This window comes from Frigoribacterium faeni (assembly GCF_007988805.1).
Lineage (GTDB): Bacteria > Actinomycetota > Actinomycetes > Actinomycetales > Microbacteriaceae > Frigoribacterium > Frigoribacterium faeni.
The window spans coordinates 1-55764 of the sequence record NZ_BJUV01000016.1 but is presented as its reverse complement, the minus strand read 5'-3'; the positions used below and the strand labels follow the sequence as shown (position 1 = coordinate 55764).

Genomic DNA, 55764 nt, shown 5'->3' with positions numbered 1-55764 from the left:
GGAGAGCGGGGCGTTCCCCGACCAGCGCGCCTTCGACCCGTACTGGTCGCACAGCTGGGCGAGCGGGTACTCGCCGTTCGCGGACGGCAACAACCAGGAGTCGTCCTCGGAGGCGGTGGGCGCCTCCGCGGGCCTCTCGCTCTGGGCGACGGCGACCGGTGACGACGCGCTGGCCGCGCAGGCGACCTGGATGCTGAGCGCGGAGGCGGCGTCCGCCCTCGCCTACTTCGTCGCCCCCGACCTGTCCGACCCGGTCCTCGACGGCTACGAGCACCGCATCGTGTCGCTCAACTGGGGCGCCAAGCGCGACTACGCGACCTGGTTCTCGGCCGAGCCGTCGGCGATCGCCGGCATCCAGCTGATCCCGCTCGACCCGACCTCGGTCTCGTACCTGTCGTCGGATGCGGCAGGAGGCGCGGAGCAGATCGCCGCGGTCGTCGCGGAGTCCGGGGTCGCCGACGGCGGCGCCGTGGGCCCGCTGGGCGACTACGTGCTGATGTACTCGTCGCTCGCCGGTCCGTCGGCGGCGGCGGATGCCCTCTCGGCGCTCGCCGACCTGCCGGAGGCGGGCATCGACGACGGCAACTCGCGGGCCTACGCGATGGCGTACATCCTCAGCGCGGGGAGCTCGACGCTGGAGGCGCGCGGCGACGGCTGAGCCGGCGGGGTGGTCAGCGGGTCACGCGCACCGTGTCCACGAGGCGGCGGATCGACCCGTCCTCGGCGATGGAGACGAGTGCTCCGCCCCAGAACTGCAGATCGGACTCCGACTGGAGGTTCCACAGCCGGCGTCCGTCCGAGAGGTCGACGGCGGTGACGTCGCGGAAGACGACCTGGCCGTCGAACGAGTCGGCGGACCGCACGACGGCCGCGTAGCCGACCGAGCGGGAGGCGCCGACCAGCGTCGACTCGCGGGAGATGAACGCCCGCGCCCGCTCCGAGCCGTCGGCGGCGTCGAGCACGAGCAGCGCCCGGTCGCCGCCCGGCACCACCGGCGCGGACCGGCCCTCGAAGGTCTGCAGGAAGACGTCGTCGCCCCACTGGCCCGGCTGCCGCTCGCCGACGATCGGCAGCCCGCGGGTCTCCGTCGATCGGGCACGCGACCAGCGCTCGACGCCGGTCGTCTCGTCGACGCACCGGACCCCGGCCCGGTCCGAGAAGACGACGCAGTCGCCGGTGACGGCGGGCCAGCGGTCCTGCTCGAACTCGCGACGCCAGCGCTCGGCGCCGTCGAGCGACCGGGCGCTCAGCTCGGCGGGGGAGTCCATGCCGGAGCCGTACGAGACGAGGTAGACGGTGTCGTCGACGCGGTAGCCCTGCGCGTCGAGGGGGAGATCGTCGGCCCACGGGTCGCCTTCGCCGGTCCGACCGTCGACCAGGGTGGCGACGCCCTGCCCGACGCTCAGGAGCCCGTCGTCGAGCAGCACCTCGCTCGTCACGCCGGCGTACACGCCGTCGCCCGACCAGACGGGGGTGTCGAGGTCGGAGCGGTCGTAGAGCGTCGAGCGGGGTCCGGTGTCGTCGTCGACGAGGGCCGCCTCGGCCGCGGCCGCGGCGTCGGCGGCCTCGGAGGTGGCGGCGCCCTCGGAGGCGGCGGCCTCGGCGGCCTCCTGAGCCGCGGCTGCGGCCTCGAGGGCCGCGGCCGAGGCGTCGCCGTCCTCTGCGAGATCGTCGACGACCGCGCCGTCGCCGCCCGACACGTCGCCGGTCGTGACCGGGGCCGCGGGCGACTCGCTCGTGAGCACGAGACGGCTGTTCGCGTCGACGACGCGGATCCGATCGCCCTCCGCGACGTGCACGTCGGACAGACCGCCCGTCGCGAGATCGACCCGGCCGAAGCCCGAGGCGCCGCGACCGTAGCCGTAGAGCCCCGTCGTGCTGACGATCGCGTCGCCCGCCTCGGCGTCGATCCAGGCCGCGAGGGTGCCCCCGCCGCCGCTGACCCCGCTGATGTCGATCGACCACCGCACGTCGCCGGCGAACGGGTCGAGGCGCACGAGGCGCTCCGAGCGGCCCTGCCGGTCGTAGCATCCGGTCTCGGACGACGCGAGCTGCGACGAGGTCGCGACGAGCACGTCGGACCCGATCGACCCCAGCACCGAGTAGGTCAGGCAGCCGTCGTCCGCGGAGGGGATGCCGAGCTCTCGGGTGCCGATCGTCCACGACGTCGTCGCCGGTCGGTTCCGCAGCTCGTCGACCACGACGCCGTCGGTCGGCTCGTCCGTCGCGTAGCGGGGCTGGACCGCGCTGCCGAGCACGACGACGGTCGCGGCCGCCACGACCAGCGCGGTCGCGGCGGTCGCGAGGCGACGAGCCCGGGAGGCGCGGCGCCAGCGGGCGCGCATCGGCGCCCCGATCGGCGGTGCGGCCCGGCCCTCGTGGCCCTCGTCGAGGCCGTCGTCGAGCTCGTCGGACGTGTCCGACGCATCGGGCGTCGACGCGTGGCCGAGGCCCGCGGCACGGTCCTCCCAGGCGACGGAGGCGCGGTCGGGGCGCGGGGGAGTCCAGGGGCGAGAGCCGTCTCGATCCGTCACCCGCGCCTCCTCGTCCGGTGCCCCATCGTACGAGCGGCCGCCGTCGGTGCTCCGCACCCGGCCGGGCGTCGTCCCGGAGCGTGCCGGGTAAAGTGGCACCCGCCCGATCGCCCCGCCCGGAAGGACCTCGCCATCGACGTCGTCATCATCTCGATCCTCGCGGTCGCGGCCGTCGCCCTGATCGTGATGCAGGCCGTGTACCGCCGTCGCGTGCTGCGTCGTCGCGAGGCGGCGGGCCAGACCGTGCTCGGCAAGGGGCCGTTCATCCTGCTCGGGGTCATGGCGCTGTTCTTCGTGTTCGCGGTGTTCGTGTTCCCGGTGCTGGTCCGCGGGAGCTGACCCGCGCCTCCTCGGCGACACCCGCGCCACCGCGCGCCCCTCATCGCGACGCCTCGGCGGTGGCGGGCACCACGTCGGCCGTGGTCCGCAGCCCGTGGGCGACGCCGTCGGCGTCGACCGAGACGAGCGTGTCGCCCCAGAAGTCGAGCGAGCCCTGCGGGGGAGAGTCCTGCTGCCAGAGCCGCCGACCGTCGGCGAGGTCGAAGGCGGTGACCACGGTCTTCGAGAAGTCCTGACCGACGAACGAGCCGGCGAAGCCGACGGTCCGCGCGAGACCGGTGAGGTACGAGAACGGCGGCACCTCGGCCGAGAACGTGGTCTCGCCCGTGGCCGGCGAGAGGCCGAGGATCGTCGTGGGCGCGTCGTCGCCCGTGGCCGACCGCATCTGCGACGTGACGTCCACGACGAGCGACGAGGTCTCCAGGCCCTGCTGGAACACGTCGACGGCGGCCTGGTCCTGCTCGGTCACGGGCAGGGTGCGCGACCAGCGCTCGCGGCCGTCGTCCGGCTCGAGGCAGCGGAAGTCCGACCGCCCGGACTCGACGATCACGCAGCTCGCGGCGACGACGACCTGCGCGTCGAGCTCGAGCGGGGCCGACCACCGCCGCTCGGCCGCGCGGTCGAGGGCGAGCGCCTCCCGCTCGCCGGCCCGGGTCGTGACGGTCGCGACGAGCAGGTCGCCCGCCTGGACCACGTTCTCGACGAGCGCGATGCCGCCGGGCACGACGTGCACCTCGCCCGTCTCGACGTCCACCAGCACCGGACCGTTCTCGCTCTCGACCACGAGGAACGCGCCGGCCAGGTACGGGGTCTCGCTGGTGCCCACGTCGCCGGACCAGACCACGGTGTCGGGGTGGTCGGCGTCGATCAGGCGGTAGGGGGTGGTCTCGCCGTCGGTGAACGTCAGGGACTGCCCGTCGGGGCCGACGCGATCCCGGGGCTGCGACGCCAGCAGGAGCCGGCCGGAGGTCACGCCCATCAGCTGGGTCACGACGTCGTCGGAGTCGTCGTCGCCGATGACGTCGCCGAGCACGCGCCCGGTCTCGAGGTCGATGCGCACCGACCTCGCGCCGAGGTACTCCTGGCTGCTCACGGTCGCGAGGGAGCCCGCGTCGTCGCGCACCATGCTCAGGTAGATGCCCCGGCCGCCGAGCAGGTCGGCGAGGTCGATCGACCAGCGCACGTCGCCGGTCGACGGGTCGATCCGCGCCAGCAGGGCCACCGCCTCCCGGCACCCGTCGTAGGCCACGGCCGACGAGGCGACGACGGCGTCGCCGTCGATCTCGCTCAGCGGGCGGAAGCCGCGGCAGCCGTCGGGCAGGTCGGTGGCGCCGAGGGCCGCCAGATCGGTGCTCCAGAGATCACCCGACGGCGCCGTGCGCAGGTCGGCGGACAACGCGCCGGTGGTCACGGGCACGGGGTACCGCGGCTGGGCCGCGACCCCGGCCCCGACGACCAGCGCGGACACGAGGCCGAGCGTCGCGAACCCGGTCGCCAGCCGCCGAGCCGAGGAGGCGCGGCGCCAGACGCCGCGCACCCCCCGACCGCCGCGGCGCAGCATCCGCTCGAGCGCGGACGGGTCGGCCGGTGCGACGGGTTCGACGGAGGGGCTGTCGGAGGCGTCGCCGTCGTGCTCGGCCGCGGTGCGGCTGCGGGGATCCGCCGCCGCGGCCTCCCATGCCGCCGGCGCCGTCCGCGGCCGGACCGGAGCCCAGGCCGCGTCGACGGCCGGCCGGGGCCGGGGGCCGTCGCCGTCGGTGTCGTTCGCCACGCGGCCATCGTACGAGAGCGCCCCGCGCCGTTCGAGTGCGTGCGGACCGCTGTGGAGGACCACCGGGCCGCGGCGTCCTGGGGAGGACGACCCGCGCCTCCTCGGGGCCGGGGCGGCCTCGTCACGGGGCCGTGCCTCCTTGTATGCTGGCGCGTCGTCCCCGAACGGGGGTCGACGCCGTCGAACGAGGAGACGACATGGCGAACCCCACCAGGGCCAGAGGGCCGCGGAGCATCTGGCGCACGAAGTCGGTCGAGTCGTCGATCGCCGACTCGCTCGGGTCGGAGAACGGCCTGAAGCGCTCGCTCGGCACCTGGGACCTCACGCTGATGGGCGTCGCGGTCGCGGTCGGCGCCGGCATCTTCTCGGTCGGCGCCAACGCCGCCGCGAACTACGCCGGGCCCTCGGTCACGCTGTCGTTCGTGCTCGCCGCGCTCACCTGCGGCCTCGCCATCATGTGCTACGCCGAGTTCGCCTCGACGATCCCCGTCGCGGGCAGCGCGTACACGTTCACCTACGCCACGATGGGCGAGTTCCTCGCCTGGATCATCGGGTGGGACCTCATCCTCGAGATGTTCACCGCCTCCGCCGTGCTCGCCAAGTACTGGGGCGTCTACCTCGCGTCGGCCTTCGACACGTTCGGCATCGGCATCCCGCCGACGTTCATGCTCGGCGGCATCGAGGTCAGCTGGCCGGCGTTCCTCATCGTCGCCGTCTTCACCGCCCTGCTGGTCGCGGGCACCCAGCTCACGGCCCGCGTGGGCGCCGTGTTCACGATCATCAAGGTCGTCATCGTCCTGTTCGTCATCGTGGTCGGCTTCTTCTTCGTGCGGGCCGCGAACTACTCGCCGTTCGTGCCCGCCGCCGAGCCGAGCGCCACCGGGGCCGGGGCGAGCGACACCTGGTCGCAGTCGATGTTCTCGTGGCTGACCGGCGCGGCCCCCGCCCAGTACGGGGTCTTCGGGCTGCTCGCCGCCGCGTCGCTGGTGTTCTTCGCGTTCATCGGATTCGACGTCGTCGCGACCAGCGCCGAAGAGGTCAAGAACCCGCAGAAGACCCTGCCGCGGGGCATCTTCCTCGGCCTCGCGGTCGTCACGGTGCTCTACGTGCTCGTCTCGATCGTGCTCACCGGCATGGTGTCGTACCGCGACCTCGCCGGCGAGGACGACCCCTCGCTCGCGACCGCGTTCCGACTGGTCGGCGCCGACTGGGCCGCCGGCATCATCTCGATCGGCGCGCTCGCCGGTCTGACCACGGTGATCATGGTCCTGCTGCTCGGCCTCTCGCGCATCGTGTTCTCGATGAGCCGCGACGGACTGCTGCCCCGCTGGCTCGCCAAGACCAGCCCGACCCGCAAGACCCCCGTGCGCATCCAGGTCATCGCCGGAACCGTCGTCGCGTTCGTCGCGGCCTTCACCGACGTCGGGGTGCTCGAGGAGATGATCAACATCGGCACGCTCTCGGCCTTCGTGCTGGTCAGCATCGGCGTGATCGTGCTGCGCCGCAAGCGCCCCGACCTGCCGCGCGCGTTCCGGGTGCCGCTGTCGCCGGTGCTGCCGATCCTCTCGGCGGCGCTCTGCGTCTGGCTTATGCTCAACCTCACGACGCTCACCTGGGCGCGCTTCGGCGCCTGGCTCGTGCTCGGCGTCGTCGTGTACCTCTCGTACGGGCGGCGGCACTCGCGCGTCGGCCTCGGCGAGGAGGCGCCCGAGCCCACGGGAGCCGTCGCGCCCCGCGACTGATCGCGGGTCCTGCGTCGCAGGGGTCGGGAGGCGCTCATCGCGTCGACCGGCCCCTGCCGTCGTCGGGAGGCGCGGGTCGCGTCGGCCTGACCCGTCTAGTCCCGTCCGGTCGTCGGGGGACCGGGTCGCGTCGTCCTGACCGGTCCGGTCGGCCGGAGGCGCCGTCGGCTAGAGGACGCCGATCTCGAGCAGGTCGAGGGTCTCGAGCACGAGCGACACCTCGGTGCGGCTGGTGTAGTCGGTGTGGATGTCGACGAACACGACGCGGCCGTCGGCGTCGACGACGAGCACGGTCGGGAACGGGATCTCGGCCGTGTGGTCGGCGTTGCTGTCGGCGACGTCGAAGCCGAGCTGGGCGTGCACGCCTCGGGCTCCCGCCGTGGGCTGGGTCACGATGCCGAGCCCGCGGCTGAGCACGTTGCCGGGGTCGGACAGCACGGTGAACTCGAGGTCGCCCTGGGCGACCGACTTCTCGGAGCCGACCGGCGTCTGGGGGCTCACCGCGACGAGCTCGACCCCGCGTTTCCGCAGCGCCGGCAGCAGGTCCTCCTGGTAGGTCTTGAGCGTCAGGTTGCAGTACGGGCACCAGGCGCCGCGGTAGAAGACGACGACCGCGGGTGAGCCGCCGAACGCGTCGAGCAGCAGGACGTCGTCGCCGGTGGGGGTCAGCAGCGCGGCGTCGACGATCTGGTCGCCGACCCGCACGGCGTCGGCGGGGACGCCGAGGGCCCGCAGCTGCTCCTGCTCGGCGTCGAAGACGGCGGTCAGGTCGGGCCCGATCTCGGCGTTGAACCCCTCGTTGAACTCGACGACCTGCTCGGCGATGGCCTTCGGCGACATGGCGGTCCTCTCGGGTTCTGACGGGTTCAGACCCCTGATCGTAGTGGAAGGGGGTCGGAGAGCGCCGTGCGGGGCGGGCGGGCTCGGGACGGGAGCGGACGCGGGGGCGACCGATGCCGGTCAGGCCGTCCGCGCCTCCAGCAGGTCGAGGGCGGCGACGATCTCGTCGACCTCGGTGCGGGTGGTGTAGTCGGTGTGGACGTCGGCGAAGACGACGGTGCCGTCGGCGTCGACGACGAGCACGGTCGGGAACGGGATGTCGCCCGTCGCGTCGGCGTTGCTGTCGGCGACGTCGAAGCCGAGCTCGGTGTGCACGGCGCGGGCGTCGGCGCTCGGCTCGGTGCGGATGCCGAGCGCGCGGCTGAGCACGTTGCCGGGGTCGGACAGCACGGGGAACTCGAGGCTGCCGTTCGTCACCGACGCCTCGGAGCCCTCGGGGGTCTGCGGGCTGATCGCGACGAGCGCGACGCCCCGCTCGCGCAGACGCGGCAGGAGCTCGGCCTGGTAGGTCTTCAGGGTCAGGTTGCAGTACGGGCACCAGGCGCCGCGGTAGAAGACGAGCACGGCCGGGCCCTCGCCGACCGTCTCGGCGAGCGAGACCTCGTCGCCGCGGGGCGTCAGCAGGGTCGCCTCGACGACGGTGTCGCCGGGCTTGACGGCGTCGTCGGGCACCCCGGCCTCGCGCAGGGCGCTCTGCTCGTCGGCGAAGACCTTCGAGAAGTCGGGGCCGATCTGAGCGGTGAAGCCCTCGTCGAACTCGGTCACCTGCTCGGCGATCGTGGCGGTGGGGCGGGGCGTGCTGGCGTTCGACATGGTCGTCCTCTCGCGGTGACCGGCTCGTCGGGTACGGCCCGGTCGGGTGTCGCCGATCGTAGGCACGTCACCTGGGGTGGAGAGGCGGGCGCGTCACGGGGCGTCACACGAGGTCGCGCGCGGGGCCGGTTCGGTCGCACCCTGGCCGGTGCGGTCGGACACGGGCCGGTGCGGTCGCGCGCTGCGGGGCGGTCAGCTCTGGCAGTGCGGGCACCAGTACGTCTCGCGCAGCTCGAGCTCGCTCTCGCCGAGCTCGCCGCGCCGGATCTTCGTGCCGCAGCGCAGGCAGGGCTTGCCGGCTCGGCCGTAGACCCAGTCGGTCGTGCCCCGGAGCGTGCCGGTGGTGGTGCGCTCGACGCGGTCCTTGTTGGCGACGATCAGCCGGTGCGCGAGATCGATCAGCTTCGGCCGGTTCTCGACCTCGCCGACCGGGCGGGTCGGCAGCACCCCGCGCAGGAAGCAGAGCTCGTTGCGGTAGACGTTGCCCACCCCGGCCAGCACCCGCTGATCGAGCAGGGCGAGCCCGACCTCGCGCGTCGGATCGGCCTCGAGGTTGGCGAGGGCGATCGCGGCGTCCCAGTCGGGTCCGAGCAGGTCGGGGCCGAGGTAGGACACGACGCTGTCGTCGTCGTCGCGGGCCACGAGTTCGACGATGCCGAGGTCGAACCCGACGGCCACCCAGTCGGCCGTCTCGAGCACGACCCGCGCCTGGTACGCCGGTCGACGCCACTTCGTCCCGTGCTTGTAGACGTGCCAGGAGCCCTCCATCTTGAGGTGCGTGTGCAGGGTCAGGTCGCCGATGTGGTGCAGCAGGTGCTTGCCCCGCGCGATGACGTCGTCGACGACCTCTCCGGCGAGATCGACGGTCGCGAACGCGGGCACCCGGAAGTCGCTCGCGGTCAGCGTCTGGCCGTGCAGCACCGCGTCGAGGTTCTTCGCGGCGCGGTAGACGGTGTCTCCTTCGGGCATCGGTCAGCTCCGCAGCCGGACGCCGCTGGGGGTGGGAGCGAACCCGGCGTCGCGCAGGGCGTCGCCGAGCGGCGTGCCGAGCACGAACTCGCCGTCGACGCGCTCGACCGCGAGCTTGCCGAGCCGCGTGCGCACGGTCGCCGCGAGCGATGCCGCCGCCAGGGCGAGCTCGCGCTCGTCGGGCTCGCCGAAGGTGAGCACCGTCTTGCCGCCCCGTTCGACGTAGACGACGAGGCGCCCGTCGACCAGCACCACGAGCGATCCGGCCTTGCGGCCCGGGCGGTGACCCGACCTCTTCTTCGCGCCCGCGCCTCCTGCGGTGTCGCCCTTCTCCGCCGCGCCGGCCGTCGAGGAGGCACGGGTCGCGTCGCCCGCGGAGCCCGCCTCCCCGCGCGCGCCCGCTCCGGTCGCCGTGGTCGCCGCCGCCGCGCCGGCCGCCCGAGCCGCTGCGCTCGCCGCCGCGGCGGCCTCGTCGGCGGGTGCGCCGTCGAGCGTCTGGCCGGGCCAGGGCAGGGCGGCGCCGTAGGGGTTGGCCGGGTCGGTCGCCGCGAGGGTGACGACGGGGACATCCCGTTGCCGCCCGGCGGCGACGAGGGTCTCGTCGTCGCGCCGGTCGCCGTCGTCGCGGACGAACGATCGCAGCCGGTCGACGGTGGGGCCGGTCGCGAACTGCGCCGCTCCGAGCCCCTCGACGAAGTAGCCGCGGCGGGCACGCCCGGTCTCCTCGAAGCCGCTGAGCACCTTGTACGCGGTCGAGAAGCCGCCTCGCACGCCCTCGTTCACCACGGCGCCGCGGGTCACCACGCCGTGCCGTTCGAGCAGGATCTCGGCGGTCGCGGCCGCTCGGATCGTGCCGTCGGGCTCGGCCAGCGGAAGCAGCGACCAGCGCCCGCCCACGGTCGGGGGGCCGGCCTGGCGGGGCATGGCGATGCGGCCGCGGCTGCGGTACGACGAGCGCGACCGGGTCGGCGTCCGGGGCCGGGGCGTCCGGCCGCCGCCCACCTGGGTGCGGAGCGGGGCGAAGGTGTCGTTGGTGATCTGCCCGGCCCAGACGAGCTGCCAGATCGCGGTGACCAGGGCGTCGTCGTCGGTGCTGCCGACGGCGTCGGACAGCTGCCGGAAGAAGTACGCGCCGCCGCCGGCCAACGCGGCGAGCACCTCGCGCTGCAGGTCGTCGGTCTCGGTGCCCGCAGGCTCGGGGAGGGTGACCTGGGCGCCGTCGGCGAGATGCAGGCTGACCCAGCCGTCGTTGCCGGGAAGCGTGCCGGTGCCCGACCAGATGACGTCGCCGGTGGCGGTGAGCTCGTCGAGCATCGCGGGGCTGTAGTCGGTGACGCGGGCGGGCAGGATGAGGGTCTCCCAGGCGGAGGCGGGCAGCGAGACCCCGCTGAGCTGGTCGACGACCTGCAGCACGCCGTCGAGCCCGCGGAGCCCCGAGCCCTTGAGCCCGGTCGCGACGTGCTGCCAGGCGGGCAGGAACCGGCCGAGCGTCTCGGGGGCGACGGGCTCGACCTCGTGCCGGAGGGCGGCCAGGGACTTCCCGCGGAGGCGACGCAGCACCTCGGAGTCGCACCACTCGCTGCCCTGCTGCCTCGGGCGGAACTCGCCCTCGATTACCCGGCGCTGGGTGGCGAGCTTGCGCAGCGTGTCGAGCACCACGGCCGTGCCGAGGCCGAGACGGTCGGCGACCATCGCGGGCGTGAAGGGGCCGTGGGTGCGGGCGAACCGGCCGATCAGGTCGCCGAGCGGGTCGTCGACGGGTTCGACGAACGCGGTCGGCACGCCGATCGGCAGGGCGACCCCCAGGGCGTCGCGGAGGCGCGAGGCGTCTTCGATGCCCGCCCAGCGCACCACGCCGGCGTGGGTGAACCGCAGCACGCGGTTCGACCAGGCGAGGTCGGTGAGGGCGGTCTCGAGGGCGCGGTGGGCGTCGTCGCGGGCGGCGACGTCGCCGGTGACGAGGGTGGCGGACAACCAGCTGCGGTCGATGATCTCGTCGGTGGTGAGCGGGCCGAGCAGACGGAGCAGGTCGACGACGCCCTCGATGTCGCGGGCGCGGCGGTCGGGCGCGAGGCGCTGCAGCTCGAGCTCGTGCTGGTCGATGACGTCGGCGTCGAGCAGCTCGCGCAGCTCGGCCCGCCCGAGGAGCTCCTGCAGCAGCGTCGAGTCGAGCGACAGCGCCGCCGCGCGACGTTCGGCCAGGGGCGAGTCGCCCTCGTACATGAAGGCGGCCACGTAGCCGAACAGCAACGAGCGCGCGAAGGGCGAGGGGACCTCGGTCTCGGTCTCGACGATGCGCACGGTGCGGCTCGCGAGATCGCGGGTGAGGCTCATCAGGGCGGGCAGGTCGTAGACGTCCTGCAGCACCTCGCGCACGGCCTCGAGCACGATCGGGAACTGCGGGTACTTCCGGGCGACGTCGAGCAGTTGCGACGACCGCTGCCGCTGCTGCCAGAGCGGCGACCGCTTGCCGGGGTTGTAGCGCGGCAGCAGCAGGGCGCGCGCCGCGCACTCGCGGAAGCGCGACGAGAACAGGGCGGAGCCGCCGACCTCCTCGGTGACGATCTCGTCGAGGTCGTCGAGCTCGAACGCGAACAGCTCGGCCCCGGGAGGCTCGGCGTCGGTGTCGGGGATGCGCACGACGATGCCGTCGTCGGCCGCCATCGCGCCGCCGTCGACCCCGAGCTGGTCTCGGATGCGCGCCGAGACCGCCAGGGCCCAGGGGGCGTGGACCTGCATCCCGTAGGGCGAGTGCAGGATGAGCCGCCAGTCGCCGAGCTCGTCGCGGAACCGTTCGACGACGAGGGTCGTGTCGGTGGGGACGTAGGCGGTGGCCGCCTTCTGCTCGGTGAGGAACGCGATGAGGTTGCGGGCCGCGCGCTCGTCGAGGCCCCCGGCCGCGACCCGGGTGGTGGCGTCGGCCTCGTTCGAGTTCGACAGCTCGCGGATGTAGCCGCCGATCGCCTTGCCGAGCTCGGCGGGCCGTCCGATGCCGTCGCCCTTCCAGAAGGGGACGCGGCCGGGCTGCCCGTAGGCCGGCGAGACGAGGACCCGGTCGTGGGTGATGTCCTCGATGCGCCAGCTGGTGGCCCCGAGGGCGAAGACGTCGCCGACGCGCGACTCGTAGACCATCTCCTCATCGAGCTCGCCGACGCGGGCGGCCTTCTCGCCGACCATGAAGACGCCGAAGAGCCCCCGGTCGGGGATCGTCCCGCCGCTGGTGACGGCGAGTCGCTGGGAGCCGGGTCGACCGGTGAGGGTGCCGTGCACGCGATCCCAGACGATGCGGGGTCGCAGCTCGGCGAACTCGTCGGAGGGGTACTTGCCGCTCAGCAGGTCGAGGGTGGCGTCGAACGCCGACCGGGGCAACGTCGCGAAGGGGGCGCTGCGTCGCACGGTCTCGAACCACTCGTCGGCGTCGAGCTCGTCGAGCGCGACGGCGGCGACCGTCTGCTGGGCGAGCACGTCGAGCGGGTTGGTGGGCACGCGCAGCTCTTCGATCAGGCCCGCGACCATCCGCTCGGCCGCGACGGCGGAGTGGATCAGGTCGGCCCGGTGCTTGGGGAACAGCACGCCGCGCGAGGTCTCGCCGACCTGGTGCCCGGCACGGCCGACGCGCTGCAGGCCGCTGGCGACCGACGGCGGCGACTCGACCTGGATCACGAGGTCGACGGCGCCCATGTCGATGCCGAGCTCGAGCGAGCTCGTCGCGACGACGCAGCGCAGGCGGCCGCTCTTCAGGTCGTCCTCGATGAGGGCTCGCTGGTCTTTCGACACCGAGCCGTGGTGGGCGCGGGCGAGCAGCGGCTCGGAGCCGGAGGTCTGGCCGGAGCCGCCCATCAGCTGGGCGGGGGCTCCTCCGCCGACGGCAAGGTTGCGAGCCGAGACGGGCGAGGGGGCGAACGGGTCGACGACATCGTCGCCGTCGGGGGACGAGCCGTCGGCGAGGGCGCCGACCGTGACCAGCTCGCCCTGCGCCTCCTCGGCGAGCCCGGCGGAGTCGGCGGTCGTCCGGGCCCGTTCGGTGGCGTGCGCCGCCGCCTCGAGATCGCCGCCCTGACGTTCGATCCAGATGTCGTTGAGCCGGGCGGTGAGGCGTTCGGCGAGGCGACGCGAGTTGGAGAAGACGATGGTCGAGCGGTGCTCGGCGATCAGATCGACGATGCCCTCCTCGACGTGCGGCCAGATCGAGCCCTGCGGCGCGGCGCCCGCGGCGGAGCCCTCGAGCGGCGCCGCGGTGCCGAGTTCGGTCATGTCGTCGACGGGCACGACGACGCGCAGGTCGAACTTCTTGTCGGCGCGCGGGTTGACGATGGTGACCGGAGCCGGCCCGGCCAGGAACCGCGCCACCTCCTCGGGCGGGCGGACGGTCGCGCTGAGGCCGATGCGCTGGGCCGGCTTCTCGAGCAGGGCGTCGAGGCGTTCGAGGGAGAGGGCGAGGTGGGCGCCCCGCTTGGTGGACGCGACGGCGTGCACCTCGTCGATGATGACGGTCTGCACGCCCTTGAGCGTCTCGCGTGCCTGCGAGGTGAGCATCAGGTAGAGCGACTCGGGCGTCGTGATGAGGATGTCGGTGGGCGTGCGGGCGAGCTTGCCGCGGTCGCTCGAGCTGGTGTCGCCCGAGCGGACGCCGACCGTGATGTCGGGGGCCTCGGTGCCGAGCCGCCGGGCCGTCTGCGTGATGCCCACCAGCGGCGACCGGAGGTTGCGCTCGACGTCGACGCCGAGCGCCTTCAACGGCGAGATGTAGAGCACGCGCGTGCGGTGCAGCTTCTCGTCGGGCGGGGGCGTCGAGGCGAGGGAGTCGATCGACCAGAGGAACGACGCCAGCGTCTTGCCCGACCCGGTGGGCGCGATCACGAGCGCGTGGTCGCCCTGGCTGATGGCCGTCCACGCGCCCTCCTGAGCCCTGGTCGGCGCGGCGAACGCCCCGCGGAACCACTCGCGGGTGGCGGGGGAGAAGCGGTCGAGCACGTCGGTCATCGCTGCCATCTTGCTCTGGACCTCCGACATTCCGCCCTGCGCGCCTCCTCGGCACCCGCGCCCGGGGCGGTCGGGCGGGCGGCCCGGCTACGGTGGGCACATGCCGAACCTGCTGCACCTCGACTCGTCCGCCGACCTCTCGACCAGCCGCTCGCGAGCCATCACCGCGGCGTTCGCCGACGCCTGGCGCGCGCTCGGCGACGACCACACCGTCACCCGACGCGACCTGCACGTCGACCAGCTGCCGCACCTCAGCGACAGCGCCCTGCACTGGCCGCCGCGTCTGCGTCAGGCCGGCGACGCCCCCGATCCCGCCCACGAGGCCCTGCAGCAGACGCTCATCGCCGAGCTCGTCGCCGCCGACGTGCTGCTGATCGGCGCCCCGCTCTACAACTACTCGGTGCCCTCGACGCTGAAGGCCTGGATCGACAACATCCACCTGCCCGCCGTGACCGCCCCGTTCGACGGCGACGACCAGCAGCCGCTCGCCGGCCGTCCCGCCGTGATCGTGACGAGCCGGGGCGGGGTCTACGACGAGGGCACCGACACCGAGGGCTGGGACCATGCCACGCCCGTGCTCGACATCATCCTCGGCAGGACGCTGGGCATGCGGGTCGAGGTCATCGCGACCAACCTGACCCTCAGCGACCGACTGCCGATGCCCGACGGATCGCGCGAGCGGGCCGAGCGCGAGTTCGCCGAGGCCACGCAGGCCGCGGCCGACGCCGCCCGCCGTCTCGGCTGACGCGCACGTGGGTCGCCGAGGAGGCGCGGCTCTCCGCCGCGGGCAGCTGGCCGCCGGCAAGGTGCTCGCCTTCGTGTCCGCGCTCGCGCTCGTCGTCGGTCTCGTGCGCATCCTCCAGGCGCACGTCGTCGCCGGGGGGATCTTCGTCGTGATCGCGGTGGCGCTCATGGCGTCGGCGTTCGCCCTCGCCCGGTCGGCCACCCGCCGCCGCTGACGCCGCCGCCGCTGACGCCGCCGCGCTCCGAGCCGCCTCGCGCCGGCCCGGACCGCGTCCGGCGGCACCGCCTACGCTGTCCCCATGCACAGTCGCACACTCGGACGCACCGGCCGCGAAGTCTCCGTCATCGGACTCGGCACCTGGCAACTCGGAGCCGATTGGGGTGACGTCACCGAGAGCGACGCCCTCGAGGTGCTCGGCGCCTCCGTGGAGGCCGGGGTCACCTTCTTCGACACCGCCGACGTCTACGGCGACGGCCGCAGCGAGCAGCTGATCGGCACCTTCCGTGCCGCGAACCCCGACGTCCCGCTCACCGTGGCGACCAAGATGGGCCGCCGACTCGAGCAGCTGCCGGCGAACTACGTCCGTCGCAACTTCATCGAGTGGACCGACCGGTCGCGTCGCAACCTCGGGGTCGACACTCTCGACCTCGTGCAGCTGCACTGCCCGCCGACCCCCGTCTTCGAGAGCGACGCCGTCTACGACGCCCTCGACGAGCTCGTCGCGAACGGGGCGATCGCCGCCTACGGCGTCAGCGTCGAGGAGACCGCGCAGGCCCTCACCGCCATCGCCCGCCCGAACCTCGCGACGGTGCAGATCATCCTCAACGCGTTCCGCCTGAAGCCCCTCGACGAGGTGCTCCCGGCGGCCCAGGAGGCGGGGGTCGGCATCATCGCGCGCGTCCCGCTCGCCAGCGGCCTGCTCTCGGGCAAGTACACGGCCCAGACGACCTTCGCCGAGAACGACCACCGCAGCTTCAACCGTCACGGCGAGGCGTTCGACCAGGGCGAGACGTTCAGCGGCGTCGACTTCGAGCAGGGCGTGGCCGCCGCGCAGGAGTTCGCCGAGTCCGTGCCCGACGGCGTCACCGTCCCGCAGGCGGCGCTCGCCTGGATCGTCGAGCAGCCGGGCGTCAGCACGGTCATCCCCGGGGCCCGCAACGTCGATCAGGCTCGCGCGAACGCGGCCGCCGGCGACGTCGAGCTCGACGAGGGGCTCGACTCCGAGGTCGTCCGCATCTACGAGAAGTACTTCCGCGAGGCCGTCCACCCCCGCTGGTAGCGCAGCCCGGAACGGGCTACACCCCGAAACCGGCGCCACACCTCGAGTTCTCGGGGTGTGGCGCCGGTTTCGGGGTGTGGCGCCGAAGGCGGTCAGGCGCGGGGGCGGTAGACGCGCAGGGCGCGGGGCAGCAGACGCACGTCGTACCGGAAGCCCTCGCGCTCGGCCGACGCGGGCAGCGACGTGTCGCCCTCGCCGTCGTGGGCCACCGCCGGACGGCGAGCGGGCCCGACGGTCGCGCCGAACGACGCCGTGACCTCGGTCGAGAAGGCGGACGGCTCGGGCAGCAGGCCGAGGAGGCGCAGGGTCGTCGTGCTCCGCGGACCGAACGCCAGCGACGACAGCGCCCCGACGCGCCCGCGCCGGGTGTCGGACGAGAGGGTGCGCACCTCGAGGGCTCCGTCGTCGAGGGCACGGCGGCGCATCGGCGAGACCACGTCGTCGTCGTTGCGGCCGACCCCGACGAAGACCGACCACGCCGGACGCCGGACGCCGTCGCCATCGCGGTCGATCGAGATCGTGCGACCGCGCCGCAGGATCTGCACGCCCGCGACGAGGCCGGCCACGCGCTTGCCGAGCCGGTCCTCGAGGCGGTCGCGCTCGGCGAGGTAGTCGGCGTACACCCCCAGCGCGGTGGCGTTGATGGCGAGATGGTGCGCCTCGCCGTCGATGCTGACCGCGGCGACGTCGACTCGCGCCCCGGAGCCCGAGGTCAGCGCGGCGACGGCGGCGTCGACCGAGTCGGTGCCCACGGCCCGCGAGAAGTGGTCGAAGGTGCCGCCCGGCACGACGAGCAGCGGCAGGTCGTGCTCGATGGCGACCCGGGCCGCGGTCTCGACCGTGCCGTCGCCGCCGACGACGGCGAGCACCCGCGGAGGGGTGCGGCGACGCAGCTCGAACGCGACGATGTCGGAGAGGTCGGTGTCGCCGAGCGAACGGTAGCGCGCGTCGGGCAGTCGACGGCGCAGCAGGGCGACCGGGTCGCGGCGGCGCGCCGACCCCGACGAGCTGTTCGAGACGACCAGCACGCCCTCGCCCCGTGTCGACACGGGCAGGTCGATCGGGGTGCCGCCGAGCGTGGCGGGGCCCAAGGGATGCGCGGGCACGGGCAGCAGGAGGCGCCCGGCGACGGCGACGCCGGCCCCCAGCAGCGCCCCGCCCACCACGTCGGAGAGCCAGTGCGCCCCGACCTTCAGGCGCGAGTACGACACGGCGGCGGCGAGCGGCGCGAGCACGAGACCGGTCCGCGGCGACTCGAGCGCGACCCCCGTCACGAAGGCGACCGCGCTGGCGGTGTGACCGGAGGGGAAGGAGGCGCTGCGCGGCTGCCGACGCAGCTGACGGGCCAGGGGCACGTCGTCGAGCAGCGGGCGCGGGCCGCCCACCAGGTTCTTGCCGACCGCGTTGGCGATCAGGCTGGCCATGCCGAGCGAGAGCGCGCCGCGCGACCCCGCGCGTCGGTTGCCGAGCAGCAGCAGGCCCGCGGCGGTCGTCAGCCACAGCGTGCCGTGGTCGGCGGAGTGCGAGAGGCGCTTCCAGGCCCGGTCGGAGACGGGGTGCCGCTGCCGGCCGTTGATCAGGGTCGCCGCCGCCCGATCGACGCGACGGACCCCCATCGGCAGGGTGAAGACGGGGAGGAGCCGTCGCCGGGCGGCGGGGGCGTCGAGGTCGGGGAGCACGCGTCCACCGTACCCGCGCTCGCTCGACGGCCTCGCCGGGCAGGGGCCGTGACGCTCGGGGTGGTGACCCGAGCCGGCGGGGGAGGGCGCGCCTCCTCGGCTCCTGGGGACGACCGTCGGGCGCGGGTGCGGGCGCAGGCGCGAGCGCCGGCGTCAGGCGTGCCGCGTGCCCTGACCGCCGAGCACGGCCCGGTACCCCTCGCGGAACGTCGGGTACGCGAAGGCGAAGCCCGTCGATCGCAGCCGGGCGTTCGAGAGGCGCTTGTCGCCGCCCGCCTGCCGACCGATCGGAGGCGCCGTCGGCGGGGCGGGGACGCCCAGCTCGTCGGCCAGGAAGAGCAGCACGTCGTCGAGACGGGCGGGCTCGTCGTCCACTCCGAGATAGAGGCTCTCGGGCCGGGGGACGACGGTGGTCAGGTGCACGATGGCGGCGGCGGCGTCGTCGCGATGGATCCGGTTGGTGTGCGGCGACCCGCTCGGCGAGTCGGAGCGCGTGGCCCCGCCATCGCGGACCTGCTCGATCAGCCGCTCGCGCCCGGGCCCGTAGACCCCGCCGAGGCGGAAGAGCACCGAACCGGGCGCGCGTCCGCGCAGCAGCTGCTCGGCCTCGACCAGCACGTCCGCCGTCGGGGTGCCGCCCGTCGCCGGGGTCGTCTCGTCGACCTCGCTGCCGTCGGCGACGTCGTAGACGGCCGTCGACGAGACCATCAGGAGGCGCGGCTCGGCCCGCGAGGCGTCGATCCCGTCGAGCACGTGGCGCAGCCCCTGCACGTAGGTCGCCCGGTACTCGCCCGGCGTGCGGGTGCCCGCGGCCAGGGCGACGACCACGACCTCGGTGTCGTCGTCGACGACGGGCGTCTCGCGACGCAGATCGACCGAGCGCCCCTCGATCCGGCTGGGCAGCAGGTCGGCACGGCGGCGCAGGCCCACGACGCGGTGACCGTCGGCGGCGAACCGCAGACCCGCCTCGGTGCCCAGGTCGCCGCAGCCCGCGATCAGAACGCTCATCCGTCGAGACTAGCGAGGTGGGCGGTCCCGATCGCCCTCGCGCGCCTCCTCGGCTCCCGCGTCAGAGCAGGTCGAGCGTCGCCCGGTCGAGAGCGCCGTCGAAGTACGTCTCCAGCGCCCGCGCGAAGCGGGGCTCGGACGGGTCGGCCTGCGCGAAGAGCGTCAGCGACGAACGGGCCTTCATGGCGTCGACGCCGCCGAAGACCTGCTCGGCGTCGTGGGTCGGCAGGTCGAGCAGCGCGTCGACGCACTCGAGCAGACGGGGCCCGAGCAGCGGATGCGCGAGGTAGGCGCGGGCCTCGCCGATCGTCCCGACGGCGTAGCGGCGGGCGGTCGAGCTGCGACCCAGCCCCGCGATCTGCGGGAACACGAACCACATCCAGTGGCTGACCTTGCGGCCGTCGCGCAGCTCGGCGAGCGCCCGGTCGTAGGTGCCGTGCGCCTCCTGAGCGGAGACGAAGCGCTCGAGGTCGTGTCGGTCGAGCAGGTCGGCGTCGGGCGCATCGGTCATCGCTCTGTTCTACGCGCCACCGGACCCGCTAGTCTGGTCGGCTGCCCCGAGGGCGGCGCGCATCGACCGCACGCTCCTGCGGCCGGAAGGTCACGTCATGACATCCACCGACCCCGCACCGTTCGTCATCGAGCGCATCGCGATCCCCGCGTCCGTCGACGCACCCGACGCCGCCGACTTCGTCGAGACGGTGGCCGTCGAGAACGAGATCCGCGCCGACGCCCTCGGCTCGGACGAGATGGCGTGGCTGCCCGACGAGCAGCTGCCGAACTGGCTCGACTCGTACATGGACATGCGCTGGTTCGTCGTGCGCGACGGCGGACGCATCGTGGCGACCGGCTCGTACGAGACCCGGCTCGACGGCGACGCCGCGACCACGGCGTACGTCGACGTCACCGTGCTGCCGGCCTTCCGCCGCCGCGGCCTCGGCACGGCCCTCCTCGCGCACGTCGAGGAGGTCGCGCGCCGCGAGGGCCGGACGCAGCTGATCGCCTACGTGCGCTCGACGGGCGAGGCCGAGCCGCGCCTCCTGCCGCCGACGGGTGCCGGGTCGGTCGGGGCGGACGACGCCGCGACGCGGTTCCTGCGGGGCCACGGCTGGGTGCTGGGGCAGGTGATGCGGTGCAGCAGGCTGGCGCTGCCGGTCGATGAGGAGGCGCTGGGCGCGATCCGCGAGCGCGCCCGCGCCGCCGCCGGGGACGACTACCGGCTGCACACCTGGGTGGGACGCTCGCCCGACCGGTGGATCGCTGACCTCGCCGAGCTCGAATCGCGGATGAGCACGGACGCGCCCTCGGGCGGGGTGGACGAGCCGGAGGACGTCTGGACGCCCGAGCGGTTCCGCGACGCCGAGGAGAAGTCGCTGGCGGGGCCGCGGACGCGCTTCACCGCGGTCGTCGAGCACGTCCCGTCGGGGCGGCTGGCCGGCTTCAGCCAGGTGGAGGCGCCGGCCGACCGGTCGCGGCCCGCGTTCCAGCAGGACACCCTGGTGCTGAAGGAGCACCGCGGGCACCGGCTGGGCTGGCTGCTCAAGGTGGCCACCACCGACCTGCTGACCGCGGAGCGCCCGGGCCACCCGGGGATCTTCACGTTCAACGCCGAGGAGAACCGCCCGATGCTCGACGTCAACGAGGCCGTCGGCTTCGTCCCCTTCGAGTACGAGGGGGTGTGGAGCAGGAAGCTCTGAGGCGCCGCGTCCGCGGCGGGGCGCGGCGTCCGGTGTGGGGGCCCGGGGTCCGACGGGTGCGCGGGGTCCGACGGGCGCGCGGTGGGGCGCCCGGGCGTCAGGCCGTGAAGTCGGCGCTGATGCTCGCGGTGACCTCGATGTCGTCGGGTTGCAGGTCGAACGTCGTCGAGCCCTGACCCGCGCCCCAGGTCGACATCATCGCGGCCCGGGCGACGCCGAAGGGCATGGCGCCGGTGCCGCCGTCACCGGGACGCAGGCCCGGCTCGTACACGGCCGCGAGCACGGGGGTCCCGAGCCCCAGCGCCTCGGCGTAGTCCGCCGCCCGGGCGACCGCGTCCGCGATCGCCGCGACCCGTGCGGCCCGCTCGACCTCGGCCCGTCGCTCGTGGCCGAGCGACCACTCGATGCCGTCGATCGAGACGCCCTCGACGTGGGCGAGCTCGCCGACCCACTCGGTGAGCGCGGCGAAGTCCTGGAAGCGCACGTCGATCGTCGACCGCGTGCGGTACCGGACCGAGGAGGCGCGGCTCCCGTCGCCGACGCCCGGCTCGGTCACGAGGCTGACCGACACCGACTGCGCGCTCCACCAGGTCGCCGCGCCCTGCCGGCGCAGGGCGGTGGCACGGTCGCTGACGCGGTTGTGCACGGCCATGCTCTCGTCGACCACGGTCGGGCGGTCGTCGCCCTCGAAGCCGATCGAGAGATGCAGCACGCCGCGCTCGGCGTGGTGGCGGTGCGTGACGGAGCCGGAGACGGCGAGCGTGGCCATGGTGCTCCCTAGAGGACGACGTCGGTGCTGTCGGGTGCCTGGGTGCTGTCGGCGGTGACCGGGTTCGTCACCCGGGAGATGAACGCGTTGAGGTCGTCGAGCTCGTCCTGCGAGACGCCGTGCGCCAGCCCCGGGTAGATCGCGAGCTCGGCGTCGGCGTGCTCGCCCAGCCACTCGGTGGTGCGGGTCACGGCGTCGATCGGGATGACCTGGTCGGCGTCGCCGCGACCGTAGAAGACGGCGGGGCGGACCCGGGCGAGCTCGGCGTCGCGCTGCTCGGCGGCGGGGTCGGGCACGACGAAGCCGGCGAGCACGGCCGCGAACGTGAAGCGCTCGGGAGCGTGCCGGAGCAGCTGCAGCGACAGCGAGCCGCCCTGCGAGAAGCCCAGCAGGCTGATGCTCGGGTGGGTGTCGCCCAGCGTGTCGAGCCAGGCCAGGACGGCGGCGGCGGCCTCGTCGACCGGCTCGGGGTCGGGCGAGCCCGGCGTCGTCAGGGGGTACCACGAGAAGCCGTCGCCGTGCCCGAGCGGAGCCCGGAGCGACGCGATGGCGAACGCCTGCGGCAGGTAGGGCGCGAGACCGATCAGGTCGCCCTCGTGCGAACCGACCCCGTGCAGCAGGACGAGCAGCGGTCGCCCGTCGCGCTCGGACTCGTCGACGGACCACTGGATGAGGGAGGGATCGATCTGCACCATGGACCGAGCCTAGCCAGCGGGGCCGATCGTGGCGCGCCTCCTCGGTGCACCGTGGGCGATCGCCCGTCGGGGCGGCTCCTCCACAGGCGGTCGCGACCGGTCGGCAGTGTTCGCCCGTAGCGTTTCGTCACGCGGCCGTCACACGGGATTGGTAGACATGCCCCATGAGCTCCGTGCAGACCCCCGACCCCAATCCCGGCTGGCTCTCCGAAGAGGAGCTCTTCCAGGCGCGGCAGCGGCTGCCGATCCTCTACGTCGAGGCCGTCCCCGTGCGGGTCGACGGCATGGGCGTCGTCACCGAGGTGGGCGTGCTGCTGCGGGCCTCGCCCGAGGGGTCGATGTCGCGCATGCTCGTGTCCGGGCGCGTCATGTACGGCGAGAGCCTGCGCACCGCTCTGTTCCGCCACCTCGAGAAGGACCTCGGGCCGATGGCGTTCCCGCAGCTGCCCGCGTCGCCGGTGCCGTTCCAGGTCGCCGAGTACTTCCCGCTGCCCGGCACGTCGGTGTACACCGACGCCCGCCAGCACGCGGTGTCGCTCGCCTACGTCGTGCCCGTCACGGGCACCTGCGATCCCCGCCAGGACGCCCTCGAACTCACCTGGCTGACCCCTCACCAGGCCGCCAGCGACGAGGTCGCCGCCGAGATGGAGGGCGGCCGCGGGGCCCTGCTGCGCAGCGCCCTCGCCTCCGTCGGCGCGCTGCACTAGCCCCCCTAGAGCCGCGCCGCACCCCTCAAGCCGCACCGCCCGCTGAACCCGCGCCGCCCCGCACCCCTGAAGCCGCGCTCCACCCCGGAAACCGCGCCACACCCCTGGGTCTCGGGGTGCAGCGCGGATTCCGGGGTGCAGCGGCTTCTCTCCACAGGCCGAGAGGCGCGGGTGGCGCACGCAGGATCACGCGCGTCATGCTTCTTCCGTGCACCATGGAACCGAACTGATCATCCGTCGAGAGAGCGTCATCGCGGCGGGCGGCGACAGCTCCTCGCTCGAGCGTGACGCCCGGCGAGGCCTGCTGCGACGGCTCGCGCCCGGTGTCTACGCGCCCACCCCGGCCTGGCAGGCGCTCACTCCCGTGCGACGTCACGTGGCACGAGTGCAGGCGGTGGTGCCCCGACTCGGCGATGACGTCGCGGTCTCGCACGAGTCGGCGTTGGCGCTGCGCGGCTTCCCGCTGCTCGGAGACTGGCCGGAGCGCGTCCACGTGGTGAATCCCCGTCGCGATCACGACAAGGTGGGCCCCTGGTCCCACCAGCATGCGGCACCACTCGTCGGCGAGGAAGTCGAGGTCGTCGGCGGCCTGCGGGTGGTCGCGGCGCGTCGTGCCGCCGTCGACGTCGTCCGGCGGCGTGACCTCGCGGGCGGCGCCGTGATCCTCGACCACGGGCTGCGGGTCGGCGCCTTCACGCGGGAGGACCTCCAGGCGGTGGTCGCGTCGCGTCGACGCGTGCCCGGGATCCGTCGCGCAGCGGCCGCGGTGGCCTTCGCCGACGGCCGTTCCGACTCGCCGGGCGAGTCCCTGAGTCGCGCCGTGATCCACCTGGCGGGTCTCACGATGCCCGAGCTGCAGGTCCGGTTCCCCCCGGCGGGGCCGCTCGTGGGGATCGTCGACTTCTGGTGGCCCGAGTTCGGCGTCGTGGGCGAGTTCGACGGCGAGGTCAAATACCGCACCGCGGACATGTTGCGGGGTCGAACGCCCGAGCAGGTCGTCATCGACGAGAAGCGGCGCGAGGACGCCCTGCGGTCGATGCCGGGCGTGAGAGCGGTCGTGCGGTGGAACTGGGCCGACGCGATGCGCGCGGAACCCCTGCTCGCGGCCCTGCGTCGAGCCGGCGTCCGCTGAGCCCCCGAGCCCGACGCCGCCCCCTCCCCGAGCCCGGCGCCACACCCCCGAGCCCGGCGCCACACCCCGAACTCGGCGCCGCACCCCGCACGAACCCGACGCCGCACCCCGAACTCGGCGCCGCACCCCAAGTGATCAGGGTGCAGCGCCGGAAACAGGGTGCAGCCCGGCGCCACACCCCGAGCCCGGGGCCACACCCCGAACTCGGCGCTACACCCCGAGTGAACGGGGTGTAGTGCCGGAAACGGGGTGCAGCCCGGGGCCGCACCGCGTGCCCGGGGCCGCACCCGGAACCCGGCGCCGCCCCCCGAACTCGGCGCCGCACCCGGAACTCGGCGCTACACCCCGAGTGAACGGGGTGTAGCGCCGAAGACGGGGTGCACGAGCGGCACGACGGTCGGGCTAGACGGCCTCGATGTTGGTGAACAGCGCCTTGACGCCGGCGGCCCCGAGCTCGAACACGGTGGGGAAGAACGCGCCCGCCTCGGGGGTCTGCACCGCGGCGCTCGCCGTGTCGTAGTCGGCGAAGTAGAGGTCGAGCGTGCGATAGGCCGGCGTCTCGCTGCCGTCCTCCTTGGGCCAGACCTTGCCCGATTCGATGCGCTCGAGACCCGGGAGGGCCTTGGCGAGCTCGAGCGAGTGGGGGAACCCCGCCTCGAACGCGCCCGGATCGGTCGGGTTGTCGAAGATGATCGTGATCTTGGTGGGCATCGCCGGGACCTCTCGTCGGGGTGCGGGTACGAGCTACCCGCGACCGTCAGCGAACTCGGGCCCGCTTGGCGTGGGCTGGATGCACGCCGTGCCCTGGCCGCACAGCGAAGAACCCCGGATACGACGATGAACCCCGAGAGAACGGGGTTCATCGTCGCATCCGGGGTTCATGGCCGCGGCGCGCGCAGGGCGGCGACGTCAGCTCAGGAGGCGCGGGTCGTCATCGCGGACGACCCGCCACCCAGCGGGGTCGCGTCTCAGCGACCGCCGCGCTGGCCGCCGCCCGTGCGCGCCTTGCCGCCGACGAGCCCGCCGACCTTGAGCGTGCCGGGACGGCCGCCCTCGGACGAGGCGCGGCGTCCGCCGGAGCGCTGGCCGCCGTCGCGCGAACCGGCGTCGCGCGAACCGGCGTCGCGCTGGCCGCCCTGCGAGGCGGCGAACTCGGCCTGGTCGTTGCGCACGGCGTTGGTGCGGCTCTGGCCGCCGTCGCTCTGGGCGCGGCGTCCGGTCTGGCGGGTACCGCGGACCTCGTCGCGGCCGCCGTCACGGCCGCCGCGCGAGTCCTCGCGGACCGGGGTCACGGCGCCGCGGCCGGACTCGGTCGAGTAGAAGGTCGAGGCGCCACCGCGGGGCGCGGCGTCGCGGCGCGAACCGCCGTCGCGGCCGCCCTGACGTCCGCCGTCACGCGAGCCGCCCGAGCGGGCTGCGCCGTCGCGACCGCGACCGGCGTCGGATCCGCGACCCGCGCCTCCCTGGCCCTGACGGGTCGAGCCGCCGGCGGAACCGGCTGCGGGGCGACCCGAGCGGTCCTGGCGGGCGATGGGGTTGCCCTGCGAGTCCTGGCGGGCGGCGCGCTTGCGCTGCGCGTTGGCGCCCTGCGAGCGACCGCCGCCACCCTGCTGCTGCTGGACGGCGGCGCGGGGAGCGGGCTTGACGTAGGCGGCGACCTCGCCGACCAGCGCGGCTACCTCGGGCGAGGACGGCACGACGGCGGTGATGGTCGGGCGGATGTCGGCCTTCTTCATCAGCTGGGCGACGTCGCGCTTCTGGCTGGGGATGACGAGGGTGACGACGTCGCCCTCGGCGCCGGCGCGGGCGGTGCGGCCCGAGCGGTGCAGGTACGCCTTGTGCTCGGTGGGCGGGTCGACGTGGATGACGAGCTCGATGTCGTCGACGTGCACGCCTCGGGCGGCGACGTCGGTGGCGACGAGCACGCGGGCCGAGCCGTCCTGGAAGGCGGCGAGGTTGCGGTCGCGCTGCGGCTGCGAGAGGTTGCCGTGCAGGTCGACGGCGGGGATGCCGGCGTCGGTCAGCTTCTTGGCGAGCTTCTTGGCGTGGTGCTTGGTGCGCATGAAGAGGATGCGACGGCCCTTGCCGCCGGCGAGCTTCTGCACGAGGGCGTTCTTGCTGTCGACGTCGGGGGTCTCGAAGACGTGGTGGGTCATCTTGGCGACGGGCGAGTTGGCCTCGTCGACCGAGTGCAGCACCTCGTTGTGGAGGAACTGCTTGACCAGCTTGTCCACGCCGTTGTCGAGCGTGGCGCTGAAGAGCAGACGCTGACCGTCGGTCGGGGTGGCCTTCAGGATGCGCGTGACGCCGGGCAGGAAGCCCAGGTCGGCCATGTGGTCGGCCTCGTCGAGCACGGTGATCTCGATGGCGTCGAGCTTGACGAAGCCCTGCTTCATGAGGTCCTCGAGGCGGCCGGGGCAGGCGATGATGATGTCGACGCCGGCCTTGAGGGCCTGCACCTGACGGTTCTGCGAGACGCCGCCGAAGATGGTGGTGGTGCGCATGCCGTAGGCCTCGGCGAGCGGGGCGAGCACGGCGTCGATCTGGGTGGCGAGCTCGCGGGTGGGGGCGAGCACGAGGCCGAGGGGGCGGCCGGCGCGGCGGTTGCCGCCGGCGAGCTTGCCGCCGAGGCGCGCCGCCATGGGGATCGAGAAGGCGAGGGTCTTGCCGGAGCCGGTCTTGCCGCGGCCGAGCACGTCGCGGCCGCCGAGGGTGTCGGGCAGGGTGTCGACCTGGATCGGGAACGCGGTGGTCTTGCCCTCCGCTGCGAGGGACTTCAGGATCGGGGCGGGCACGCCCAGCGAGCTGAAGGTGACGGCGTCGGCCGTCTCGTCGACGGTCGAACCGGCGGCGGTGGTGTTCTCGGTGTCGAGAGTGTTCGTTGACATGTGGTGCACCTTTCGGGGCATCGGTGTCGAGCCGGGCCAGGCTGCGTGACCACCGTGTCGGGCGACGACGTCGTGCTGACGTGTTCGCGCGAGGGCGGGGCAGTGCCGGGAGAACGGCTGTCGTAGCCGGGCTCGAGATGTGGCGACGGTGCAGGTGTGCACGATCGTTTCGCCGCAGAGTGAGCTTCGCGCGCCTGCTGGGCTGCCTGGGTGTGTGCCAGGACGGGAGAGGCGGGGAGGGGCGTGCTACGACGCAGGGAGCCGGTCAGGCCGACTCGCAAGTGATCCAAGCCTAGCGGAGGCACGCGGAAAGCGCGACGGGGGTGCCGAGGAGGGGCGGGTCGAGTCGCGACGCCGCGCGCGAAGCGGATCCCGGTCGCCGGTGGAGCGCGGAGCACGTCGGCAGGGAGGCCAACGGTCGTGAGCAAAGGTCGACCAGCTGTACTCCCCCTCGATCACCAGATTCGGACCGTTGGCAGGAGCTCGGCCAACAGGCACCCGTCAGAGAGTTTGAGGAGAACAACAGCTGGGACGGCGATCGTCAGCATGGCCGTCACGAAACCGATGGCGCGACCATGTTTCCGTGTCAGGGGCTCCAGAGGCGTGCGTCGGCTGAGTACGAGGGCGGCCCCGAACCACAGAAGTGGCGGGATGGCCGGAGTCAGGTGTATGGCCACGCCGACGCCGGGCGACGGCATCTGTTGGATCTCCTCCCATGACAGGAGTACCTCGATGCCGACGACGAGGGAGATGGGGAGCAGGGCGAGCAGGACGAAGCCGATCTGCAGGATGAACCAGGCTCGTGGCTGGGATGTCGCCCAACCTCCTACCGACATCGATCCCCACAGGGGGAGCCATGAGGTCGTCACGACGGCCGCCAGCATGGGTTCGAAGCGAGCATCAGCGGCGACCCTGTGGCACCCGTCGGTCAGGACCAGCATGAAGGAGACCCAGTTGATGGCGTTGGCCTGCACGAGGGAGCAAGCGGCACCAGTGAATGCGACGAGGGCTGACCAAATCCATCTTCGATCGAGCGGCCTTGCCCTGTGATTAGTCATCAATCGACAAAATTCCTGATAGCGAAATGAACCCTCGACTGATCTGTGCTAATTCGGACTCGATCGGACGACGTACATTGAGGAACTGGCCGACGGGATAATCGATCCAGAATTTCTGGCTTGTAAAAAGATTATCAATGCAAGCCTCTATTTCGGTACTCGTGTTCGAGCTTCCGAATCGCTCGGTCAGGAAGGTTTCTCGACGCCATGACGGCTGCTCCAGCGACGCAGTGCGGATCTTGCGGATGACATCCGGAAGTGGCCGATCAGGTGTATCAATTAAGCGGTAGGCGACCAGTTGGGCATCTATATCAGCGTTAAGATCCTCCCGTGAGAAACCGTTTGAACGGTTTAGCTTCATATCTCCGGGGTCTTGAAGGCTATCGATGTCCTTCTGGTCGGCGCCGATACGTGTCGACATCCATGTCTCAGCATCGTGGGGGTACCCGGCTCGGCTTGCCTCGACGTAGTCGTTCCATGCCTGAACCAGATCAAGACCCCAACCGCCCAAATCAGCCCAGCCGACGGCGCGCGTGCTTCTGGGCTTACCCCAGCTAAGGATGCCCCGGCAGGAGGCGGCGAAGTGTGGAGTGTCAAAGTGTGGGTAGCTGGGGATCGACAGTAAGTGTGATGTCCGTGCGATTGCTTGCCTTGCTCGCGTGATTTCCGCGTATGTGGCTGCATTATCGCTCCCAAGTACGATCGGCGTAAACGCCTGCCACTTAATATCCCAGTATGAATTTCGATGGAGCTCGTGAAGAACGACGTCGTTGATGTGCATGCCGAAGAGGCGGTTTCCGGCCCCTAGTTCGACTTGATGGCTCCATTCCGTGTACTGCCAGAAGTACGATTCGTCAAACGAGCGTGGACTGCCTTCGGCCCCGATTGTCGGTGTCGGCAGAACCTGCTCGCGCCCCACGGGGTCGGCTCGACTGGATGCGATGTCCTTGTCCAACTCGAGGCTCGTCGCGCCGGAGGTGAGCTTGTACTCGAGCACCTGGTCGTATGCCCAGTTGTTGGGCAGGGGGAACCCGAGGTTCCCGCTGTATCCGGTCGACATCCCACTGACGAAGGAGCTCGCGGCGAGACCGGCCTCGGAGACCTGTGAGCAGACGTTTCGTGTGCCGTAGATGCCGACTCTGTATTGGACGAGGCGAGACGAGGCGACTCCGCGGGCGATGCCGCGGAAGTAGGGAATTATCAGGGCTGGGATCTCAGTGGCCGTCGCGTCGTAGTCGACGGCGAAGAAGATGGTCGTGCCGGCCGTGAATCCGAGGTTGCGGGCCCGTTTGACGGCAGCCACTGCTTGCCCGTAACCGGCTGCCTCGGTGAAGTATCCGGGCGCATTGTTCCATTCTTGGAAGATGGGGAAGACCTTCAGCCCCGCATCGACGATGACGTCCAGCTCGCCGGGTGCGATCCGCTTCGCGGCCACCGACAAGTACCGCCCGACAGTGTTGTAGCCATGTGCCTTGAGAAGAGCGGCCGTGGCAGGCGTCAGAACCGTCGATGCATCGGCGGCCGTGCCAGGCCTGCTCGTGTCACCGGTGCTCACGAGAAGCGACGCCCAAGTCCGGAAATCGCCCGCGCCGGTCGTGCTCAACTCGGCGAACGACTGGAACGACCGCACGACTGCAGCCGTGGAGTCGCCGAACACGCCATCGAAGGGGGCTTCGTAGCCGTTGAACGTCAGCGCTGCCTGGAAGAGACGCACGAAGGATCGCGTCGTGTCTCGAGAGCCCGACGAGACGAGCCCCTTGCGTTTGATCCCGGCTTGGGTTCCCGGTCCGAAGTTCCCATTCGCCACGCCGTCCACCATGTCGACTTCGTACTGAAGAGCGAGCATCAGCCCACGCTGCACGTCTCGAGAGAAGATGCCGTCACAGGGAACGATGAAGAAGTCCTGACGTGAGTGATAGCGCGAATTCATCCACTTCTGGATGTCACGGATAGCCGTGGTTCCACTCCCGACGCGCTTGTACGCGTCCATCGTGAGAAGACTCTTGAAGGTTTTGGGGGCCAGGGATGCCGTGGGCGGCAGTCCCATGTCCGCCTTCATCTCCATGATCCCCGTAGCGACGTCCGGCGAGAACGATCCGAAAGTCGCACCACCTTTGTAGCCCTTGCACCAGAGGCCGCATTGCGCAAGTGCCGTGATCGCCCGATGCGACGCGGCGTTCGTCGTCGTCAGCGAGCCGACCTTGGAGGTCAAGGTCGACATAGTCGTCGGACCGAACGAGTCCGATTTCGCCGAGATGCCTAATTCGTGCTGGAGAGCGCGGGTCAGCGCGAACATCGTCGACCAGCCGGTCTGGCCGTCGACGGTGAGCCGCGTGAACCACGAATGGTGTCCGTAGGTATCGTTCAGGTGCTTTTGGGCTCGTTCGACTTCGAGGTCTCTGAACATGGAGGGTTCGCTTTCAGATCGTGCCGGTGGCGGCGTCGGGGGCGAGTGGATTTCCCGATGAGGAGATGTCGACGGCCGAGTCGCTCGTCGTGGTGCGGCGCCGCTCGGCTGCATTCTCCGGAGCTCGGAGGGTGACGGTCGCCATGTGCAGTGAGTCGACACGGGGTTCGGTTCGCCCGCGACGTACGGGGTCGACGAAGACGAGCATCAGCGTCGACTGAGCGGCCACTTCGTCGGGCGTCGTGACGTCGAACAGGTACGCGCCGCCGTCGCGGCGGAGAGAGGTTCCGAACCGGGCGAGCTCGGCGGGCTCGTCGTCGATCATCACCGACGCGAGCACGGGCGGAGAAGTGATCGTACCGTCGAGCGTGACAGTGACGACGGCCCGCTCGGGAATCGCCTGCGGGCCTATGCTCCGACATCGGATGACGGTCGGTACGCGGTACTGGCGCGTCGCTCCTGCTTGGCTGACGGCCACGTCGGCCCAGCCGGCGGAGACCTCAGCGCCCCAGGCGCGCGAGAGAGGTGTTGTGGAGGTCGTGCCCCAGGTCGCTCGGACCACGGCGTCGCCAGCGGAGGAGACGGTCACGGTCGTGTCCGTGACGGGTGCCAAGTCCTCCGCCGGATATCTGTTGGCAGGTGCGAGAGGGATGGAGACCTCAGCGTCACCCTGCCCCATTGCAGCTGTGTCGATCTGGAACGCGAGAACGGACCTCGACGGAGAGATGATGGTCGGTGCCGGGGTCTCGATGTAGAGCGTTCCGTCGTCGTTGATCAGTGTGACGCCGTCCGAGACGTCATAGAGGCGCGGGTCGAACTCGAGACTCAGTGACAGTGGCTCCGCGTCGATGTTCGAGAGCACGATGCTGCGAGGGCAGCGGATCGTGTCTTCGGAGGTGAAGCCGGCCGCGAAGACGTCGATCGTACGGAACTCGACCGATGTCATCTCCAGGCCCGGTGACGTGCTCTCGCCGTCCTCTGAGGATGCTCGGGCGGGTGCCCCAGTGGACGCGTCACCTGCTGCGCCCACGACGAACGGCATCGCCGCACCCAGTGTGGCCACGCCGAGCAGTTGGCGTCGTGAGACATGTGCAATGAACATGCTGGACAGTATGCCTAACGTGCGATAGGAATACCACCATGATTGTCTCTCGATCCCAGGACCTTCCCCAGAACGCGCACAGCTACGACGACGCGACCCTCCAGTGCGCCGAGTCCAGTCGATCCAGGCACCGCTCCGGACGAGGTGCTGCCGTCCTCGCCTTGACGGCCCTGGTGGGCGCCCTCGGCATCGCGCCCGTCGCGGAGGCGCACGGCGCCCCACCCCAGGCGAGGCATTACTCGTCGGTCGTGTACGAGAAGACCTGCGGCCCGAATCGGACCGTCAAGGCCCACGTCGAGTCCTTTGCGCACTACACCGAGATCACCTATTGGCGACTGCCCGGCGTCACGGGAAGACGAACCGTCGCGGGCACGATCGGGGGCCACACCAACAAGAACGTGAACACGGGGTACCAGTCGGCTCGGGTGCTCGTCGTCGCGACCTCCGGCACGGTCTACGCCGCTACAGCCCTGTCGTGCGTCGCGACGGGGGGCGCTCGAACGGCCCCTGCGTCATGACGAGCCGCACACGCGCCCGACGGCTGTGGGCGGCTCTCACTGCTGTCGCTTCCCTCGCGACCGTCAGCGCCTGTGGCACGGACATCGTCACGGAAGACGTCGCAGCCACTCCTCCGGCGACGTGGATGACCGACTCGCCCGAAGCCGAGTCGGTCTCCGCCGCCTGGGTCGCCGGAGGGGGCCGCGACGATGATCCGCTCGACCTCATCTCGCTCCACGTGCGGCGAGAGACCGTCGTGGCGATCGTCGCCGCGAACAGCCTCGAGAACTCGCGTCAGGCAGACGCCCTCTGCAACGACCTCTACGCGGCCGCCCTCGACGCCGACGCCGCCGTGCACGGGGCCGTCGTCGCGGACGAGGCCGACATCCGGCTGTCCTACCGCGATGACGCGGCAGGCGACGACGAGTGCCTCAGTGCCCGACCACGAGAAGAGGACCCTGAGGCCACCGGTCCTCCGTGATGACGATCGGCGGCCCTGAGCCGGCCTCGGGGGTGCTCAGGAAGCGGCGCGACGCCTCCTGGCGCACGACGCCTCAGCGAACCCGCCCGTAGCGCTCGCCGACGGGGATCTCCACCGCGACGGTGTTGCCCGGCTGGGCGAGGGGGCAGGCCCAGGCGGGGTCGTACGCGCAGCTCGGGTTGTAGGCGAAGTTGAAGTCGAGCACGATCGTTCCGGGCACCGAGCCCTCACCCAGATCGGCGCCCTTCACCGAGTCGATCAGGTAGCGTCCGCCGCCGTACGTCCCCCCGGGCTTGCCGGCCAGGGCGTCCTTCACCGGCACGAACAGCCCGCCGCCGTACTGCACCAGCTTCCAGACATCGAGACGGCCCACGCCCGGGACGTCCGCCACCCCCACCAGGTCGAACTGGACGTCGCCGTCGGTCCCGGTCTCGACCACCATGCGCCGCGTCTCGACGGGCTCGACGGGCACCTCGAACCGCCACGCCGGGTCGTACGGGGCCGTGGGCAGGCCGGTGAAGTCGGGCCGGTCCTCGGGCAGCAGCGGCGTCGACGGGTGCGTCGTGAACAGGCCGTCGCGCGTGCGGCGCCAGAGATCGTGCGCCGAGGCGAGGTCCGTCGCGTCGCGGACCTCCCGGTAGAGCCCGTGGATCGTGCGGCGCCACGACGCGATGTCGAGCGCGGACCGCGCGGCCGAACGAGGGGAGTCGTCGGAGTCGGAGAGCGGAGGAGTCGAGGAGGCACGGGTCGGGTCGGTCACGCACCTCACCGTACGCAGCCCCCGCGTCCGGTGCCCGCGCCTCCTTCACAGCCCGTCCGCCGTCCACCGCTCGTGCCCGCCCAGCGCACGGCGGGTCGCCCCGTCGGCGGTCGTCGCTACGCTCGGCCCATGAGCGACACGACCGCCCCCGACCCCACCGTCAGCCCCGCCGACCTCGAGCTGCTGCACGAGGCGATCGCGATCGCCCAGCGCGCCCGCGACCACGGCAACCACCCGTTCGGCTCGTTGCTGCGCACCGCCGGCGGCGAGGTCGTCGAGGCCGAGAACACGGTCGTCACGGAGGGCGATCCGACCGGGCACGCCGAGACCGGGCTCGTCCGCCTCGTCGCGCGGCGATTCGACAAGGCGACCCTCAAGGGCGCGACGCTCTACACGAGCACCGAGCCGTGCGCGATGTGCGCCGGGGCCATCCACTGGGCCGGCATCGGGCGCGTGGTCTACGCGCTCGCCGAGCAGCAGCTGCTCGGCATGGTCACCGAGCAGGAGGGCGAGGCCACCCTCGACCTGCCCTGCCGCGAGGTCTTCGCCCGCGGCGGCGACGCCGTGTCCGTCTCGGGCCCGGCCCTGTTCGAGGAGGCGTCGGCGGTGCATGCCGGCTTCTGGTCGTAGCCTCCGCCGCGAGGGCGGACGGGCGGGCTCGGGAGCCGGGCGGGCTCGGGAGCCGGGCGGTGTGCCGGCCTCAGGCGTGCTTGGGGTGCGTGGGCGCTCCGCGCCAGGTGGGGGCGAGGGCCTTCATGCGCAGGGCGCGCCACTGCCAGGTCAGCCAGAGACCCGGCCAGAGTGCGACGCCCAGCGGCCCGGCGTGGAACTCGAGGCGGTCGCGCAGCAGGGTGCCGTTCGCCCCGTCCGGGGTGACGGCCATGCGGTGGTTGATGCGCATCCGAGCGAACTGCCCGCTCGTCCCGCGGCCGGTGTCGCGCTGGATCCAGGCTCCGTCGCGTTCGTGCCAGTCGAGGTCGACGTGGGTGCTGCCGAGCGGGAGCAGGCCGAGGATGCGCGCCGAGACCGGGTGCGCCTCCTCGGTCCAGCGAGACGGGAACCCGTCGGGCGCCTCCGAGCGGTAGACGACCAGGGGCTTCGTCACGGCCACCATCACGCGGGGGTCGCGCAGGGCGTCCGTCGCGACGTCGACGGGGCAGGCGAGGCGGAGCTTGAGCTGCACGTGCATGACCCGATCCAACTCCCGCGGGCTGAGGGCGGTGCGGCCGGGCGCGGCTCCCGGGCCGGGTCGCCCCGGCCGCGGACGTCACGGCGCGTCACGCACGGGCGACCGCGGTCGGTCGCGACCTACGCTGGCAGGGTGAACGCGCATGGCCAGCAGAAGCACCAGGTCCGCCTCGACCACGGCATCGCCGGGGCGAGCCGCATCGCCCCGGGGGCCCACCTCGTGGTGGTCGTCGACGCCCTCGACGGGCACGGTCTGCTCAGCACCGCCGAGACCCTCCGCGCCGTCGCCTCCGCCCCGGGCGTCGACCCCGACGCCGACCTGCTGCTCGTCACCGGCCCGGCCGCGGCAGCCGACGCCGCCCGCCGCGTCATCGAACGCCAGGCCCGACGGGGGGACCGCGCCGTCGTCGCGATCGTCGCGGCCGGCTCCGTCGAGCCCGACGGCTTCCGCCCCGCCGTCGAGGATCAGCTGGCCGCCGGCGCCGTCGTCGACGCGCTCGCCGCCCTCGGCATCGACGCCTCCTCCCCTGAAGCCGCCGTCGCCTGCGCCGCCGCCGTCTCGCTCGCCCGCGCCTCGACCCACCTGCTGACCGCCTCGGCGTCCGCGGCCGAGCTGGTGGCGACCGACCGTGGCGATCTCGTGGAGTCGGCCCGCGCCTCCTCGGGGCAGGCCGACCGGGCGGTCGCGGTCGAGGTGGCCCGCGCCTCCTGATCCCGCGCCCCGCTCGGGGAGGTCGGCCAGGTGGGCGAGGTGGTCCGCGCCTCCTGATCCCGCGCCTCCTGACCCCGTGCCCCCGCTCGGCGGGGAATCACCGGGGCGGGCGTAGCGTTGCAGCGATGGCGACCACGACGTCGCCCCGATCCGCTGGAGGAACCATGAAGGCCGTGCTCACCGATGGAACCGTCGTCGCCGAAGCCCCGAAGGACGATCTGATCTCGATCGAGGGCAACTGGTACTTCCCTCCCGCGAGCGTCGACGCCACCCTGCTCGAGGAGAGCCCGACGCAGTACCACTGCCCGTGGAAGGGCGACACCCAGTACTTCAGCGTCAAGGCGGGCGACGACCTGCTGCAGGACCGCGCCTGGAGCTACCCTGCGCCGATCCCGACCTCGTTCGAGCGCGTCGGCGAGGACTACACCGGCTACGTCGCGTTCTGGAAGGACGTGCAGGTCGTCGAGTAGCGCGCACCGCGCACCGCACCAGGGGATGGGCACCGCACCAGGAGAAGTCCTGGTGCCGTGCCCATCTTCTGGTGGCGTGGCGGAAGGCGCCTCAGCGCCCGGCCTCAGCGCCCGGCCTCAGCGCCCCGCCGACCGCTGGCGGTGCGCCCGCACCTTGGCCCGGTTGCCGCAGCGCTGCATCGAGCACCAGCGGCGGCTGCCCGCCCGCGACTCGTCGTGGAAGAGCAGCCCGCAGAGCTCGTTCGAGCAGCGACGGAGGCGCGAGTCCGGCCCGCCGACGAACCCCACGGCCGTGAAGAGCGTCACCGCGTCGCGCGCCACCGACGACATCGCCTGGCCGAGCCGCAGCCGGCCTGCCCCGGCCTGACGGCGCCCGCCTTCGAGCGACGGCGGCACGTCGGGGGTCGCCGCGAAGAGGTTGAGCGTGTCGACGTCGTCGGGATCGGTCGAGGTGCCGTCGGCGGCGGCCACCGCGAGGCGCGCGATGGCGTCGCGGAGGGCGCGGGCGTCGGCCAGCTCGCGGTCGGAGGCGGCACCCGAGATGCCGGCGAAGCGCTCGCCGATCCAGTCGTCGAGGTCGGCGGTGAGCAGCAGGCCGTCCCACGGGGTGGAGCCGTCGGCCGGCAGGGCGAGCCCGGACTCGGGGCCGAAGCGCGAACCGGCGCGGAACCCGCCGAGGTAGGCGAAGTCGAGGCTGAGCGCGCCCGAGTCGAAGAACCACCGGGTGTCGGTGTCGGATCTGAGCCACTGTCCGGTCTGCACCGAACCAGCCTAACCGGTTACGTGCCTCCCCGGCTCGTCCGATCGACGCCGAGGCGTCACGACGTGCCGCGGGCTGACGGTGCGAGCGGCCGGTCGTCACCCCTCGAGGGAGGGAGCGAGGGAGGCGCGGGTCAGGGCTCGCGCCGGGTCCAGCTGATGAGGTGGGCCGGGTCGTAGCGCCGCGAGCAGCGCCCGCACGAGAGCGGCCGCTTCGGCTCGCGGTACCGGTAGTGCTCGTGCCCGGCGGCGCAGACGCCCACCCACGGTGCGAGGTCGGAGGCGATCGCCCCGTCGTGCAGGCGGCTCCCGACGTAGCCGAGGTCGCCGGCCACCGCCTTCCAGCGCGGACCGTGACCGGCCCTCGACCCGGCGAGGGCGTGCGCGACCTCGTGCAGCAGCACCTGGTGGATCTCGTCGTCGTCGTACCGGCCGGCGAGGTGCTTCGACACGGTGATGCGCTTCTGCGTGTAGTTGCACAGGCCCGCGCGGGTCTTGGCGTTGTCGAAGCCGAAGCTCCACACGGCGGGGTCGAGGTGCAGGGCGATCAGGGCGTCGGCCCAGTGCCTCACCCGATCGAGATCGGCCACGGTCGGTTCAGGAGGCGCGGGTCAGCGACGAGGGAACGGCCACGTCGACGGCTGGTCGTCCCGCGGCAGCCCCTCGACCACGCCGGTGACGCCAGTCGCGCCCGGACGGGGCTCGTCGTCCTCGTTGCGATCCTCGTCGTCGACCGGGGCCGAGTGCGACGCGTGGGTCGGGCGGCTCGACGAGTCGCGGAAGCGGTCGCCGTCGCGGTGACCGGCGGCATTGGCCGCGAGGCTCGAGATCTTGCCCCAGAGGCTGGTGTCGGCGCGGACCGGGCGGTCGTCCGACGGGGACTCGACCGGGGCCGCGTCACGTCGGACGCCGGACGCGGGGTGCTCGTCGGAGTCGTCGGTGCGGGTCGCGGCGGCGCGGGCGGCCGCCGAGGGGTCGACGGCCGAGGGGTCGTCGGCGTCGGCGTCGGCGTCGGCGCTCGTGGCCGAAGGGAGGTGCGCGGGGTCGACCGAGGAGCTCGAGGGCAGGACGCCGGTCGGGTTGGTGTCGCCGGGCCGCGGGGCCTCGTGGTCGTACGCCGCGCCTCCTGCGGGGGAGACGTCGGGGGCGGCGGTGTCGGTGCCCATCGTCATGTAGGCGCGCATGACGTTCTCGATCGCGACGCGGAGACCCTCGGTGCGATCGCGGGGCGCACCGCTGGCCTCGTAGGCGGCGAGGGCCTGCGCGAGGTTCTCGCGCGCCTCGTCGTGACGGCCGAGGTCGAAGAGGGTGTAGCCCTCGAGCTCGGCGGCGGCGGCCTCGAGCTCGCGCCACTCCTCGGTGGCGGCGGTGATGCGGCTCGTGTGCAGGTCGTTCAGGGCGCGCTCGAGCTTGCCCTGCTCGCGGAAGATGTGGGCGCGGCGGATGCGCGCCGCGGTGGAGTCGGCGCGGTCGCCCGTGAAGTGGGCCAGGCGGAAGGCCTCCTCGGCGATGGCGAGGGCCTCGTCCAGGCGGCCGAGCAGGCGCAGCAGGTCGGCCCGCTCGCCCAGCGCGGAGGTGCTGCGGCTCTGGCCGAGGGCCGCGAGCCGCGCTTCGGCGGCGGGCACGTCGACGGCGGTGCGCAGGCTGATCGGGTCGAAGCGGCCCGCGCCTCCGAGGTTCGCGACGGCAGGCGCGGCGAGACCCGGGGGCACGCTCTGGGGGCGGGCGCTGCCGGGTGCGGATCCGAGGCGGGGGTCGTGCTCACTCATCGTGTTCGAGGGTAACCGCCCGTACCCCGAACGGGCCGCGCGGCGCGCAGGCGTCGTCCGGCAGACGCCGTCATGTCGCCCGAGCGCGGCTCAGGGCAGGCGCGTGAGCGGCACGCTGACGATGCGGTCGTCGCCGTCGCCCGGCGACCCCCGGCCGTCGGTGTTGTTCGTCAGCAGCCACAGGGTGCCGTCGGGCCCCGGCAGCACGTCGCGGATGCGTCCGAGCGACTCGTCGCCGGCGAAGCGCTCGGTCGGCGTCGCGTCGGACGAGTCGGGCACCTGGATCTCGAACAGCTTCTCGCCGCCGAGACCGGCCAGGAACAGCGTCGAGCCCACCGCCGTCAGGCCGCTCGGGCTCGCCTCGTCGGTCGACCACTGCAGCACGGGGTTGAGGAACGCGCCGTCGTCGCCGCGGCCCTCGACCTCGGGCCAGCCGTAGTTCCCGCCGGGAGAGAGCGCGTTGAGCTCGTCGTAGGTGTTCTGCCCGAACTCGGCAGCCCAGGGCGAGCCGAAGGCGTCCCACGCGATGCCCTGCGGGTTGCGGTGACCGAGCGTGTAGACCGGCGAGCCGGGCATCGGGTTGTCGGTCGGCACGGCGCCCGTCGGCGAGAGGCGCAGCACCTTGCCGCCGAGCGAGTCGGGATCCTGCGCCGCGGTGGGGTCGGACGCGTCGCCCGTGGTGACGTAGAGCATCCCGTCGGGGCCGAAGGCGAGGCGTCCGCCGTCGTGGTTCGACGCCTTCGGTATGCCGGTCAGCACGTCGTCGACCGGGCCGAGCCCGTACGAGCCCGCCGAGCCGGTGATCGGGGCGCGGACGACGCGGTTGTCGTCGGCGGTGGTCAGGTACGCGTAGAGGTACGACGGAGCGCCGCCGAGCACGGCGAGTCCGAGCAGGCCGCCCTCGCCCTCGTGCACCACGCCCTCGATCGCGGCGACCTCGCGCAGATCGCCCGAGGCGGTGAGCTCGACGACGCGACCGCTGTCGCGCAGGCTGATCAGCGCCGAGCCGCTGTCGAGTCGGACGACCGACCAGGGCGACTCGAGCCCGGTCGCCACATCGGTCGTGGCGGAGTCGTCGGCGATCGTGACGCCGGCGGTGCTGGTCGTCGCGGAGACGGGCGACGGGCCGGCCGAGGCGGTCGAGGGCGCGGCGGCGTCGGCGGAGGTCGACGCGTCGGAGATCGACGGCAGGGTCGATGAGGCCTGACCGGTGCAGCCCGCGAAGAGCAGGGCGCCGACCGCGGCTGCGGCTGCGAGGGCCGTGGTGCGTCGTCTCGTCGTCATGTGTCGCGCCTCCTCGCCATCAATGAGACAGGACGCCGAGGGCCCGATCGGCGCGGATCGGGTGATCGTTGTCGGACCGTGACGCGGGTGTCCGCCCTCTGGGGGACACCCTCGGTCGGAGCCGGGTCGGAGCCGGGTCGGAGCCGGGTCGGCGCGACGGGACGCCGGTCAGTGCGCGGCGAGCTCCGCCCGGAGCGGCCAGTCCTGGCCCTCGAGGATCAGCTGCGCGCCGGCGCCCGTGACCCGGTTCACGACGATCGGGGCGAGCAGGTTGACGGTCATCCCCGAGGAGGCGGGGGTCGCCACGACGAGGAGGATCGCGTCGTCCGCGTCGGTCAGCCCGAGCAGCGCGGTCTGCTCGTCGCTGACGACCGGCGAGTAGTCGGGCAGGTGCACGGCGGCGTCGAGCACGAAGAGCCGCACCTCGTCGCCCGCGTCGACGGTCCGCAGGGCGAAGAGCCCGACGGCGCCCTCGATCTCGTCGAGCACGAAGTCCACGCGGGGCTCGAGTCCGAACGGCGGCGAGACGAAGGCCACGTGCGACTGCGTCGTGCCGCTCATCGGAGGAAGTCCATCAGCGAGGTCTGGACGACCTTCGCGGTGATCGCCAGGGCGGCCTGGTACGAGTTCTGCTGCAGCTGCAGGTCGAGCACGGCCTGACCGAGGTCGAGGTCCTCCAGCTCGGAGCGCTGCGCCTCGAGGCTGACCTTGGTGTCCATCAGGGTGTCCTCGGCTCTCAGTAGCTGGGCATGGCGTGCTCCGACGCCCGACTGTACGCCGCGCAGATCGCCGACGCGAACGTCGATCGCGGCGAGATGCGTGCTGACGTTGGTCCCTCCGCGGAGGTCGGTGACGATGTCGTCGATCAGCCGGAACACCGAGTCGTCGCCGTCGCCGAAGGCCCGGGCGCCGTCGGCGTCGACGCGCACGGTGGTCTCCGGCCCGATGCGACGCAGGACGGCCGCGTCGACGCCGCCGGTGAACGTGTAGTCGTCGGTCCAGGCGACCCCGGCGTCGGAGGTCCCCGCGAAGACGCTGCGGCCGTTGTAGCTGGCGTTCGCGGTGCTGAGCAGGTCCTTCTTGAGGCCCTCGAGCTCGGTCGCGATCGCGTCGAGCGCGTCGGGCGACACGGCTCCCGTGTTCGCGCCCTGGAGGGTGAGCTGACGCACCTTGGCGAGGATCGCGTCGGCGGCGGTCAGGGCGGAGTCGGCGGTCGACAGCCAGCCGTTGCCGTCGTCGACGTTGCGCGCCTGCTGGGCGGTGGCGGCCTGCAGGCTCTTGACGCGCATGGCCTCGGCCGTGGCCGTCGGGTCGTCGGACGGCCGGGCGATCCTCTGCAGGCTCGACGCGCGCGCCTGCATGTCGGAGACGCGGGCCTTGCTCGCCTGGAGGTGCTGCTGCGACTGCAGGGAGGTCATCTGGTCGGTGACGCGGCTGATCATGATCCGTTACCTCCCGACCCGGCCCATGCCGTTGATGAGCGTGTCGAGCATCTCGTCGATGGCGGTCATGACGCGGGCGGCCCCCTGATAGGCGTGCTGGTACGAGAGCAGGTTGACGTTCTCCTCGTCGAGGCTGACGCCCGAGCCCGACAGCTGGCGGTTCTTCGCCGAGGTCGCCGCGAGGTCGGTCAGCGTGGCCTGCTGCGACTCGCTCTTCGACGTGGCCCCGATGCCGGCGACGATCGCCGACCAGGCGCGGTCGGGCGAGCCCGTGCCGGTGCCGAGCCGCTCGATCGCGAGGGCGACCGTGCTGTCGTGGGCGCCTCCGGTGCCGTTGCCCGAGGCGATGGTCGCGGCCCCGGTCGGCAGCACGGTCAGGCCGCGGGCCGCCGAGACGCCCGGCGTCAGCGCGAAGAAGTCGTGGTCGGAGGTGCCGTCGGCGGTGACCCCGGTCCGGTGCACCGCGTTGACCTGCGTGGCGAGCTGCGTCGCCAGGGCGTCGTACGAGGCGGCGGCCTCGGCGAGCACGCCGCCCGTGCCTCCGGCGGCCGCGGGCTGCAGCAGCGAGACGGCTCCGGCGAGGCTGCCGCCGGTCAGAGCGACCGACTGCCCGGGCCGGTCGGCCCACTCGACCGAGACGCCCGCGCCGGCGGTGGCCATGCTGTAGCCGCCGGTGACGGCGACCGTGCGCGACGAGGTGCCGCTGACGAGGGCGTTGCCGCCGACGAGCACGTCGACGGTGCCGTCGCCGACCTCGCGGACGGTGCCGCCGGCGATCGCGGCGATCCGTTCGGTGAGCACGGAGCGGGCGTCGATCAGCTCGTTCGAGCTGACCCCGAGCTGCGTGTTGGTGCGGATCCGGGCGTTGAGGTCGGCGACCTGCGACGCGGCCGAGTTCAGTTCGGCGGCGAGGCCGTCGGCCTGCGTGCGGAGGCCGGACCACTGCTCGTCGACCGCGCGATGGCCGGCCGACAGGGAGGCGGCGAGCGAGGTCGCCTGACCGATCAGCACCGCGGCGGGCCCGGATTCGGCCGGGTTGTTGGCGACGTCGCCCCAGGCCGACCAGAACGCGGTGAGCTGGCTCGCGATGCCCGTCGTGCTGGGCTCGCCCAGCGAGGCCTCGAGGGTGGCGATGACGGAGGCGCGGGTCGACTGGTACCCGGCCGTCGCGGCGGCGCTGCGCACCTGTCCGTCCACCACCTGGTCGCCGAGGCGCGCGATGGCGTCGACCGACACGCCCTGCCCCGCGACGACGCCGGCGCTGAACAGGCCGGCGCGGGCCGGCGACTCGATCGACGAGGTCGTCACGCGCTGCCGGGTGTAGCCCTCGGTGTTGACGTTGGCGATGTTCTGCCCGGTGACGTCGAGCCCGGAGCGCGCGGCGACGAGGCCGGTGTAGGCGGTGTTCAGGCCGCCGAAGGTGCTGCCCACGGTCAGAGCCTCCCGTCGAAGAGGTGCCCGCCCGTGGCGGTGGTCGGCGCGGCCGTGCCGCTGCGGAGTCCGGAGGCGCTCGTCGCCGTCGACCCCGTGGCGTCGTAGATGGCGCCGGCGGCGGCGGTCGCGTCGCCGGTGGTGGTCGCCAGCGTCTCCTGGGTGGCCCGGGCGGCGGCGCGGAGGAACCGTTCGTTCTCGTCGCGCAGCTGAGCGATCCGGGCGGTCAGGTCGGTCATGGCCTTGAGGTGCGCCGTGAAGATCTCGCCCCAGGGGCCTGCGGGAGCCGCGGCGATGATGTCGCGGAGGGGCGCCTCCTCGTCCGTCCCCCACTGCTGGGCGACCGACGAGACCTCGACGCTGCGCTCGAGGCCGGCCGAGCGGAGGCGGTCGAGCACCTGCTCGACCTCGCGGGTGGCGTGGTCGATCCAGCGGGTGCGGCCGGCGGTGAGCAGCAGCTGTTCCTCCTCGAGCTTGAACGTGAGCAGCTCGAGCAGCTCGCGTTCACGCCAGAGCAGCGCGGACAACTCGTTCGCGCCCATGGTGCCTCCTCGGTCGGGATGGTCTCGGGGGAGGGCGTGCCGTCCTCCCGATGGGGGACTATCGGCGCGGGGACGACCGCCGTTAGCCACCAGGGGTCGGTGAGCGGCGATCGGGGCGACGATGGTCCTCCTACCGTGTCGCGCCCTCGCGCGACAGAGGGTTCTCGTCCCCATTCGGGGGGAGGGGGTACAGGGCGGGTCCCCCGGAGACGTGACGCCTGTTCCCCCTGACTGGGGGCACACAGGCCCCCCTCAGCCTGTGTGGACGCCGATAGCGTGGTCGGTGCAGGGCGGTCCCGACCCGCCCGACCGGTCACCCCGACTCGACCGGTCGCGCAGTGTCAGATCACCCGACGTCACCCGGCGTCACCCGCAGTTCCGAACGCCCGATTCGCTTACCCGCAGATCATTCCGCGTCGCTCGATCCAGCCCTGATCAGAGGGCTGTTCGTCGCGCCCGCGGACACGTCACACGCCCGTCCATCGGGCCCCTCTTGCTGGGAGCAAGCGATGAACCGCACCGAACGCAACGCCCTCGTGGTCGAGAACCTGCCGCTCGTCGGCTACCTCGTCTCCGAGGTCTGCGCCCGCGCCACGCACCTGTCGCGCGATGACCTCGCGAGCGTCGGCGCCGTCGCCCTCGTGCAGGCGGCCGACGCCTTCGACCCGACTCTCGGCATCCCGTTCGGTGCCTACGCGCGCACCCGCATCGTCGGCGCCTTCGCCGACGACATGCGCTCGGGCGACTGGGCGAGCCGCGGCACCCGCAAGCGCATCAAGGAGACCCTGGCCGTCCAGGAGGCGCTCACCGCCTCCCTGGGTCGTATCCCGTCGGTCGACGAGATCGCCGGCGCCCTCGGCGTCGACCGTCAGACGGCCTCCTCGGCGTTGAGCGACGCGGGCCGCACCGTCACCGCGCTCGACGAGACGGTCGCCGACCACCTGGCCGCCGACCTCCCGCTGCCCGGCGAGAACCTGCTCGTCGAGGAGCGCGGTCGCTACCTGCGCGCCGCCGTCGAGGCCCTCCCCGAACGGATGCGCCTCATCGTCGAGGGCGTCTACTTCGGCGACCGCACGGTCACCGAGATCGCCGACGAGCTCGGCATCACCCACAGCGCGGTGTCGCAGCAGCGCACCGAGGCGATCCGCCTGCTGCGCGACGGTCTCGCCGCGCACTACGCCGACGACCCCGACGCCGGGTTCGAGCCCGTGTCGAGGACGGCGCCCGCCCGCCGCAGCGCGTACCTGTCGCGGGTCGCGACGAACGCCGCGGTCGGCATCGCCCGGGCCATGCGCGAACCCGAGGCCGAGGGCTTCAGCACGGCCGTCTGAGGCCGTCGACGAAAAACTTCCGCGACTTCCTAACCGTCGCGGTCGACCGGTCGACAGTGATCGGTGTCAGCCCACGGACGGGCAGACGAACAACACCCAGTCACGGAGGAGAACACCATGGGTATGCAGATCAACACCAACCTCGCGGCCAACAACACCTACCGCAACCTCAACAGCACGCAGAACGACCTGTCGAAGAGCCTCGAGAAGCTCTCCAGCGGTCTTCGCATCAACCGTGCCGCTGACGACGCGGCGGGTCTCGCGATCTCCGAGGGCCTGCGCTCGCAGGTCGGCGGACTCACGGTGGCCGCCCGCAACGCCCAGGACGGCATCTCGGTCGTCCAGACCGCGGAAGGCGGACTGACGGAGGTCCACTCGATCCTCCAGCGTGTCCGCGACCTGGCCGTCCAGTCGGGCAACGACTCGAACAACGCGGACGCCCGCACGGCGATCCAGACCGAGGTCACGGCTCTCAAGGACGAACTGACCCGTATCGGCAACTCGACCAACTTCAACGGCATCGACCTGCTCAACAGCACCGGTACCCTGACGTTCCAGGTCGGCGCCGGATACACGGCGGCCAACGACCAGATCTCGGTGAACCTCACCGACATCACGGCCGTCGCGACGGTCGTCGAGGGCCTCACCTTCGACACGGCCGCCAACGCCCTGACCTCGATCGAGGCGCTCGACGAGCAGATCACCGCCGTGTCGTCGGCTCGCTCCGAGCTGGGTGCCGTCCAGAACCGCTTCGAGCACTCCATCGCGTCGACCAACGTCGCGAAGGAGAACCTCACGGCGGCCCAGTCGCGCATCCGCGACGTGGACATGGCCGAGGAGATGGTCAAGTACACCCGCTCGAACGTGCTCAGCCAGGCCGGCACCGCGATGCTGGCCCAGGCGAACCAGAGCACCTCGAGCGTCCTGTCGCTGCTCCGCTAGTCGTAGACGAGCTCCGGTCCGTGCTCCCAGCTCGGACCTGACCCCTCGCCTCACCGCGGTCGGAGACCGGGTGGCGCCGACGTCGCAGCTGATCCTGCGCCGTCGTCCCGCCCGGTCTCACCCCGACAGCCGGCCCTCCGCCCCACCGGCCCGATCCGCTCCACCCGTTCCACCCCGTGGCATCCCGCCGCACCCCACCCCCTTCGTCAGGAGCACCAGATGGCCTCGCTCGGCATCGACGGCCTCGTCAGCGGGCTCGACACGACGACGCTGATCAACACGTTGATGCAGTCCGAGGCCGTGCCGCAGACGATCCTGAAGAACAAGGCCACCGCCGGTCAGACGCTCGTCGCCGCCCTGCAGGGGCTGAACAGCAGGATCGCCGACCTGGCCACCCTCGCGACCTCGACCGCCAAGGCCGGATCGCTCTCGCTCTTCACCCCCACCAGCAGCTCGACGGCCGTCACCGCGACGACCTCGGCGGGCGCGGTGTCGGGCTCGGTCGACCTCGTCGTCGGCGCCACCGCGTCGTCGAAGACCGCGGTGACCGCGGCGATGACGGCCTGGCCGGACTCGCCCGCGACCCTCACCTTCGTCTCGGCCTCGGGGAAGACGACCGAGGTGACCGCCGCCTCCTCGTCGCTCGACGACGTCGTCAAGGCCGTCAACGCCTCGGCCGCCGGCGTCTCCGCCGTGAAGGTGGCCTCGGGCACGGACGCCTCGGGCGCCGTGCAGTACCGCCTCCAGCTCTCGAGCACGACGAGCGGCGCCGCCGGCGGCTTCGAGGTCCACCGCGGCACGGCCGCCGACGTCGAGGCCGGTACGGCCGCCGACCTGATGGCGCAGCCCGGCGCGGCCGTCATCGCGCAGGCGCGCGACGCCTCGATCACGCTGTGGGCCGGCACGGCGGCCGAGCAGGTCGTCACGAGCGGCAGCAACACCTTCGCCGACGTGATCCCCGGGGTCTCGGTGACGGTCTCGGCCGTGACCGCCGAGCCCGTGCACCTCACGATCGCCCGCGACGCCACCGCCGCGACGAAGGTGGCGAGCGACCTGATCGCCGGGGTCAACGCCGCCCTCACGATCATCAGCACCAAGAGCGCCGCGACGACGTCGACGAGCTCGTCCGGCACGACGACCGTCACGGCGGGCGTCTTCGGCGGCAACTCGACGACCCGCGGCATCACGCAGCGGTTGACCGACGCCGTCCTCAGTCCGGTCGACGGCCGGTCGCCCAGCGCGATCGGCATCTCGATCGACGCCAAGACCGGCCAGTTCTCGGTCGACGCCGAGAAGTTCGCGGCGGCCCTCGCCGCCGACCCCGAGAAGGTCCAGGCGACGATGAGCGCCATCGCCGCCCGCGTCGCGTCGACCTCGACGGCAGTGTCGGACAAGTTCGACGGCTCGCTGACCAAGGTGATCACGGGCCAGCAGTCGGTCGTCCGCGACCTGAACGACCGCGTCAGCGTGTGGGACGACCGCCTCGCGGCGCGTCGCGAGAACCTGCAGAAGACCTACTCCGCCCTCGAGGTCGCCCTCAGCAACCTCACCGCCCAGCAGAGCTACATCACCAGCCAGCTCGCCGGACTCTCGACGAGCAGCAGCTGATGGACGCCACCTCGTTCGCGGCCTTCGCCGCCGCCACGTCCGGCCCCTCGGCCGTCGTGCAGAAGCAGCGCGCGCAGTACACCGCCGACGCCGTGCAGTCGGCCACCCCGGTGCAGCTCGTCACCATGCTCTACGACCGCCTGCTGCTCGACCTCTCGAGGGCCGAGGCCGCCCAGGTCTCCGCCGACTGGGCCGCCGCCTCCGAGCAGCTGCTGCACGCCCAGGCGATCGTCGCCGAGCTGTCGTCGTCGCTCAAGATCGACGTCTGGGACGGCGGAGAGGGTCTGCTCGCGCTCTACACGTACTCGTCGACGGCCCTGGTCAACGCGAACATCCACCGCGACGTCGCCCTGACCCGCGAGGTCGTCGGACTGCTCGAACCGCTCCGTCAGACCTGGCACGAGGCCGCCGCGTCGCTGCAGGCCGAGGGCCGGGCCTCGACCGGGTCGGCGCCCGCCGGCGCGGGCTACGGCGCGGCCGGCGGCTACGGCGCGGGCGGGGCGTCGGGCCTCGGAGGAGCGCTCGGTGTCGGCTGAGCCCACGACCGCGACGACGGACGCCGCCGCCGAACGGCACCCGGCGTGGTCGGCCGCGCTCGACGACCTCGAGCGCGGGATCGACGACGCCGAGCGGACCCTGACGTCGATGGAGCCGGAGTCGGCCCCGTCGACGGCGGCCGCCCGCTGGACGCCGCCCACGGGGCTGGGGCCGCTGCCGGTCGAGCTGTCGACCCGCGCCTCCTCGGTGCTCGCTCGTCAGCAGGCGGTCGCCGAGCGCCTCCACACGGCCCGCTCGGCCGTGCTGCAGCACCTCGGCGCCGTCCGCACCGTCGAACGGTCGCACGAGCCCGATCGCCCGGTCTACCTGGACGCCCTGGGCTGATCCGGCCCGGGGCCGGCCTCGGGCCGGCCACGGGGTCAGCCCGGGATCAGCCCCAGGGGATCACGCCGACCACGATCGCGACCGCGAGCATGACGAGCGACACGATCGCCGCACGCCAGAGCACCTTCTTGTGGTGGTCGCCGAGGTTCACGTTGGCGAGACTCACGAGCAGCAGGATCGCCGGCACGAGCGGGCTCTGCAGGTGCACGGGCTGGCCGACCACCGAGGCGCGGGCCATCTCGACGGGGTCGATGCCGAAGGCGGCGCCGCTCTGCGCGAGCACCGGCAGGATGCCGAAGTAGAAGGCGTCGTTGCTCATGAAGAAGGTGAGCGGCAGGCTCAGCACACCGGTGATGACGGCGAGGTACGGGCCCATCGAGGTGGGGATCACGTCGACCAGCCACTGCGCCATGGCGTCCACCATGCCGGTGCCGTTCAGCACGCCGATCAGCACGCCGGCGGCGAAGACCATCGACACGACCCCGACGATGCTGGGGGCGTGGGCGACGATCTCGGCGGACTGCTCCTTCACCCGCGGGAAGTTCACCAGCAGCGCGATGGCCGTGCCGACCATGAAGACGTAGGCGAGCGGGAACAGGTCGGCGACGAGCAGCACCATCACGGCGACCGTCAGCACGAGGTTGAACCAGATCATCCGCGGGCGCAGCGTCGGGCGGTCGGGGTCGAGCATCGTGTCGGCCATCGTCGCGCCGCCGGGGGTGCCGTTCTCGTTCCCATCGGAGGCGCCGGCGCCGACGGGGTTGTCGACGGCGCGCTCGCCGGGGGCGTCGGCACGGCTGCCGTCGGCGCGTCCGCCCCGCACGCCGAGCGCGACGGTCGGGCTGGTGAACATCGAGACGCCGACGCCGGGCACGCCGGTGCCGCCGCCGCGCGAGGCGGTCGCGAGCTCCTGCGACAGCGGAGACATCGCGGCCGCGGCGGCCTCGAGACGCGAGCCGCCGACCTCGAGCGTGCCGAGGCGGCGTCGTTCGCGCAGGCCCATCAGCCAGGCGAAGACGAACACGAGCACGAGGCCCGCGATCAGGGAGGGCACGAGCGGCACGAAGATGTCGCTCGGCTGGACGCCGAGGGCGGCGGCGGCGCGCACGGTCGGCCCGCCCCACGGCACGATGTTGAGCGTGCCGTTCGCGAGGCCCGCGACGCAGGTGAGCACGACGGGGCTCATGCCGAGCTTGAGGTAGATCGGCAGCATGGCCGCCGTCGTCACGATGAACGTGGTCGATCCGTCGCCGTCGAGCGAGACCGCGCCGGCCAGCAGGGCCGTGCCGAGCACGACCTTCGCCGGGTCGTTGCCCGTCACCCGCAGGATCAGGCGCACCAGCGGGTCGAACAGCCCGACGTCGATCATCAGGCCGAAGTACATGATCGCGAACATCAGCAGCGCCGCGGTCGGGGCCAGGTCGCCGATCGCCTCGATGACCATGTCGCCGATGCCGAGACCGGCGCCGGCGAAGAGGCCGAAGATGGTCGGCACCATGATCAGGGCCAGCATCGGCGACAGCCGTTTGGTCATGATCAGCACCATGAAGGTCAGCACCATGAGGTAACCGAGTACGACGAGCATCCGAACTCCTTCGTCCGAGTGGGTGGCGCCGTGGGGGCGCCGAGCGTGTCCGGGCACGCTAGCCGCGCCTCCTCGGCCTCGTCGCGCTTGTGCGCATTGGCGGACTATCCCGCGTTCGCGGCGTTCTGCGCGTTCTGCTCAGCCGGGTCCGCCCCGTGCCGCACGGGGTGGGACCCGCCGCCCCGCCCCCTCGGCAGGAAAGGAGCGGCGCGGGGACGGCAGGAGGCGCGGGTCGGCCGCACCGCGCCCGGTACCCTGGCCGACGTGACCGACGACAGCTCACCACGGCGGCGCCGCAGCGCGCCCGACCGTCGGACGAGCGCTCGGGCGGGTGCACGGGGCGACACGGGGCGGGCGCCGGCACCGCGCCTCCGGAAGCGCCGCTTCGCCACCGAGGTGCTGCTGCTGCAGCTCGCCGTCGTCACCGCGATCGTGCTGCTGACCAGCGCCGTGTTCGCCGCGATCGCCGTCCAGCGCCTGGCGCGCGAGGCCGAGTCGACCGCGCTCGCCGTGGCGCAGAGCGTCGCGTCCGACGCCGACGTGCGCACCGAGGTCGCGGCCCTCAGCGTCGACGGCACCGTCATCGACGAGGAGGCGCTGGCGGCGGGCGACCTGCAGCTCACGGCCGTCGCGGCGCAGCAGCGCACCGGGGCGCTCTTCGTCGTCGTCACGGACGACCGCGGTGTGCGCCTGGCCCACCCCGATGCGTCGCGCATCGGCGAGCGGGTGAGCACCAGTCCGGACGCCGCGCTCCGCGGCGAGGAGGTCGTGTCGTGGGAGCGCGGCACGCTCGGCGAGTCCGCCCGCGCCAAGGTGCCGATCTACGCCCCGTCGGCGGAGGCGGGCTCCGCGGGGTCGGTCGTGGGCGAGGTGAGCGTCGGGTACGCGCCCGCCCGGGTGTACGACACCCTCGCGCGCGACAGCCTGCCCGTGATCGGCGTGGCCGTGCTGGCCCTGGTGATCGGCGTCGTGGCGTCCGTGCTGATCCGGCGACGGCTCGACCGCGCGACCCTCGGCCTTCAGCCCGAGGAGCTGTCGGCGCTGGTGCAGAACCAGCAGGCGGTGCTCGGCGGGGTGGGCGAGGGGGTGCTCGCGGTCTCGCGCGACGGGATCGTGACGGTCTGCAACGACCAGGCCGCGCGCCTCCTCGGGGTCGACGGGCCGGCGGGCGTCGGCCGGCCGCTCGACGAGCTCGACCTCCCCGCCGCGCTCGTGGAGCTGCTGCGCGAGGGCGCGGGCGGCACCGCCGCCGCCGGTCCCGGTGCGGGCGGTCGGCCGGTCGAATCGGGCGACACGACGCTCGTCGTCGGGAGGCACGTGCTGCTGGTCGACGTGCGCCCGGTCTCGCGCGACGGCGTCGACCTCGGCCGGGTCGCCGTGGTCCGCGACCGGACCGCCGTCGAGGCCCTCACGCGCCGGCTCGACGCGGTGGGTGCGATGACGACGGCCCTCCGGGCGCAGCGCCACGAGTTCGCCAACCGCCTGCACGCCCTCTCGGGCATGCTCGAGCTCGGTCGGGCCGAGCAGGCGCGCGGCTACCTGGCCGACGTGCTCGACCACGGGCCCCTGCGGTACCCCGTGGCGCACGCCGATCGACTGACCGAGCCGTATCTCCAGGCGTTCCTCGGGGCGAAGGGCGTCGAGGCGGCGGAGCGCGGCGTGCTGCTCAAGCTCGGCCCCGAGACCCTCGTGACCGGCACCGTGGTCGAGCCCGGCGACGTCACGACCGTGCTCGGCAACCTGATCGACAACGCCGTCCGGGCCGCGGTGGCGGGTCGCGTCACCCCGGCGTGGATCGAGGTCGAGGTGCTCGACGACGGCGCCGACCTGCACCTCTCGGTGATGGACTCGGGCGAGGGGGTGGCCGAGGCGGGCCGGCTGTTCGAGCGCGACCCGAGACGGGGCGACGGCTCGCGAGCCGACCGCGGCGACGACGGCGGCGGCCCGCGGGCCGACGCCGACGACGACGACCCCGTGCACGGCCTCGGCTTCGGTCTGCCGCTCTCGCGCGACATCGCCCGCCGTCACGGCGGCGACGTCTGGCTGGGGTCGGCGGGCGACGTCGATCACGGGGCCGTGTTCTGCGCCAGGCTGGTGGGCGCGGTGGCGAGGCGCCCCGCCGAGCCGACCCGCGCCTCCTCGTCCACCGACGCGGACCCCGCTGCGCGACCCGACGACCCCGAGAGGACCCCGTGACGACTCCCGAGCTGACCGTGCTGGTGGTCGACGACGACTTCTACGTCGCCGACCTGCACCGCCGTCAGGTCGAGCAGGTGCCCGGGATGCGGGCCCTGCCGGCCGTCGGCACCGCCCGCCAGGTGCGGAGCGTGCTCGCCGAGCAGCACGTCGACCTGCTGCTGCTCGACGTCCACCTCCCCGATGGCGACGGGCTCGACCTGCTGCGCGACCTCGACGTCGACGCGTTCGTGCTCAGCGCGGCCTCGGACGCCGCGACCGTCCGCCGGGCGCTGCGTCGCGGCGCCCTCGGCTACCTGATCAAGCCGTTCGCCTCGGGGCTGCTGGCCGACCGGCTCGGCGCCTACCAGCGCTACCGGAACGTGCTCGACGAACGCACCGGCGTCGACCAGGAGGCGCTCGAACGGGCCCTGCGGATCCTCCACTCGGGCGACGCGGTCAAGGCGGCGTCGCCCTCGCGGTCGGCGACCGAGCAGTCGGTGCTCGAGCAGTTCGGCCCCGGGGCGGGCGCCGGGTCGGGTGCCGGGTCGGGCGCGGTCGAGCTGTCGGCCGCCGACGTCGCCGCCCGCGTGGGGGTCTCGCGGGCCACGGCGCAGCGCTACCTGGCCGCGCTCACCGCCGACGGCCTCGTCACGATGAAGCTCAGCTACGGCACCACCGGCCGCCCCGAGCACCGCTACTCGCGCCCCTGACCCGCGCGTCGCCCCGCGTCGACCCCGGCATCGCCCCGCGTCGCGATCCCGTCGGCTCCCGCGCCCCCACTCCGGGGGCGGGCGGTCGGCGCCCGCTTACGCGCCGTCGTCGCCCGCCGATAGAGCGCAGTGAGCACGGATCGCTCGCACCCCGGCCACGGATCGGCCTCCCGCACCCCACCGACCCCTCCGGGACAGGCATGCCACTCGAATCCGTGACGCAAGCGGCGCTGCAGAGCGCGCTCGACGGTCTCTCGCTGCGCCAGAAGACCATCGCGAACAACATCGCGAACGTGAACACCCCCGGCTACCAGGCCAAGCGGGTGGCCTTCGAGGAGGCGCTCGGCCGGTCGGTCGCGCAGGGCAGCGGCGCGGTCGACGCCACCACGGCGCGCTCGCTCGAGCCGACCCGCACCGACGGCAGCAACGTCAACCTCGACACCGAGACGCTCTCGAACGTCGACACGGTGCTGCGGTACCAGTTCGCGACCCAGGCGATGAACTCCGAGCTGACGGCCGTCCGCGCCGCGTTCCGGACCACCTGATGACCGCCTTCGACGCGATCGGCATCGCGAGCACCGGCCTGACCGTGCACCGCAAGTGGCTCGACGCCGTCTCCGACAACATCGCCAACGCGAACACCGTGAAGTCGATGGACGACACCGCGTTCCAGGCGCGCTACATCGAGGTCCAGGAGGGCGACGGCACGTCCGGCGTCTTCGTCAAGGCCGACCGCTACGGCAGCGAGGAGGGACGGGTCACCTACCAGCCCGACCACCCCCTGGCGGACGCCGAGGGCTACGTGCGGATGCCCGACATCGACCTCGGCGCCCAGATGGGCGACCTGATCATGGCGCAGCGCGGCTACCAGGCCAACGCCGCTGTCGTCGACCGTGCCAAGACGGCCTACGAGGCCGCCCTCCAGATCGGACGTGGCTGATGCCCTTCTCCCCCATCACCGCCGTGCAGGCGACCGGTTACGCCGACGTCGGCAGGCTGCTCCAGACGGGCGGGGCCGGCGGCGGTGCCGGCGCGACCGGCGCGACCGGGGCGACCAGCGCCTCCGGGGCCACCTTCGGCGCCAGCATGGCCGGCGCCGTCGAGGGCCTGCAGCAGCTGCAGGGCGAGGCGAAGACCCTCGCCGTCAAGGCCGTCACGGGTGACCTCACCGACATCCACGACGCGACCATCGCGGCCACCCGCGCCCAGGTCACCCTCGAGCTCGTCAGCGCCGTCCGCAACAAGGGCGTCGACGCGTTCAACGAGATCATGAGGATGCAGGCCTGATGCCCACCGCCGTCAAGAACTCGTTCGACCGGATGCGGGCCGCGCTCGCGGGCTTCTCGATCGCGCAGAGGACCATCGCGGTCATCCTGCTCGCCGTGATCGTGCTCGGCGTCGTCGCCCTGGTCAGCTGGCTGACCAAGCCGACCTACACGCCGCTGTTCAGCGGCGTCGATCCCGCCGACGCGAGCGCGATCGTCGAGCAGCTGCAGGCCGACGGCGTGCCCTACGAGCTCACCGCGGGCGGCAACACGATCCTCGTCCCCGAGGAGCACGTCTACCAGGAGCGCCTCACCGCCGCCGCCGCGGGCCTGCCGTCGACGGCCGGCGCCGGCGGGTACAGCCTGCTCGACACGATGGGGGTCACCTCGTCGGAGTTCCAGCAGGACGTCACCTACAAGCGCGCCATCGAGGGCGAGCTCGCGAACACGATCAAGGCGATGGACGGCGTGAAGAACGCGACCGTGCAGCTGGCGATCCCCGAGGAGAGCGTCTTCGTGGCCGAGCAGCGCGACCCGACCGCCTCGGTGTTCGTCGAGACCCAGGCCGGCGTCACCCTCACCGACAAGCAGGTGCAGGCCATCGTCAACCTGACCAGCGCCTCCGTCGAGGGCATGACCCCGACCGACGTGGCGGTCACCGACGCGACGGGGGCCGTGCTCTCGCAGGTCGGCACCGGTGCGATCGGAGGAGGCGCGGGCGAGGCCAGCGACTACGAGACGAAGGTGCAGACGGCCGTCCAGACCATGCTCGACAAGGTGGTCGGCGTCGGCAACTCGTCGGTCGTGGTCGCGGCCCAGCTCGACCAGAACTCGGGGACGCGCGTCACCGAGTCGTTCACCGAGCCCGAGAGCGGCCCCCTCGCGCTCAACGAGTCGAGCAGCACCGAGCAGTACGGCGCGGGCGGCGCCGGGACCGGCACCACCGGCGTGCTCGGCCCCGACAACATCGCCGTGCCCACCGGCGCCGACGCCGCCGCGGCGGACGGCACGGCCGCGGACGGCACCGCCGCCGACGGGTACGTGAACGAGTCGGCGACCAAGAACAACGCCGTCGACAAGACGACCGAGACGATGACGGTGCCCTCGGGGACCGTCGCCCGCCAGACCGTGTCGGTCGCGCTGAACGCGACGGCCGCGCAGGGCGTCAACATGCAGAGCATCCGCGACCTGGTCGACAGCGCCGCCGGCATCGACGGCGCCCGCGGCGACGCGGTCGACGTCGCCCTGGTCGACTTCGACACCAGCGCCGCGACGGCCGCGCAGGAGGCCCTGGCGGCCGCCGACGCCGCCGCCGCGACCGAGGCCATGTGGTCGACGATCCGGACGGCCAGCATCGTCGGGTTCATCGCGCTCGCCGCGATCGTCGCGCTCATCGTCTTCGCCCGCCGCAGCCGCCGGCAGGCCCGTGAGGACGTCGACCTCGGCGAGCTCGCGTCGGCCAACGCCGCGCAGACCTGGGACGCGACCATGCGTCTCGACCTGGACGCCGCCTCCGGCCGTTCCATGCTGGGCGCCGACGACACCGCGACGCAGATGCTGCCGACGGTGGAGGCCCCGGAGCCCTCGCCCGAGAACCTCACCGCCGAGCGCCGCCGGGCCGAGGTCGACGCGCTCGCCGAACGCGACCCCGCCAAGACGGCGGAGCTGCTGCGCAGCCTGCTCGACCAGCGGAGCGGCGTGTGAGCGCCGTCGTCCCGCTCGGCGAGGCGACCTCCGGTTCGGCCTCGGCCGATCTCACGGGCGCGCAGAAGGTCGCCGTGATCCTCATGCAGATGGAGCAGACGCGCGCCGCGACCGTGATGCAGCAGTTCAGCCAGGAGGAGGCCGACGAGATCACGGCCGAGATCGTCCGCCTGCGTCGCGTCGACCCCGAGGTGGCGGAGTCCGCCGTCGCCGAGTTCCACGACCTGAGCGTCTCGGGCCGCTACCGGCGTCGCGGCGGTCACGACGTCGCCATCGGCCTGCTCGAGGCGTCGTTCGGCGCGGAGCACGCGGCCAGCGTGATGGAGCGGCTCGCCTCGAACATGGCCCGCAAGTCGTTCGAGTTCCTCGACGACGCCGACCCCGGCCAGGTCGTCGCGCTGCTCGACGGCGAGCTGCCGCAGACGATCGCGCTGGTGCTCGCGCACGTGCGTCCTCAGCAGGCGTCGATCGTGCTCGCCGGGCTCGACCTCGACGTGCGCGCCGACGTCGCCCAGGCCATCGCGACGATGGGCACGGCCACGCCCGAGGCCGTCGGCATCGTCTCCGCGACGATGAAGGTCCGGGCCGGTGCGGTGGTCGCCCCGCGCGACCAGATCGAGGTCGTCGGCGGCATCCAGCCGCTGGTCGAGATCATCAACCGCAGCGACAGCGCCACCGAGCGCGCCCTCCTCGACGGGCTCGACGCCCGCGACCCGGAGCTCGCCGAGGAGGTCCGCTCGCGCATGCTCACCTTCGAGGACATCGTCAAGCTCGAGTCGCGCGACATCCAGCAGGTGCTGCGCGGCATCGACGCGGCCGTCCTGGCCACGGCCATGAAGGGCGCCCCGCCCGCGGTCACCGCCGTCATCCGCGGCAACGTCTCGGCCCGCAACGCCGAGCTGCTCGACGACGAGCTCCAGTCGATGGGGCCGGTCCGCAAGTCGCAGGTCGAGGAGGCGCGGGCCGAGGTCGTCCGCGCGATCCGCGAGCTCGAGGCGCTCGGCTCGATCACCGTGCACCACGGCGACGACGACGCCCTGGTCGAGTAGCCCCCCCCGCCCCTCCC

The 55764-nt window shown here is 72.8% G+C and carries 53 protein-coding genes (1 of these 53 only partly in view); 26 read left to right on the top strand and 27 right to left on the bottom strand.

The features are described 5' to 3' along the window. Positions 1-658, top strand: partial view of a glycosyl hydrolase gene (locus FFA01_RS09135; protein ID WP_146855310.1) — the final stretch only. 1379 nt of this gene lie to the left of the window's left edge; the window shows 658 of its 2037 coding nt (coding positions 1380-2037); its start codon lies off the left edge, out of view; its stop codon occupies positions 656-658. Between the two features lie 13 nt (positions 659-671). Here the strand turns inward: FFA01_RS09135 and FFA01_RS09130 are convergent, their stop codons facing one another. After that, the gene (locus FFA01_RS09130) at positions 672-2534 is read right to left on the bottom strand and encodes a PQQ-binding-like beta-propeller repeat protein (protein WP_146855308.1); all 1863 of its coding nucleotides are present in this window, start codon (positions 2532-2534) and stop codon (positions 672-674) included. Positions 2535-2729: 195 nt separating this feature from the next. On the opposite strand from FFA01_RS09130, the gene FFA01_RS15905 reads away from it, so the two are divergent. Next, complete coding sequence (locus FFA01_RS15905; protein WP_167627330.1) at positions 2730-2873, top strand: hypothetical protein; 144 nt, start codon at positions 2730-2732, stop codon at positions 2871-2873. Positions 2874-2913: 40 nt separating this feature from the next. On the opposite strand, the gene FFA01_RS09125 is transcribed toward FFA01_RS15905, so the two are convergent. Beyond that, positions 2914-4644: an outer membrane protein assembly factor BamB family protein gene (locus FFA01_RS09125; protein ID WP_146855306.1), complete on the bottom strand. Its 1731-nt coding sequence runs from the start codon at positions 4642-4644 to the stop codon at positions 2914-2916. Between the two features lie 197 nt (positions 4645-4841). Between FFA01_RS09125 and FFA01_RS09120 the strand changes: the two genes are divergently transcribed. Continuing rightward, on the top strand, positions 4842-6386 hold the full coding sequence (locus tag FFA01_RS09120) for an APC family permease (RefSeq protein WP_146855304.1): 1545 nt from the start codon (positions 4842-4844) through the stop codon (positions 6384-6386). A gap of 168 nt (positions 6387-6554) precedes the next feature. Here the strand turns inward: FFA01_RS09120 and FFA01_RS09115 are convergent, their stop codons facing one another. The 4 genes from FFA01_RS09115 to FFA01_RS09100 form a co-directional block, all read right to left on the bottom strand. Next, entirely contained in the window at positions 6555-7226 is a 672-nt protein-coding gene (locus FFA01_RS09115) for a peroxiredoxin-like family protein (protein ID WP_146855302.1), read from the bottom strand. 120 nt (positions 7227-7346) lie between these two features. Beyond that, positions 7347-8039, bottom strand: coding sequence for a peroxiredoxin-like family protein (locus tag FFA01_RS09110; RefSeq protein WP_146855300.1), 693 nt, complete (start codon positions 8037-8039; stop codon positions 7347-7349). 192 nt (positions 8040-8231) lie between these two features. Further along, entirely contained in the window at positions 8232-9008 is a 777-nt protein-coding gene (locus tag FFA01_RS09105) for a DNA-formamidopyrimidine glycosylase family protein (RefSeq protein ID WP_146855298.1), read from the bottom strand. 3 nt (positions 9009-9011) lie between these two features. Beyond that, complete coding sequence (locus FFA01_RS09100) at positions 9012-13991, bottom strand: Lhr family ATP-dependent helicase (RefSeq protein WP_146855296.1); 4980 nt, start codon at positions 13989-13991, stop codon at positions 9012-9014. Positions 13992-14091: 100 nt separating this feature from the next. Between FFA01_RS09100 and FFA01_RS09095 the strand changes: the two genes are divergently transcribed. From FFA01_RS09095 to FFA01_RS09085, 3 genes are all read left to right on the top strand, one after another. Then, positions 14092-14736, top strand: coding sequence for an FMN-dependent NADH-azoreductase (locus tag FFA01_RS09095; RefSeq protein ID WP_146855285.1), 645 nt, complete (start codon positions 14092-14094; stop codon positions 14734-14736). Positions 14737-14743: 7 nt separating this feature from the next. Continuing rightward, positions 14744-14950: a hypothetical protein gene (locus tag FFA01_RS09090; protein WP_146855283.1), complete on the top strand. Its 207-nt coding sequence runs from the start codon at positions 14744-14746 to the stop codon at positions 14948-14950. 84 nt (positions 14951-15034) lie between these two features. Further along, positions 15035-16015 carry an aldo/keto reductase gene (locus tag FFA01_RS09085; RefSeq protein ID WP_146855281.1) on the top strand — a complete coding sequence of 327 codons (981 nt, stop codon included), beginning with the start codon at positions 15035-15037 and terminating at the stop codon, positions 16013-16015. A gap of 92 nt (positions 16016-16107) precedes the next feature. Here the strand turns inward: FFA01_RS09085 and FFA01_RS09080 are convergent, their stop codons facing one another. From FFA01_RS09080 to FFA01_RS09070, 3 genes are all read right to left on the bottom strand, one after another. Beyond that, positions 16108-17694 (bottom strand): bifunctional phosphatase PAP2/diacylglycerol kinase family protein, encoded by a 1587-nt coding sequence (locus FFA01_RS09080; RefSeq protein ID WP_146855279.1) that lies wholly within the window; start codon positions 17692-17694, stop codon positions 16108-16110. A 153-nt stretch (positions 17695-17847) separates the two neighbouring features. After that, the gene (locus FFA01_RS09075) at positions 17848-18702 is read right to left on the bottom strand and encodes an NAD-dependent epimerase/dehydratase family protein (RefSeq protein WP_146855277.1); all 855 of its coding nucleotides are present in this window, start codon (positions 18700-18702) and stop codon (positions 17848-17850) included. Between the two features lie 61 nt (positions 18703-18763). Continuing rightward, the gene (locus tag FFA01_RS09070) at positions 18764-19213 is read right to left on the bottom strand and encodes a DUF1810 domain-containing protein (RefSeq protein ID WP_146855275.1); all 450 of its coding nucleotides are present in this window, start codon (positions 19211-19213) and stop codon (positions 18764-18766) included. 97 nt (positions 19214-19310) lie between these two features. Here FFA01_RS09070 and FFA01_RS09065 point away from each other — a divergent pair, with 97 nt between their 5' ends. Next, the gene (locus FFA01_RS09065) at positions 19311-20399 is read left to right on the top strand and encodes a GNAT family N-acetyltransferase (protein ID WP_146855273.1); all 1089 of its coding nucleotides are present in this window, start codon (positions 19311-19313) and stop codon (positions 20397-20399) included. A gap of 97 nt (positions 20400-20496) precedes the next feature. Here the strand turns inward: FFA01_RS09065 and FFA01_RS09060 are convergent, their stop codons facing one another. Further along, positions 20497-21168 (bottom strand): SIMPL domain-containing protein, encoded by a 672-nt coding sequence (locus FFA01_RS09060; protein WP_146855271.1) that lies wholly within the window; start codon positions 21166-21168, stop codon positions 20497-20499. An 8-nt stretch (positions 21169-21176) separates the two neighbouring features. After that, positions 21177-21863 carry an alpha/beta hydrolase gene (locus FFA01_RS09055; protein WP_146855269.1) on the bottom strand — a complete coding sequence of 229 codons (687 nt, stop codon included), beginning with the start codon at positions 21861-21863 and terminating at the stop codon, positions 21177-21179. 164 nt (positions 21864-22027) lie between these two features. Here FFA01_RS09055 and FFA01_RS09050 point away from each other — a divergent pair, with 164 nt between their 5' ends. Continuing rightward, positions 22028-22570, top strand: coding sequence for an NUDIX hydrolase family protein (locus FFA01_RS09050; protein WP_146855267.1), 543 nt, complete (start codon positions 22028-22030; stop codon positions 22568-22570). A 208-nt stretch (positions 22571-22778) separates the two neighbouring features. Next, complete coding sequence (locus tag FFA01_RS09045) at positions 22779-23702, top strand: hypothetical protein (protein WP_146855265.1); 924 nt, start codon at positions 22779-22781, stop codon at positions 23700-23702. Positions 23703-24104: 402 nt separating this feature from the next. Here the strand turns inward: FFA01_RS09045 and FFA01_RS09040 are convergent, their stop codons facing one another. From FFA01_RS09040 to FFA01_RS09020, 5 genes are all read right to left on the bottom strand, one after another. Beyond that, positions 24105-24413, bottom strand: a complete 309-nt coding sequence (locus FFA01_RS09040) for an EthD domain-containing protein (protein WP_146855263.1) — start codon at positions 24411-24413, stop codon at positions 24105-24107. 257 nt (positions 24414-24670) lie between these two features. Beyond that, positions 24671-26590: a DEAD/DEAH box helicase gene (locus FFA01_RS09035; RefSeq protein ID WP_208720881.1), complete on the bottom strand. Its 1920-nt coding sequence runs from the start codon at positions 26588-26590 to the stop codon at positions 24671-24673. Between the two features lie 455 nt (positions 26591-27045). Next, entirely contained in the window at positions 27046-27564 is a 519-nt protein-coding gene (locus tag FFA01_RS09030) for a hypothetical protein (protein WP_146855261.1), read from the bottom strand. Positions 27565-27640: 76 nt separating this feature from the next. Next, on the bottom strand, positions 27641-30055 hold the full coding sequence (locus FFA01_RS09025; RefSeq protein WP_167627329.1) for a glycoside hydrolase domain-containing protein: 2415 nt from the start codon (positions 30053-30055) through the stop codon (positions 27641-27643). A gap of 13 nt (positions 30056-30068) precedes the next feature. Next, complete coding sequence (locus tag FFA01_RS09020) at positions 30069-30917, bottom strand: hypothetical protein (protein ID WP_146855257.1); 849 nt, start codon at positions 30915-30917, stop codon at positions 30069-30071. A 278-nt stretch (positions 30918-31195) separates the two neighbouring features. On the opposite strand from FFA01_RS09020, the gene FFA01_RS09015 reads away from it, so the two are divergent. Both FFA01_RS09015 and FFA01_RS09010 read left to right on the top strand, forming a co-directional pair. Further along, the gene (locus tag FFA01_RS09015; RefSeq protein WP_146855255.1) at positions 31196-31675 is read left to right on the top strand and encodes a hypothetical protein; all 480 of its coding nucleotides are present in this window, start codon (positions 31196-31198) and stop codon (positions 31673-31675) included. A 125-nt stretch (positions 31676-31800) separates the two neighbouring features. Beyond that, positions 31801-32136, top strand: coding sequence for a hypothetical protein (locus FFA01_RS09010; RefSeq protein WP_146855253.1), 336 nt, complete (start codon positions 31801-31803; stop codon positions 32134-32136). Positions 32137-32209: 73 nt separating this feature from the next. On the opposite strand, the gene FFA01_RS09005 is transcribed toward FFA01_RS09010, so the two are convergent. Then, on the bottom strand, positions 32210-32896 hold the full coding sequence (locus tag FFA01_RS09005; protein WP_146855251.1) for a DUF1684 domain-containing protein: 687 nt from the start codon (positions 32894-32896) through the stop codon (positions 32210-32212). A gap of 129 nt (positions 32897-33025) precedes the next feature. Between FFA01_RS09005 and FFA01_RS09000 the strand changes: the two genes are divergently transcribed. Then, on the top strand, positions 33026-33526 hold the full coding sequence (locus FFA01_RS09000; RefSeq protein ID WP_146855249.1) for a nucleoside deaminase: 501 nt from the start codon (positions 33026-33028) through the stop codon (positions 33524-33526). A 70-nt stretch (positions 33527-33596) separates the two neighbouring features. Here FFA01_RS09000 and FFA01_RS08995 read toward each other — a convergent pair whose 3' ends face one another. Then, entirely contained in the window at positions 33597-34085 is a 489-nt protein-coding gene (locus FFA01_RS08995; protein WP_146855247.1) for a hypothetical protein, read from the bottom strand. A gap of 132 nt (positions 34086-34217) precedes the next feature. On the opposite strand from FFA01_RS08995, the gene FFA01_RS08990 reads away from it, so the two are divergent. Together FFA01_RS08990 and FFA01_RS08985 are read left to right on the top strand one after the other, a co-directional pair. Continuing rightward, complete coding sequence (locus tag FFA01_RS08990; RefSeq protein WP_146855245.1) at positions 34218-34796, top strand: hypothetical protein; 579 nt, start codon at positions 34218-34220, stop codon at positions 34794-34796. A 164-nt stretch (positions 34797-34960) separates the two neighbouring features. Then, on the top strand, positions 34961-35266 hold the full coding sequence (locus FFA01_RS08985) for a DUF427 domain-containing protein (RefSeq protein ID WP_146855380.1): 306 nt from the start codon (positions 34961-34963) through the stop codon (positions 35264-35266). A gap of 117 nt (positions 35267-35383) precedes the next feature. On the opposite strand, the gene FFA01_RS08980 is transcribed toward FFA01_RS08985, so the two are convergent. The 8 genes from FFA01_RS08980 to FFA01_RS08945 form a co-directional block, all read right to left on the bottom strand. Continuing rightward, positions 35384-36028 (bottom strand): CGNR zinc finger domain-containing protein, encoded by a 645-nt coding sequence (locus tag FFA01_RS08980; RefSeq protein ID WP_146855242.1) that lies wholly within the window; start codon positions 36026-36028, stop codon positions 35384-35386. 131 nt (positions 36029-36159) lie between these two features. After that, positions 36160-36615, bottom strand: a complete 456-nt coding sequence (locus FFA01_RS08975; RefSeq protein ID WP_146855239.1) for a SprT-like domain-containing protein — start codon at positions 36613-36615, stop codon at positions 36160-36162. 21 nt (positions 36616-36636) lie between these two features. Further along, positions 36637-37794: a tetratricopeptide repeat protein gene (locus FFA01_RS08970; RefSeq protein ID WP_146855237.1), complete on the bottom strand. Its 1158-nt coding sequence runs from the start codon at positions 37792-37794 to the stop codon at positions 36637-36639. Positions 37795-37884: 90 nt separating this feature from the next. After that, positions 37885-39078, bottom strand: coding sequence for a PQQ-dependent sugar dehydrogenase (locus tag FFA01_RS08965; protein ID WP_146855234.1), 1194 nt, complete (start codon positions 39076-39078; stop codon positions 37885-37887). Positions 39079-39246: 168 nt separating this feature from the next. Further along, on the bottom strand, positions 39247-39639 hold the full coding sequence (locus FFA01_RS08960) for a flagellar assembly protein FliW (protein WP_146855231.1): 393 nt from the start codon (positions 39637-39639) through the stop codon (positions 39247-39249). Beyond that, on the bottom strand, positions 39636-40520 hold the full coding sequence (gene flgL, locus FFA01_RS08955) for a flagellar hook-associated protein FlgL (protein ID WP_146855228.1): 885 nt from the start codon (positions 40518-40520) through the stop codon (positions 39636-39638). Before flgL ends, FFA01_RS08960 begins: the two co-directional genes overlap by 4 nt. Positions 40521-40526: 6 nt before the next feature. Beyond that, positions 40527-41951, bottom strand: coding sequence for a flagellar hook-associated protein FlgK (flgK, locus tag FFA01_RS08950; protein WP_146855225.1), 1425 nt, complete (start codon positions 41949-41951; stop codon positions 40527-40529). Between the two features lie 2 nt (positions 41952-41953). Further along, positions 41954-42493 carry a flagellar protein FlgN gene (locus tag FFA01_RS08945; protein ID WP_146855222.1) on the bottom strand — a complete coding sequence of 180 codons (540 nt, stop codon included), beginning with the start codon at positions 42491-42493 and terminating at the stop codon, positions 41954-41956. A gap of 509 nt (positions 42494-43002) precedes the next feature. Between FFA01_RS08945 and FFA01_RS08940 the strand changes: the two genes are divergently transcribed. The 5 genes from FFA01_RS08940 (at position 43003) to FFA01_RS08920 (ending at position 47256) form a co-directional block, all read left to right on the top strand. Further along, positions 43003-43824 carry a sigma-70 family RNA polymerase sigma factor gene (locus FFA01_RS08940; RefSeq protein ID WP_146855219.1) on the top strand — a complete coding sequence of 274 codons (822 nt, stop codon included), beginning with the start codon at positions 43003-43005 and terminating at the stop codon, positions 43822-43824. Positions 43825-43941: 117 nt separating this feature from the next. Next, on the top strand, positions 43942-44766 hold the full coding sequence (locus FFA01_RS08935; protein WP_208720879.1) for a flagellin N-terminal helical domain-containing protein: 825 nt from the start codon (positions 43942-43944) through the stop codon (positions 44764-44766). A gap of 219 nt (positions 44767-44985) precedes the next feature. Then, positions 44986-46374, top strand: coding sequence for a flagellar filament capping protein FliD (gene fliD / locus FFA01_RS08930; protein WP_146855216.1), 1389 nt, complete (start codon positions 44986-44988; stop codon positions 46372-46374). Continuing rightward, positions 46374-46910, top strand: coding sequence for a flagellar export chaperone FliS (fliS, locus tag FFA01_RS08925; protein ID WP_146855213.1), 537 nt, complete (start codon positions 46374-46376; stop codon positions 46908-46910). Before fliD ends, fliS begins: the two co-directional genes overlap by 1 nt. Next, positions 46900-47256 carry a hypothetical protein gene (locus FFA01_RS08920; protein WP_146855211.1) on the top strand — a complete coding sequence of 119 codons (357 nt, stop codon included), beginning with the start codon at positions 46900-46902 and terminating at the stop codon, positions 47254-47256. Before fliS ends, FFA01_RS08920 begins: the two co-directional genes overlap by 11 nt. 46 nt (positions 47257-47302) lie before the next feature. On the opposite strand, the gene FFA01_RS08915 is transcribed toward FFA01_RS08920, so the two are convergent. Then, the gene (locus FFA01_RS08915) at positions 47303-48841 is read right to left on the bottom strand and encodes a CitMHS family transporter (RefSeq protein ID WP_146855209.1); all 1539 of its coding nucleotides are present in this window, start codon (positions 48839-48841) and stop codon (positions 47303-47305) included. Between the two features lie 264 nt (positions 48842-49105). Between FFA01_RS08915 and FFA01_RS08910 the strand changes: the two genes are divergently transcribed. The 7 genes from FFA01_RS08910 (at position 49106) to fliG (ending at position 55747) form a co-directional block, all read left to right on the top strand. Continuing rightward, on the top strand, positions 49106-51037 hold the full coding sequence (locus FFA01_RS08910; protein WP_146855205.1) for a sensor histidine kinase: 1932 nt from the start codon (positions 49106-49108) through the stop codon (positions 51035-51037). Further along, entirely contained in the window at positions 51034-51729 is a 696-nt protein-coding gene (locus FFA01_RS08905) for a response regulator (RefSeq protein ID WP_244289778.1), read from the top strand. Before FFA01_RS08910 ends, FFA01_RS08905 begins: the two co-directional genes overlap by 4 nt. Positions 51730-51929: 200 nt before the next feature. Further along, the gene (locus tag FFA01_RS08900; protein WP_146855202.1) at positions 51930-52274 is read left to right on the top strand and encodes a flagellar basal body rod protein FlgB; all 345 of its coding nucleotides are present in this window, start codon (positions 51930-51932) and stop codon (positions 52272-52274) included. Next, on the top strand, positions 52274-52669 hold the full coding sequence (locus FFA01_RS08895) for a flagellar basal body rod protein FlgC (protein WP_146855199.1): 396 nt from the start codon (positions 52274-52276) through the stop codon (positions 52667-52669). Before FFA01_RS08900 ends, FFA01_RS08895 begins: the two co-directional genes overlap by 1 nt. Then, a complete protein-coding gene (gene fliE, locus FFA01_RS08890; RefSeq protein WP_146855197.1) occupies positions 52669-53016 on the top strand; it encodes a flagellar hook-basal body complex protein FliE in 348 nt (115 codons plus the stop codon). Before FFA01_RS08895 ends, fliE begins: the two co-directional genes overlap by 1 nt. Further along, positions 53016-54698: a flagellar basal-body MS-ring/collar protein FliF gene (fliF, locus tag FFA01_RS08885; protein WP_146855194.1), complete on the top strand. Its 1683-nt coding sequence runs from the start codon at positions 53016-53018 to the stop codon at positions 54696-54698. The genes fliE and fliF overlap by 1 nt, the downstream gene beginning before the upstream one ends. Continuing rightward, entirely contained in the window at positions 54695-55747 is a 1053-nt protein-coding gene (gene fliG, locus FFA01_RS08880) for a flagellar motor switch protein FliG (protein WP_146855192.1), read from the top strand. Before fliF ends, fliG begins: the two co-directional genes overlap by 4 nt. Positions 55748-55764 lie beyond the last annotated feature (17 nt).

Bases quoted from the DNA above. Each gene is read 5' to 3' on its own strand.
- FFA01_RS09120 (WP_146855304.1), top strand. From the start codon at position 4,842: ATGGCGAACCCCACCAGGGCCAGAGGGCCGCGGAGCATCTGGCGCACG.
- FFA01_RS09115 (WP_146855302.1), bottom strand. From the start codon at position 7,226: ATGTCGCCGAAGGCCATCGCCGAGCAGGTCGTCGAGTTCAACGAGGGG.
- FFA01_RS09110 (WP_146855300.1), bottom strand. From the start codon at position 8,039: ATGTCGAACGCCAGCACGCCCCGCCCCACCGCCACGATCGCCGAGCAG.
- FFA01_RS09105 (WP_146855298.1), bottom strand. From the start codon at position 9,008: ATGCCCGAAGGAGACACCGTCTACCGCGCCGCGAAGAACCTCGACGCG.
- FFA01_RS09100 (WP_146855296.1), bottom strand. From the start codon at position 13,991: ATGACCGACGTGCTCGACCGCTTCTCCCCCGCCACCCGCGAGTGGTTC.
- FFA01_RS09095 (WP_146855285.1), top strand. From the start codon at position 14,092: ATGCCGAACCTGCTGCACCTCGACTCGTCCGCCGACCTCTCGACCAGC.
- FFA01_RS09085 (WP_146855281.1), top strand. From the start codon at position 15,035: ATGCACAGTCGCACACTCGGACGCACCGGCCGCGAAGTCTCCGTCATC.
- FFA01_RS09075 (WP_146855277.1), bottom strand. From the start codon at position 18,702: ATGAGCGTTCTGATCGCGGGCTGCGGCGACCTGGGCACCGAGGCGGGT.
- FFA01_RS09070 (WP_146855275.1), bottom strand. From the start codon at position 19,213: ATGACCGATGCGCCCGACGCCGACCTGCTCGACCGACACGACCTCGAG.
- FFA01_RS09065 (WP_146855273.1), top strand. From the start codon at position 19,311: ATGACATCCACCGACCCCGCACCGTTCGTCATCGAGCGCATCGCGATC.
- FFA01_RS09060 (WP_146855271.1), bottom strand. From the start codon at position 21,168: ATGGCCACGCTCGCCGTCTCCGGCTCCGTCACGCACCGCCACCACGCC.
- FFA01_RS09055 (WP_146855269.1), bottom strand. From the start codon at position 21,863: ATGGTGCAGATCGATCCCTCCCTCATCCAGTGGTCCGTCGACGAGTCC.
- FFA01_RS09050 (WP_146855267.1), top strand. From the start codon at position 22,028: ATGAGCTCCGTGCAGACCCCCGACCCCAATCCCGGCTGGCTCTCCGAA.
- FFA01_RS09040 (WP_146855263.1), bottom strand. From the start codon at position 24,413: ATGCCCACCAAGATCACGATCATCTTCGACAACCCGACCGATCCGGGC.
- FFA01_RS09035 (WP_208720881.1), bottom strand. From the start codon at position 26,590: ATGTCAACGAACACTCTCGACACCGAGAACACCACCGCCGCCGGTTCG.
- FFA01_RS09025 (WP_167627329.1), bottom strand. From the start codon at position 30,055: ATGTTCAGAGACCTCGAAGTCGAACGAGCCCAAAAGCACCTGAACGAT.
- FFA01_RS09015 (WP_146855255.1), top strand. From the start codon at position 31,196: ATGATTGTCTCTCGATCCCAGGACCTTCCCCAGAACGCGCACAGCTAC.
- FFA01_RS09010 (WP_146855253.1), top strand. From the start codon at position 31,801: ATGACCGACTCGCCCGAAGCCGAGTCGGTCTCCGCCGCCTGGGTCGCC.
- FFA01_RS09000 (WP_146855249.1), top strand. From the start codon at position 33,026: ATGAGCGACACGACCGCCCCCGACCCCACCGTCAGCCCCGCCGACCTC.
- FFA01_RS08995 (WP_146855247.1), bottom strand. From the start codon at position 34,085: ATGCACGTGCAGCTCAAGCTCCGCCTCGCCTGCCCCGTCGACGTCGCG.
- FFA01_RS08985 (WP_146855380.1), top strand. From the start codon at position 34,961: ATGAAGGCCGTGCTCACCGATGGAACCGTCGTCGCCGAAGCCCCGAAG.
- FFA01_RS08970 (WP_146855237.1), bottom strand. From the start codon at position 37,794: ATGAGTGAGCACGACCCCCGCCTCGGATCCGCACCCGGCAGCGCCCGC.
- FFA01_RS08965 (WP_146855234.1), bottom strand. From the start codon at position 39,078: ATGACGACGAGACGACGCACCACGGCCCTCGCAGCCGCAGCCGCGGTC.
- FFA01_RS08960 (WP_146855231.1), bottom strand. From the start codon at position 39,639: ATGAGCGGCACGACGCAGTCGCACGTGGCCTTCGTCTCGCCGCCGTTC.
- flgL (WP_146855228.1), bottom strand. From the start codon at position 40,520: ATGATCAGCCGCGTCACCGACCAGATGACCTCCCTGCAGTCGCAGCAG.
- FFA01_RS08945 (WP_146855222.1), bottom strand. From the start codon at position 42,493: ATGGGCGCGAACGAGTTGTCCGCGCTGCTCTGGCGTGAACGCGAGCTG.
- FFA01_RS08940 (WP_146855219.1), top strand. From the start codon at position 43,003: ATGAACCGCACCGAACGCAACGCCCTCGTGGTCGAGAACCTGCCGCTC.
- FFA01_RS08935 (WP_208720879.1), top strand. From the start codon at position 43,942: ATGGGTATGCAGATCAACACCAACCTCGCGGCCAACAACACCTACCGC.
- fliD (WP_146855216.1), top strand. From the start codon at position 44,986: ATGGCCTCGCTCGGCATCGACGGCCTCGTCAGCGGGCTCGACACGACG.
- fliS (WP_146855213.1), top strand. From the start codon at position 46,374: ATGGACGCCACCTCGTTCGCGGCCTTCGCCGCCGCCACGTCCGGCCCC.
- FFA01_RS08915 (WP_146855209.1), bottom strand. From the start codon at position 48,841: ATGCTCGTCGTACTCGGTTACCTCATGGTGCTGACCTTCATGGTGCTG.
- FFA01_RS08900 (WP_146855202.1), top strand. From the start codon at position 51,930: ATGCCACTCGAATCCGTGACGCAAGCGGCGCTGCAGAGCGCGCTCGAC.
- FFA01_RS08895 (WP_146855199.1), top strand. From the start codon at position 52,274: ATGACCGCCTTCGACGCGATCGGCATCGCGAGCACCGGCCTGACCGTG.
- fliE (WP_146855197.1), top strand. From the start codon at position 52,669: ATGCCCTTCTCCCCCATCACCGCCGTGCAGGCGACCGGTTACGCCGAC.
- fliF (WP_146855194.1), top strand. From the start codon at position 53,016: ATGCCCACCGCCGTCAAGAACTCGTTCGACCGGATGCGGGCCGCGCTC.